The sequence below is a fragment of the Streptomyces sp. NPDC056486 genome (assembly GCF_042795295.1).
Taxonomy (GTDB): Bacteria; Actinomycetota; Actinomycetes; order Streptomycetales; family Streptomycetaceae; genus Streptomyces.
The window spans coordinates 54,458-103,086 of the sequence record NZ_JBHTSF010000012.1 but is presented as its reverse complement, the minus strand read 5'-3'; the positions used below and the strand labels follow the sequence as shown (position 1 = coordinate 103,086).

The following is a 48,629-nucleotide window of genomic DNA, read 5'->3' as shown; positions in this document are numbered from 1 at the left end:
GGGGCAGCGTCGCGTCCAGCCGCGTCCCGTCGGCGGTGGGCAGAGCCGGTGCGGCCGTATCGGGTCACAATGAGGGGGTGAGTATCGCTAGCGCCCCCCTGCCCTCGTCCGATCGTGCCGACGCCTCAGCTCAGTTGCGGGAAGCCCTGCTGGCGGCCGACTTCACCGCTGACGGGCTGCTCGAGCTGCTCGGGGCGCCTGCCTACACGGCGCTCGCGCGCAGCGAGACCGTGCCCGCCCTGCGGGCCACCCGCGGCGAAGGACCGCTGGACACGCTCGTACGGCTCTTCCTGTTGCAGCGTTCCGTGCCGCACGCGCGCGTGGCGGCCGTTCTGCCGGTCGGCCCTCTACAGGAGAGCGGTTGGCTGTCCGCGGCGGACGGCGAGGGCGCGCTGAAGGCGACGGTGGACGTGCGGCCCTACGGCGGGCCGAGCGGCGAGGACTGGTTCATCGTCTCGGACCTCGGGTGCGCGGTCGGCGGTGCCGGTGGCATCGGCAGCCATGACGAAGGGGTCGTACTCGGGGTCGGCGGGGCGTCCACGACGCTGGCCGGACTCACGGTGCGTACACCGGTGGCCAGTGCTCTCGACCTCGGCACCGGCTCCGGGATCCAGGCGCTGCACGCCGCGCAGCACGCGACCCGGGTGACCGCGACCGACCTCAACCCCCGCGCGCTGCACATCACGCGGCTCACCCTCGCGCTCTCCGGCGCGCCCGAGGCCGATCTGCGGGAGGGCTCCCTCTTCGAACCCGTGGGCGAGGAGACGTACGACCTGATCGTGTCCAATCCACCCTTCGTGATCTCTCCCGGGGCGCGGCTCACCTACCGCGACGGCGGGATGGGCGGGGACGATCTGTGCCGGTCGCTCGTTCAGCAGGCAGGGGAGCGGTTGAACGAAGGGGGGTATGCGCACTTCCTCGCCAACTGGCAGCACGTGGAGGGCGAGGAGTGGACCGAGCGGCTCCGTTCCTGGGTGCCGCGCGGGTGCGACGCGTGGATCGTGCAGCGCGAGGTGCAGGACATCACGCAGTACGCCGAGCTGTGGCTGCGGGACGCCGGGGACCACCGGACGGATCCGCAGGAGTACGCGGCGCGGTACGACGCGTGGCTCGACGAGTTCGAGGCCCGCAAGACGCGCGCGGTCGGGTTCGGGTGGATCACGCTGCGCAAGGCCGGTGCAGGAGCAGGTGCCATCGAGCCGTCCGTGACCGTGGAGGAGTGGCCGCACCCCGTCGAGCAGCCGTTGGGTGAGACGGTCCGGGAGCACTTCGCGCGCCAGGACTACCTGCGGGCGCACGACGACGCCGCGCTGCTCGCCGGGCACTTCAAGCTCGCGGACGAGGTCGTGCAGGAGCAGGTCGGCCTTCCCGGCGCCGAGGACCCGGAGCATGTCGTGCTGCGCCAGCACCGCGGGATGCGGCGGGCCACCAAGGTGGACACGGTGGGAGCGGGCTTCGCCGGAGTGTGTGACGGCACGCTGAGCGCGGGACGGATCCTCGACGCGATCGCCCAACTGGTGGGGGAGGACCCCGTATTGCTGCGGGACCGTACGCCCTCGCAGATCCGGCTCCTCGTCGAGCAGGGCTTCCTGGTGCCGGCCGGCTCTTAGCGGGCGCGGCGCCGGGCCGTTGGCGGTACGCGTACGGCGTGTCTCGTACGTTTCGGGGACATCGGCCCCTCGTTGTGGGTGGGATGGATGGGCGTCGGCGACCGTTGGACGTACATCGAGAAGGTGGACTGTGCGAATCGGCCCCGAGGTGGCCGGTTCCGGTCGGTCCTGGCCCGGTGTCGGCCGGTTGTTCAGGCCGGGCGCCCTCCGTTCACCCGGGGTTCGCGCCCCGGCTTCCCGGGCGTGTCAGGTTCCCAGACCGGGAACTCGGTACGGGGAGGCAATGACATGGAGAGCGGACCAGCGATCTTCGCGGGCACGGTATTCGCGCTGTTCGGAGCGGGACTGCTGCTGTGGACCGGAGCACGTGTGGCGCACCGCGCGCCCGTCGCCGACGGTGTGAACCCTGTCGCATCGGCGACACTCGCCGCGCTCGCAGGATCGGGCGCGCTGATGCTCGGAGTGTGGTGTTTCACTCGGTTGTGACCGGAGGCGGTCGGTGATCGGCCGGTGGCCGCGGGGCGCGTACGGGCCGTAGGCCCGGCGCCGGTGCCGAGCCGGTGCACAGCCGCTGGTGAAGCCCGTGGTGAACCGGGCGACGAAAGGGCAGGTCGCCACTCCGGGCGGCAGGAATGGCGGTAGTCGGGTTACCGTTCGAGTGGCCGTTGCGGGCTTTTCCCGTTTGACACGGGGGCGGGATGTACCGTCACACTCCGCAGCGTCAGCGCAACTCAAGCGCACCGAGCGAGGCCACGCACCGCGGCCACGAGGCCACGCACCGCGGCCACCGAGTCCGACCGGAGAGAAGAGCGAAGTTGTCCCCGACCAGCGAGACCGCAAAGGGCGGCCGCCGACTCGTCATCGTCGAGTCGCCTGCCAAGGCGAAGACGATCAAGGGTTACCTCGGCCCCGGCTACGTAGTCGAGGCAAGCGTCGGGCACATCCGCGACCTCCCCAACGGCGCGGCGGAGGTCCCCGACAAGTACACCGGCGAGGTGCGCCGTCTCGGCGTGGACGTCGAGAACGACTTCGAGCCCATCTATGTCGTCAACTCCGACAAGAAGGCGCAGGTCAAGAAGCTCAAGGACCTGCTGAAGGACTCCGACGAACTCTTCCTCGCCACTGATGAGGACCGCGAGGGCGAAGCCATCGCGTGGCACCTCCTAGAGGTCCTGAAGCCCAAGGTCCCGGTCAAGCGGATGGTCTTCCACGAGATCACCAAGGCCGCGATCCAGGAGGCCGTCGCAAGCCCCCGCGACCTCAACAAGCGCATGGTCGACGCCCAGGAGACCCGCCGCATCCTCGACCGTCTCTACGGCTACGAGGTCTCGCCGGTCCTGTGGAAGAAGGTCATGCCGCGCCTGTCGGCGGGCCGTGTCCAGTCCGTGGCGACCCGCCTCGTCGTCGAGCGTGAGCGCGAGCGCATCGCCTTCCGCTCCGCCGAGTACTGGGACCTGACGGGCACCTTCGGCACGGGCCGCACCGGTGACGCGTCCGACCCCTCGCAGCTGGTCGCGCGCCTCACCACCGTCGACGGCAAGCGCATCGCGCAGGGCCGCGACTTCAACTCGGTCGGACAGCTCAAGTCCGACACGCTGCACCTGGACGAGACGAACGCGCGTTCGCTCGCCGCGGCCCTGGAGAACACCCGGTTCGCGGTCCGCTCCGTCGAGTCCAAGCCCTACCGCCGCTCTCCGTACGCGCCGTTCCGTACGACGACGCTGCAGCAGGAGGCCAGCCGCAAGCTCGGCTTCGGCGCGAAGGCCACGATGCAGGTGGCACAGAAGCTGTACGAGAACGGCTTCATCACCTACATGCGTACGGACTCCACGACGCTGTCCGACACGGCGATCACCGCCGCTCGCGCGCAGGTCACGCAGCTGTACGGCAGCGACTACCTGCCGGACAAGCCCCGTACGTACGCCGGGAAGGTCAAGAACGCGCAGGAGGCGCACGAGGCGATCCGCCCTTCGGGCGATCGTTTCCGCACGCCCGCCGAGACCGGCCTCACCGGTGACCAGTTCCGGCTCTACGAGCTGATCTGGAAGCGGACCGTCGCCTCCCAGATGAAGGACGCGGTCGGCAACTCCGTCACGGTCAAGATCGGTGGCACGGCCGCCGACGGCCGCGACGCCGAGTTCAGCGCGTCCGGCAAGACGATCACCTTCCACGGTTTCATGAAGGCCTACGTAGAGGGTGCGGACGACCCGAACGCCGAGCTCGACGACCGTGAGCGCAGGCTCCCGCAGGTCAGCGAGGGCGACGCGCTGTCCGCCGACGAGATCACGGTCGACGGCCACGCGACGAAGCCGCCCGCCCGCTACACCGAGGCATCGCTGGTCAAGGAGCTCGAAGAGCGCGAGATCGGCCGCCCGTCGACGTACGCGTCGATCCTCGGCACGATCCTCGACCGCGGCTACGTCTTCAAGAAGGGCACGGCACTCGTGCCCTCCTTCTTGTCCTTCGCGGTGGTCAACCTCCTGGAGACGCACTTCGGGCGGCTCGTCGACTACGACTTCACCGCACGCATGGAGGACGACCTCGACCGCATCGCGCGGGGCGAGGCGCAGGCAGTGCCGTGGCTGAAGCGGTTCTACTTCGGCGAGGGCGACGACGCGGGTGCCGCCTCCAGCGCGGGCAACGGCGACGGCGACCACCTCGGCGGGCTCAAGGAGCTGGTGACCGACCTGGGCGCGATCGACGCCCGGGAGATCTCCTCCTTCCCCGTCGGCGACGGCATCGTGCTGCGGGTCGGCCGCTACGGCCCGTACATCGAGCGCGGCGAGAAGGACGCGGAGGGCCACCAGCGCGCCGACGTGCCCGACGACATGCCGCCGGACGAGCTGACCGTCGAGTACGCCGAGGAGCTGCTCGCCAAGCCGAGCGGTGACTTCGCGCTCGGCACCGACCCCACGTCGGGGCACGAGATCATCGCCAGGGACGGCCGCTACGGCCCGTACGTCACCGAGGTGCTCCCCGAGGGCACCCCGAAGACCGGCAAGAACGCGGTCAAGCCGCGGACGGCCTCGCTCTTCAAGTCGATGTCACTCGACACGGTGACGCTCGCGGACGCCCTGAAGCTGATGTCCCTGCCGCGTGTGGTCGGGGCGGACGCCGAAGGCGTGGACATCACCGCGCAGAACGGCCGCTACGGCCCGTACCTGAAGAAGGGCACGGACTCGCGGTCCCTGGAGGCCGAGGAGCAGCTCTTCAACATCACGTTGGAAGAGGCCCTCGCGATCTACGCCCAGCCCAAGCAGCGCGGGCGGGCAGCCGCCAAGCCGCCGCTGAAGGAGCTCGGCGAGGACCCCGTCAGCAAGAAGCCGGTCGTCGTCAAGGACGGCCGCTTCGGGGCGTACGTCACGGACGGCGAGACGAACGCGACGCTGCGGGCCTCGGACTCCGTGGAGGACATCACTCCCGAGCGGGGCTACGAACTGCTCGAGGAGAAGCGGGCGAAGGGGCCGGCCAAGAAGACCGCCAAGAAGGCGGCGAAGAAGGCCCCCGCCAAGAAGACCGCGGCCAAGAAGACGGTCGCCAAGAAAACGGCCGCCAAGAAGACGACGGCCGCGAAGAAGACCACTACGAAGACGGCCGCAGCCAAGAAGAGCACGGCTTCGGCTTCGGCGGCCAAGGCGTCCGACGCCGAGTAGGGCAGCCACTTGCGTCGTTCTGTACGTCTTTCTGTGCGGCGCTGTGAACGTGTGAACTGAAGGGGCGTCCGTTTGTTCGGGCGCCCCTTCGGAGTGTCACAGCGTGCGGATAGGCTGGACGGATGACGCGAGCCGAGCAGCCACCGGTCGGAAACCCGACCCCCGACGACGCCCTGGTCGCAGATTCCCGAGAGCGCGCTGTCCGCGCCTTGCTGCGCGTGCCGCAGCTGAAGCGCCTCTGGAGCGCTCAGCTCGTCGGCGGTGTCGGCGACGCCCTCGCCCTCCTTGTCCTGGTGGTGCTCGCGCTGCAAGCGGCCATCGCCGAGGCGGCGTTCGGGGGCGGCTATCGAGGGGTGGCGTTCGCCGTCACCACAGTCTTCGGGGCACGCGTTCTCGCGACGCTGCTCTTCGGGGCGGTGCTTCTGGGGCCGCTCAGCTCGATCACCTCACCGGACGGGCCGCTCGACCGGCGCTGGACGATGGTCGTGGCGGACGGTCTGCGGGCCGCTCTGCTGATCGTCGCGCCGCTGTGGATCGACTGGACGCCGGACAACGCGCTCGCGATGCTGCTCGTCACCGCCTTCGTGATCGGAGTCGCCGAGCGCTTCTGGACGGTCTGCCGGGAGAGCGCGGCGCCCGCGCTGCTGCCCGCGCCGCCCCTGGAGGGCGCTACGGTTCGGCCGCTGCCGGACCACATGGACGCACTGCGGCGTCTGTCGCTGCGTACGGGATTCGTGGCGCTGCCCATCGCGGCCGCCGTGCTGGTCGCCGTCACCCTCGTCGGCAACCTCCTGGGCTCCGGGCTCGACTGGTTCGAGCTGCACCAGGCAGGGCTCGGCTCGTTCGTCGCCGCGGGCCTCTTCGCGGCCTCCCTTTCGATCGTCTACTTCCTCGAACTTCCCGCCACGCAGACGCCACGCGCGCGTAGCCCGCTCGAAGGGCTGCGCAGGCCGCGCACCGGCAGTAGCACCGACAAGGGCCGCACCGGCGCGATCCCGCTGCTCATCGCCGCCTGCGCCGCGATCGCCGGGGCCGTCGCGGCCGCCGTCGCGGTCGCCGTGCTGCACGCCAAGGACCTGGACGGCGGGCCCGTCACGTACGGCCTGGTCGTCCTCGCGCTGACCGGCGGCACCGCCGTCGGCATCCGCACCGCACCGTCCCTGCTGCCCACGCTCCCGCGCCGCCGGCTGCTCGCGCTCGCGATCGCCCTCACCGGCGTCGCGCTGCTCGCCGCGGGCCTCGTGCCCGACGTGACGACCGTGCTGCTGCTCCTGGTGCTCGCCGGGGTGGCCGCGGGTATCGCCGCGCACACCGGACACGCGCTGCTCGACCAGGAGGTCGAGGACTACCGCCGGGCGCGCGCGACGGAACATCTCCAGGCGGTCGTACGCCTCTCCGTCGCAGTCGGCGCGCTCGTGGCACCCGTGGTCGCGGCGGCGATCGGACCGCACCGCTTCGTCAACGGCAAGTTCGTGTTCGACCACGGAGGCGCCGCCTTCACGCTGATGCTGGTGGGCGCGCTGCTCCTGCCGGTGGCCGCATTGGTCCTCGCCAAGATCGACGACCGGCAGGGCGTGCCGCTGCGGCACGACCTGCGGGACGCGCTGCGCGGCGGCGACGACCCCGTGGAGGGGATCGCGACCGCGGGCTTCTTCATCGCCCTGGAGGGCGGCGACGGCGCGGGCAAGTCGACGCAGGCCGAAGCACTCGCCGAGTGGATCCGGGCCAAGGGCCACGAGGTCGTCGTGACGCGCGAGCCGGGAGCCACGCCGGTCGGGAAGCGGCTGCGGTCGATCCTGCTCGACGTGTCGTCGGCCGGTCTCTCGCACCGCGCCGAAGCACTTCTGTACGCCGCCGACCGCGCCGAGCACGTCGACACGGTCGTACGCCCCGCCCTTGAGCGCGGCGCTGTCGTCATCTCCGACCGGTACATCGACTCGTCCGTGGCGTACCAGGGCGCGGGGCGCGATCTGTCCCCGACCGAGATCGCCCGCATCTCCCGGTGGGCCACGGCGGGGCTCGTACCGCATCTGACGGTGCTGCTCGACGTGTCTCCGGAAGCGGCGAGGGAGCGGTTCACCGAGGCGCCCGACCGCCTGGAGTCGGAGCCCGCCGAGTTCCACGCGCGCGTGCGCTCCGGTTTCCTGACGCTGGCCGCGGCCGACCCGGGGCGCTACCTGGTGATCGACGCCGCCCAGGAGCCGGAGGCGGTCACGACCGTGGCACGGCACCGGCTCGACCTGATGCTGCCGCTCTCCGAGGCCGAGGTGAAGGCGCAGGAGGAGGCCCGCAAGGCCGCCGAGGAAGAAGCGCGCCGCAAGGCCGAGGAAGAAGCCGCGCGCAAGGCCGAGGAGGAGCGGGTCGAGCGCGAGCGCCAGGAGCAGCTCGCCAAGCTCCGCGCCGAGGAGGAGGAGCGCAAGCGCCGCGAGCTGGAGGAGGCGCAGCGCCGCGAGGCCGAACGGCAGGCGGAGGAGGCCAGGCAGCGCGCCGAGGAGGCCAAGCGCAAGGCCGAGGAGGAGCAGACACGCCTGCTCGCCGAGGAGAAGGTGCGGGCTGCCGAGGAGGAGCGGCGTCGCCGCGAGGCGGAGGAAGAGGCGCGGCTGCGGGCCGAGGCCGAGGCGCGCCGGGTCGAGAAGCAGCGCAAGGCCGAGGAGGCGTTGCTGCGGGCCGAGGAGGCGCGGCGGCTGGCTGCGGCTTCGGCGGCGGCCGCGGCTGCTGCTTCGACGGCTTCGACGGCGGTTGCGTCGACTCCCGTTTCGAAGCCGAAGCCGAAGCCGGCTCCGTCCGCTTCCCCTTCGGACGCCGTTTCAGATGTCGTGCCGGACAACGAGACGACGGTGCCCACGCCCGTCGTGAAGCCCGGGGCACCCGCGCCGGGTGCGGCCGACGAGACTGCGGTGCTGCCTGCGGTGCGGGACGCGTCCGGCTCGGACGAGACCGAGGTGCTGCCGCAGCCGCCGGTGCCGGGGGCTGCCGACGAGACGGCCGTGCTGCCTGCTGTGCAGGAGGACAAGGTGCCGCCGGGGTACTTCCGCGATGAGCGGCCCAAGCCTGGGTCCTCGTCCGGTGGCGGGAACGACCGGACCCGTGAGCTGCCGCAGGTCGATGAGCAGGGGCAGCCTCGGCAGCGGCCTCGCTCGGACTGGGCGGAGGAGACTCCGCTGGACGATCTGCCTTCGCTGGCGGACGAGTTGCTGGGCGCCCGGGACGAGGACGAGGACGGCCGGGGACGTAACGGGCGCTGAGCCTCGCCGAGCGGGCGGCCCGCGTTGTCAGTGGCGTGCTCCACAATGAACTCGACAGCGTGACGTGACGTGCGGGGCGCGACGCAGGTGCAGGGCGGAGGCGGTGACCGATGACCGTATGGGACGACCTGGTGGGCCAGGAGCGGGTGAGTGAGCAGCTCGGCGCCGCCGCTCGGGACGCCGACGCGCTGGTCACCGCCGTGGCCACGGGCGCTCCGCGGCCCGAGGCATCGAAGATGACGCACGCCTGGCTGTTCACCGGACCGCCCGGCTCCGGACGGTCCACCGCCGCCCGCGCCTTCGCCGCCGCGCTCCAGTGCACCAGCCCGGACCGCGCGCTCGGCGGCTCCCCGGGCTGCGGTTTCTGCGACGGATGCCACACGAGTCTGATCGGCACGCACGCCGACGTCGAAGTGGTGCGTACGGACCTGCTGTCCATCGGCGTCAAGGAGACCCGCGAGCTGGTCAGGCGGGCCCAGTTGTCGCCCGCGGGCGGCCGCTGGCAGGTCATCGTCCTGGAGGACGCCGACCGCCTCACCGAGGGCGCGGGCAACGTCCTGCTCAAGGCCGTGGAAGAGCCCGCACCCCGCACCGTATGGCTGCTCTGCGCGCCCTCCCTTGAGGACGTGCTGCCCACGATCCGCTCCCGCTGCCGCCATCTGACGCTGCGTACGCCTCCGGTGGACGCCGTCGCGGACGTGCTCATCCGGCGCGACGGCATCGAGCCGGACGTCGCCGCGGCCGCCGCGCGCGCCACCCAGGGGCACATCGGCCGTGCCCGCCGCCTCGCGACCGACCCGCGGGCGCGCGAGCGCCGGGCCGCCGTGCTCAAGCTGCCGATGCGGGTGGAGGACATCGGGGGCTGTCTCAAGGCCGCGCAGGAGTTGATCGACACGGCGGGCGACGACGCCAAGCAGGTCGCCGAGGAGGTCGACGTCAAGGAGACCGACGACCTGAAGGCGGCCCTCGGCGCGGAGAAGGGCGGCCGGATGCCACGCGGCACGGCGGGCATCATGAAGGAGCTCGAGGACCGGCAGAAGCGCCGCAAGACCCGCACCCAGCGCGACAGCCTCGACCTCGCACTCATCGAGCTGACCGGTGTCTACCGCGACGTGCTCACCCTGCAGCTCGGCTCCCGGGTGGCGCTGGCCAACACGGAGGTGCTCGACATGCTGGAGCGCCTGGCGCGCGGCACCTCGCCCGAGTCCACGCTGCGCCGCATCGAGGCGATCGGTGCCTGCCGCATCGCACTGGACCGCAACGTGGCGCCGCTGCTCGCGGTGGAGGCGATGACGGTGGCGCTGCGGGCGGGCTAGGGCCCTTCTGAGGGATCGCCGTGGGGTGGGGCCCGTTGACCGGTTGACCGAGTCACCCATAAGGGCACTTTGCGTCACTACTCCAACGCATAGCGTTAGTCTCCTCTGATGCGCATCAGAGGACTCCGCACCCCCGCGACCGCGTTCCTGGCCGCCGGACTGCTCATTTCCGGCTGCTCCGGCGGGGGCTCGACGGCGGACGTGTCCATGGCCGCGCTGCCCCGCGCCACCCCGGCAGAGCTGTCTTCGTACTACGGACAGAAGCTGAACTGGCGCGAGTGCGGCGTCCCCGGCTTCGAGTGCTCCACGATGAAGGCGCCGCTGGACTACGCGAAGCCGGACGGCAAGGACATCAAGCTCGCCGTCTCCCGGAAGAAGGCGACAGGACCCGGCAAGCGCCTGGGCTCGCTCCTGGTCAACCCGGGCGGCCCCGGCGGCTCGGCGATCGGCTACCTCCAGACGTACGCGGCCCTCGGGTACCCCGAAAAGGTCCGCGCCCAGTACGACATGGCCGCGGTCGACCCGCGCGGCGTGGCCCGCAGCGAGCCCGTCACCTGCCTCGACGGCAAGCAGATGGACGCGTACACGCAGACGGACACCACACCGGACGACCAGCGCGAGACCACCGCCCTTTCGAACTCCTTCAAGAAGTTCGCGGCGGGCTGCGAGAAGCACTCCGGTGAGGTGCTTCCGCATGTCTCCACGGTCGAGGCGGCCCGCGACATGGACATCCTGCGCGCGGCGCTCGGCGACGAGAAGCTGACGTACGTGGGCGCTTCGTACGGCACGTTCCTGGGAGCGACGTACGCCGGGCTCTACCCCGACCGCGTCGGCCGCCTCGTCCTGGACGGCGCGATGGACCCGTCCCTGCCGGCCCGCCGGATGAACCGTGATCAGACGCAGGGCTTCGAGACGGCGTTCCAGTCGTTCGCGAAGGACTGCGTGGGCCGGGCGGAATGCCCCCTGGGCACGGAGAGCGAGGCGGACGCGGGCAAGCGCCTCAAGTCGCTCTTCGACGACCTGGACCGCACGCCGATCCCCGCCGGCGACTCCGACGGCCGCAAACTCGGCGAGGCGCTCGCCACGACGGGCGTGATCGCCGCGATGTACGACGAGGCGGCCTGGCCCCAGCTGCGCACGGCGCTGACCGCCGCGATCAAGGACAAGGACGGCGCGGGCCTCCTCGCCCTCTCCGACAGCTACTACGAGCGCGACGGCGACGGAACGTACGCGAACCTCATGTTCGCCAACGCCGCCGTGAACTGCCTCGACCTTCCCCCCGCCTTCGCCGATGCGGCCGAGGTCAAGAAGTCGCTCCCGAGCTTCGAGAAGGCCTCCCCGGTCTTCGGCGAGGGCCTGGCCTGGGCCTCGCTGAACTGCGCGTACTGGCCGGTGAAGGCGACGGGAGAGTCGCACCGCATCGAGGCGGACGGCGCGGCCCCGATCGTCGTGGTCGGCACCACACGCGATCCGGCCACCCCCTACCGCTGGGCCGAGTCCTTGGCCGACCAGCTCTCCTCCGGCAAGCTGCTCACCTACGAGGGAGACGGGCACACGGCGTACGGGCGAGGCAGTAAGTGCGTGGACTCGGCGATCAACACCTACCTGCTGGACGGCAAGGCCCCGGACGACGGAAAGCGCTGCTCACAGGGGTGACGCGGGGGCCGGTGCTCTGTACACCGGGGGTGTACGGAGCACTCCCGGAAACTGTGTAGACTTGGCGTCGCCGCTGATCGCACCATAGGTGCGGAACGCGTGCCGCCTTAGCTCAGCTGGCCAGAGCAACGCACTCGTAATGCGTAGGTCTCGGGTTCGAATCCCGAAGGCGGCCCTGTAGAAGCCCCAGGACTCACTCGCCGTGACCTGGGGCTTTTGCTTTTAACGGATGCGGCGACGGCGCTGAGCACGAGCCGCGCGAGTGTCGGCGGTCTCAGTTCTGGTCTCAGCGGGGCCCGCAGATGGCGGAGCGAAGAACTCTCCCATACGCCGCATCGCGTCCTTCGACAGGTGCGATCTGCCCTTCACGTAGCGCCTCGTCTGGCTGATCTGGGTGTGCCGCAGGATCTCCATGATGGTGGGCATGTCGACGCCCAGCTCGTTCAGGATTGTGCCGGCAGTGTGGCGGCTCCCGTCGTACAGGCGACGGTCATCGATCCCGGTTTCCTTGAGCAGCTCCTTGAACTCTTCGTAGTCGGCACGAGGGTCGAGGGGGCGCCCGTCCGGCCGTGAGAATACGACGTCGTGCTCCTGCCACAGCTCACCGGCCGCTAGCCGCATCTCGTCCTGCTGTGCCTTGTGATCGAGCAGGAACGCGATGAACACGGGCGGGATCGGTACGGCGTTCTGGCTCTTCTTGGTCTTGGGGCGGGTGAAGGCGAGACCGCCCCCCTTGCGCTCGGGGCAGGCGCTCGCGTGCTTCGTGCATCCCTTGGGGCAAGGCTTGGGGCACCCGCGCTTGTAGCCCTTGTGCGTGGTGCAGTCCTGCGGGCACGGCTCGAAGCGGTGGAGGCGCGCCCCGCAGGCGTGCGGGGCTGTGCAACCGTGCCGCCAGGTGAGGCGCTGTAGCTGCCACTTGGGGTGGAACAGCTCCGCCTCCAGGTCGACGTACGACCACCGCAGGCCGAGCGTCTCGCCTTGCCGGAAGCCCATGCCGACGCCGACGATCCAGCGCATGAAAGTGGGCCGCTTTGAGGCCGCTTCGAGGAAGGCCTTTGCCTCCTTCTGCGTGAAGGGATTGGCCTCCGTCTCGTCGACGCTCGGAGGGTCCACGAGCGTGGCGACGTTCTCGCCGATAAGGCGGCGGCGGTGGGCAATCTTCAGGGCGCGGGACAGGATGCGGTGAACCTTCACCACGTGAGAGGGAGCGCGCCCGGCATCGAGCAACGCTCGGTACATCCGCTCCAGGTGTTCTGGCCGGAGCTTGTCGATCCGGTGCTGGCCGACACCGGGGATGATGTCGTTGCGTGTTTTCGACCAGTAGTCGTCCAGGGACCGCGGCTTGAGCGTGAGGCTGGCGATGTCGGTGAGGTAGGTCTCCATCCACTTCGCGACGGTCGGCTTGCGGCCTGCGGTGGGGGCGCGGCCCTGGTCACGCAGGCGCTCCAACTCCCGGACCTTGCGCTTGATTTCGGGTTCGCTCCTGGCGCGGCGGTGGCGGCGGTCGGGGCTTCCGTCGTTCTTGACGCCCATGGTGACGCGGCCGTGAAACCAGCCGTCGGCGCCGAGGTAGATGGACGATTCCATGTTGGGCTTGCGGGGGCTCATGGGCTCCTCCATGCGGGAGGCGCCCCGAGCGGAGTGCTCGGGGCGCCTCAAGTCGTGCTCGGGTCAGTTGGGCTGGGGGGCGAGGTTCGCTACGTACGCTTCGAGGTCGGCACGCCGAATTCGGCGGATGCGGCCCAACTTGATGTACTTCAGGGCGCCTTCGGCCATCAGCTCGTAGACGGTGGAGCGGCTGGTGGCGAGCGCTTCGGCTGCCTCTTCCGGCTTGTACAGGAGTCGGTCGACGGGGGCAGCGATCGCGGTGCTCATCCGGGGTGCCTCCTGGGCAGTTCGTCTTGCCGTCGGGGAGTTGGGCGGGGGTCCCTAGCGCGTGTGTGTCCGAGGGGCGGATTTCTGCGTCACCGCGTCATGAGCGTCACTTGGGCTTTTGACCTGCGGGTTTGTGGTGACGCAGAGGGTTGGGGGTGCGTCATCGGTGACGCAGGCGTGCGTCATGGGGTGACGCAGGTGACGCGGGATGACGCAGCCGAAGCCGTTCTGCGTCATCGCTGTTGCAGCAGGTCAAGGCCTGTTTGGGGCCTTGTGGTGACGCGGGTGACGCAGCGTTTCCCTTATTAGGAAAAAAGAGGGGGGTGTTTGTTGTGGTGCGGTGGCGCTTCGAGCGTGAAGAGGGAGCCGCTGCGCGGCGCGACCCTCGGGCGGCGTTCCGCCGAACAGCAAGAGGAGCACGCCATGCCGGGTGGTGCTCCTCTTGCTTGTGCGTGCCGGTGGTGGATGGCGGTCAGAGCAGCGGCTGTTGCTCGTGGAGCGTGAGGGCCGGGCATCGGGTCATTTCGATGTAGCGGCCTTCTTTGGTGCGGCCCCAGTCGATCAGGACGCCCCGGGCGGCGAGGGTGGGCTGAAGGCGCTTGAGGCGGTCGGAGAGGACTTTGCCGGTGGTGGGCCACCCTTTGGGCAGGGGGCGCAGCTCGTCGCCGCTGTAGAGGCCGGTGAGGCAGTGCAGCCACTCCGAGGACGTCATCCGGGCTTCCGTGCCCGGGTCGAGGGCGGCGGCGTGCTTGAGGACGGTCTGCGCGAGCAGGTCGCCTTCGATGACGTCGTCGTTCAGCTCGTCCAGGCTGCTGCGGTAGGCGGGGAGCGTGCCGAAGCCGGTCGCGGCGTCGAGCTGCGCGCACAGGTGCGCGAAGTCCGCCATCCGCAGATCGGTGGGGATGTCGGCCTGGGTCGCGCGGACGTTGACGGTGAGGTCGAGGAGGGAGCCGAGGATGACGGGCAGGGCTGCTTCGAATTCGGTCCACAGTTCCGCCTCGGTCCGCCGCACGCTCGGGCGCTCCAGGCGCAGCGGGAGCAGGCGTTCGGCGAGGTCGGGGCGGATGACGCCGACGTCGATGCCGGTCAGGAGCAGGGGGCGGCGGTAGCGGGAGCGGACGACGTCGCCGTCGCTGAAGAGGGCGCGCTTGATGCTCTCGGCGCCGGTGACGATGCAGCACATCAGGTCGGAGAGGTCCGGGGCGAGGTGGCTGAGGTTGTCCAGGGCGGTGACCCATCCGGCGGCGACGGCCGTGATCAGGTTCTCTTCGTCCTTGGGTGCGCGGCGCAGGTCGCCGGTCATGCCCTCGATGATCCGCACGAGCATGCGTCCCGCCGTGGACTTGCCCGCGCCCTGGGGGCCGGTGAGGAAGGGGGCGGGGACGGGCACGGACGGTCCGAGGCAGCCGATCAGCCAGGCCAGGGCGAGGCATTCGGTCTCGGCGGTGGCGAAGTTGCACAGCCGGAGCAGGAGGTCGATGCCTTTGCCGTCGGTGTCCTTGGCGGGCAGGGGGAGTTCGCCGGTGAGCTGGGTGCGCCGCCAGCACACCTCGCGCGGGTCGGGGATGGCGATGTCCCAGCCGGTGGGGTGGATGCGGATGGACTGTCCGTCGTCGCGGCCCAGGTCCAGCCAGGTCGCCCCGTCGTAGCCGGGGGCGACGCGGATGTGGGTTGGCTGGACGTCCTGGCTCAGCGCGAGTGCTTCGATCAAGTCCAGTGCCTCCTTGAGTGACGTGCCGTTGAACACGCCGATGCCGTCGTGGAAGAGACCGACCATGAGTTCTTGGCGGTGGCTGCCGGTGGTGCCCTGGGAGCGGATCGGGCGGGCCACGGGGTGGCCGTTCTTCTGCGCGTAGACGGTGCCTTCGGTGGTGCGGAAGTAGCGGAAGTGGGCCTGTGCGTAGTCGGTGATGACCTCGCGGGCGGGGGTCTTCTCGTCCTCGGCCATGGCTCACATCCCCAGTGCAGTGCGGGCGTTGGCCCACGCGTCAGCACAGTGGCGGGCCGATTCGCCCTTGGCCTGCGCGACGGTGAACAGCCGCGCGGCATGATCCTCGGTGAGGCAGCCACACCGGCCGTGGACGGACAGCACGGCGAGGAACGTGCGGTAGACAGTGGCATGGATCGCGCTGCGGGCCTGGGTGATGCGCGTCTCGGCCATGGCGAGGCCACGCTCCAGGTAGGTCGGCGTGCGGTGAGGACACTGTCCATTCCCGCCCCGCGCGGGCAGCGCGATGGCCACCGGTCGGACCGGGGCGGGTCCCTTAACGATCAGCGCGCGCACGACGTCCGGGAGCGCCGTGCGGGTGCCGGTGCCGGGGCCGAGCCACCGGGCGTAGGCCATCGTGGACTTGATATCCGCGCCGGGCCGGACTGCGTTGGCGGAGGGCATGGCGCCCTGGTAGATCCAGTGCTCGCCCCGGGTGGTGGGCACGGTCTGCGTGGCGGGCAGGGTTTTGCGGGCCCACGTGATCGCGTCGGCGTCGTCGAGGTCGACGACGGTGAGCCAGGCCCCGCCGGGGTGGTAGGCGACGGCGGATGCCTGCGACCAGGCGCGCCGCCAGGTGCCGGAGTTGATGATGCTGGGATCGGTGGTGGCGGCGGCCCAGCCGTGGCAGGGCGTCGGGCAGGTGCACGGGCCGGGAGTCTTCATGTTCGGCCGCCCGCCGCATGCGTTGTTCGCGCAGGAACGGCAGTTGCCGAACGGCACCTTCCCGACTCGTAGCGGCAGGACGGGCACGCCGGAGGCGGCCAGGGAGAGAGCGGTAGGCAGGTGCTCTCCCCGAATGTCGGTCGGTTGCGTCATGCTGGGAGACCTCCACAGGTCAGTAGGTGGCTGGTGGACAAGGGCGGCCCGAGGCTTTGGCGAGACGCGGGCCGCCCTTGGCGTAGCTACAGGTCGTCGGTGCCGCTGTAGTGGGCGACGTAGCCGGGGCAGGTCGACTCGGGGCAGTCGCAGCCGCCGCACTCGTTGCAGAGGTCGCCGGAGCACTCGTCACACAGTTCGTGGCCGGGGCATCCGTAGTCGGCGCATTCGTCGCAGTAGGCCTCGCAGTCCATGCGGGTCCCTTCTCAGCTGTGGAAGTGGTTGCGCTTGAAGATGGCCTTGCGGATGTTGAAGGTGTTGCCGCCCTCGCCGTGGCCGAAGATCTGGACGGCGATCCAGCCGCCGAAGATGACGGCGGCCAGGATGATGAGCTGGGTGATGAGTGCGGTGAGTGCGGCGATGAATGTGGTGAGCAGGAGCAGCCCGCCGCAGACGGCGCCGAAGCCGATGCCGCCGAGCGCGAGGTTCACGGCTGTCCGCGAGACGAGCGGCTTGGCGGCGACGGGTTCGGGCTTTGCGGCGTCGATGGCGTAGCCGGTGACCACGCGCCCGTCGGGCAGCACGATGGACTGCACGGCGGCGACCTGGCCGTTGGCCGGAGCGGGCACGAGCGGCGCGGCCGGTGCCGGGGTGATCGGGGTGGGTTGGTGGATGGTCACGGCCCGTTCCACGGGCGCGTGCGGGCGGTGTTCGGGATGCATGCGGAATCCCTTCCGGGAAGCGGTCAGGGAGGCGGAGACACCCCCTACCGGGGTGCGTGTGGAGGGGGTTTCAGGGGTGCTGACCTGCGGGCCTCCCTGCCTCCCTGAGCGATCATTCGTGCAGGTCAGGGCAAGGGAGGCGAGTCAGGGAGGCGCTCAGGGAGTTCTCCCTGCCTCCCTGGCCCGACGGGGTGCGCCTCCCTCTACTCCGAGGCGGAAGCGGAACCCTCGCCGTCGCCTTCCTCGGCGCGGTTGGCGAGAGCACGGGCGAGGCGGTCGGCGGCGATGACCCTGCGGCCGTCCGACTTGTAAGGCTCGGCCCCGGTGCCGTCCAGGACGCGCGTCAGGTCGCTGAACGACCAGTCGCCGTAGGCGTCTTCGTTGAGTACGGCGAGCCGCTTGAGGACGTCTTGGGTGAGCAGCCGCGGGGCGGTGCCGAGCACGGCGGCGATGTCGGCGAGCGGGTCACGCTCCTCGCCGCGTTCGATGGCGTGCAGGGTGGTCACCCCGTCCCGCAGAGCCTTGGCACGCTCGGTGAGGGCCTTGGCGCAGTCGTCGTCGACGTAGTGCGTGCGGACCGTGATGGACGACTGGCCCTGGGGGATGTCGATGCCGGACGAGGCGACGACCAGGGTTCCCTGGTCCAGGCCGGGCCGGAGCAGGTTGGGGGCGGCGCCGCCGTCGACGGCCTTGTCTCCCAGGGCCATGCGGGCCTGTGACTCCGTGCCGAGCGCGAGGGAGGCGCGGGTGTGGGCGCCCTCGCGGACGAGCTTGGGGAGGTTGTCGTTGGTGGGGTCCTGGGTGCCCTGCCACATCAGGACATTGACGGCCCGGCCCTGGTTGTGGATTTTGCGGACGGCCATGAAGTAGCGGGAGTTGGCCTTGGAGCCGCCGTAGGGGCGCTTGTCGTCGTCCTTGGCCGGGCACATGAACGCCACCTGCGCCTCGTCGACCAGCACGATCAGGGCCGGGAAGACGGTGCCGGGCGGTTCCTGGATGCGGCGGTTCATCTCCGCCACGGCGCCCTCGACCATCTCGGTGACCTCGATGACGTGCTCGTCGGTCGGCCCTTGGATGAGGGTGGTGGCCACGCCGTCGAACATGGCCCAGTCACCGACGCCCTTGAGGTCGCCCATCAGGAACTGCACCGACTTGTCCAGCGCCAGCCACAGGGCCAGGGAGCGCAGGGCGACGGTCTTGCCCTGGTTGGACAGGCCGGTGATGAGCAGGTGGCGCTGGTAGAGGCTCAGGGCGGCGGCGTCGCCGCGCAGGTCCTGGCCCCAGGGGGCGCGGCCCTTGGTGTAGTCGGCGGTCATCGTCTCGTCGGTGACCAGCGGCGAGGGGCCGATCGGCTCATCCAGCGCCCCGGAGTCGGCCACCCACAGGCGGACGGTGCGGGCCGCTTCGGGCAGGGTGATGAACACTTCGTGCTCGTGCCGGGTGAGGTTCTCCGCGAGCTTGCGGCGCCGCTGCTGCACCTCCACCGTCGACACCCCCGAGGGAAGCGTGACGTCGACCTCGACGCCGCATCCGGCGATGCGGATGGGGCCGAGCATGGAGGCGCCGGCATCGCCCATCTCCTTGATGGCGTTGCGCAGCGCGGGCACCCCCAGGTCCCGCAGCGCCTTGACCACGATCGAGGGCGTGATGGGCTCGCCGTCGCCGTTGCGCACCCGCTCGGGCAGCGCCCAGTTCGGCGCGGCCTGCTGATGGCGTCCCACGCCCCACAGGGCGAGCAGCGCCACGAACGGGCCGAGCGTGACCAGCGGCCCCCAGACGACGGTGACGATCGTGATGAGCAGCTTGATGAGGCCGATGACGGCCATGAGCGGGGTGAGGGTGTCGGTGATGTCCTCGTTGGCGATGGCCAGGGCGATGCCGAGGGCGATGAGGGCGCCGATGCTCATGCCGGTGCCGACCGCGACGCCCTTGGCCGCATCCACCGGGGAGCGCAGCAGGTCCATGCGGCGTTGGTGGCGGGCGGCGCGGAACTGGCGTCCGCGCTCTTCCCACTCGGCTGCTACGTCGTAGTTCCCGGCGGCTTCGGCGGCGCGGAGCATGCGTTCGTAGCGGGCGGCGGTCTTGCCGTCCCAGGTGCGGCGGGCCACGATCCGCGTGCCGCCCACCACGTACATGGTGTGGCGGACCGCCAACCGGCCCGCCCCCTTGGTGCGCTCGTGCGTGGCCACCTGCCGTATGGCCCGTCCGGAGCGCACCCACAGCGGCACCAGCGGTGCGGCGGGAGGCTCGGGGACGAGGGTGAGGTGCGGGGTGGTGTCGGTGGTGGGCGGGTCGGGGTTCTTGTGCAGCTGAACGACGTTCTCGCTCATGGCGGAGAAACTCCTGACTACGCGTGCGGGGAGGGAAGTTGAGGGGCGGGGAGGCCGTAGGGGGTGGCCGCCCCAGGCAGCGATGCCACGTGGGAGGTCAGAACCAGCCCGACGACTTCTTGGCGGCCTTGGCCTTGGCGGCCTCGTTCACCACGCGCTGGCGCTCGACCTGCAGGGCGGCGATCTCGGCGTTGAGGCGGGTGGTGGCCGCGTTCCAGGTGGTGGTGGCCTGCTCCTCGCTGCGGGCCCCGCTCTTGCCCCGGGCGACCTTCACGGAGCCGCTCGCGGCGGCGGCGAGCAGGGCGCGCCGCTCACGGCCGGTCAGCGGCCACATCTGGCGCCCCTCGGCCGCTTCGAGCTTGCGGGTCGTCGCCCGGATCTCACGGTCAAGGCGGCGGGTATCGGGCTTGCCCATGGTCAACCCCTCCAAGGGGACGTGCGGATGACGGACGGGGACGGGGTGGCGGGCATCAGGCCACCGCCGTAGCGCGCTCGGCGCGCAGGGCCTCGCGCAGGGTGCGGGCGTTCTTCGGCGAGGTGTGCACCGCCAGGCGGATGCCTTCGGCCGTCAACTTCGCCTCCGGCCACCCGGCCGTCACGGTGCGCGCCTCATCGAGCAGCTGCTCCGGGGTGCGCTTGGGGCGGGGCGATCGGGCGGCATCGGGGACCCGGCCGGTGGCCCGACGGGATCGGGTCGACTCGGCGGCCACCGCCCGCGACTCGATCGAGGCCACCGGAGTCGGCTCGATCGTCGGGACGGGCTTGAGCGGCATGGCCGACTTCAGGAACCCGACCGCCACCGGAGTCGGCAGCGCCACGGGGTGCGTGGTGATCGGCTCGGGGGTCGATACCGGCAGGTCAGCGGTAGACCGATTCCTTATGGTCTCGGTAGATTCCTCAGCATTTACGGTCGGAGGGTCGATCGGGGCGGGTTGGTGGTGCAGGACCTTGGCGACCAGGTCGGAGCCGAAGTAGATCGACCCGACCGGCAGCGACGTGGCGAGCAGGACCAGCGCCCAGTTCGCCGGGTCCCAGTCGGCCAGGCGCCCCCAGTCGACCGTGCGGCCGTGCAGTTCCGGGACGAGTCCGTGGACGTAGTTGAGGACCAGCGAGGCGAGCGTGTAGGTGCCCAGCACCCGCAGCGCGAACGTCCGGTCCCGACCGGCCAGCACCAGGGTGGCGACCAGGGCCAGCGCCATCAATCCGTCGACCACGAACGGGTAGAGCGTCGCCGCCGTACTGTCTGCGCCCACCGCGTTCGCGATGTCCCGCAGCGCGTTCCAGGAGACGCGAAAGGCCATGCCGACCACCGCGACGAGCGCGGTGACCAGGAGGATTTTGCCCTTGCGGTTCATGCCGCACCGCCCGTCGGGCGCGGGCGCCGGTGGTGCAGCAGCCAACCGGCGAAGTGCACTCCGGCGCCGCCCATCACCGCGTACCGCCAGGCGGGCTCGTGCAGGACGAGCAGGCAGATGGTCGCGGCCATCATGACCAGCGAGCCCAGCACGATCAGGGCCAGCGCCCAGCCGCTGGGGGAAGGCTTCGCGCTCATGCCCCCACCCCCGCACCGGCCGTCGCGGCGGCGTTGGCGAGCGTCACGCGGGCGGCGAGGGCCTTGCGGCGGGCCCGGCGCAGACGCCGGGCGTCCAGCTCGGTGGGCGTGCGGTCCAGCGTGATGATCTGCGCGTCCAGCAGCTCGACATCGGCCAGGATGACGGGCAGCTCCAGCTCGATGGCGTCCAGCTCAGCGGCCGTGGGCTCCATCCACGGCTCGAAGGCGGTAACAGCGTCCTGAACAGTGACGATGTGCTTCATGGGTCGTGTTCTCCCTAGCAGTAGAGACGGCCCGAAAAGCACCCCCGGAGCTGCAACTCCGGGGGTGCGCGCCGTTGAAGGAAGGAAGCCGCGGTGAGTGCGGCGGTGCGGTCAGCGAGTGCGACCGCCGTGCCCCGGCCGGGAGTCGAACCCGGCCTTGCGACCATCGGGGCGATCGAGCAGGGGCGGCGTTCTAGCGGCGGTTGAAGGTCATGTTGAGTCCGCCGTGGTTGTCGCCGTTGATCACGTGCGAGGTGCTGTTCTCGCCGGTGACGACGACGCTGTTGTTGATGACCTGGCCACCACCGGTACTGACGACCTGGGCGCCGTTGGCGTCGGTGCCCGCGTCGCCGTTGTGGGTCTCACTGTGCTTGGCCATGAGGTATCTCCCTCTCAGACGTGCGGTGCATGGATGAGCAGTGCGAAGTGCTGGGGCTGGAGTGGCGGCTTAGATCGGGTGGTTGGGCTGCCAGGTACCGGCCTTGGCCCGCGACAGCTCGTCGAGGTATCCGTCGGTGGCAGCGCGCATCCGCTGAGCGGTGGCGGTCGAGCCCGCCTCTTCCAGCGACTTCGCGGCTCCGTGCGCCGACGTGATGTCCGCCTGGATGTCGGCGATCAAGTGCTCCTGCTGGATGCTTCCGGGCTGCATGAAGTGGCGTGCGGTCACGGCGATCTCCTTGGTTGAGGTGCGGAGCGGGCGGGCTGACGGCTCCCCTTGCCGCCCGGGTCACCGGGCGACGCGGGCAGTCGTCAGCGCTGGACGACGGCCTTGCTCAGGTCGCGGTGGGAGACGGTCACCGAGTGCCCGGCCGCCGTCAGCTGCTCGGCCAGGGCGCGGGCGAAGGTGGGGGCGCGGTGGCGGCCTCCCGCGCATCCGTCGGCGACGGTGATGGTTCCGGCGCTGGGCCCGGAGGCGAACGCGGCGACCGCAGTGGCGGTGGCGTCCACCAGGTCGGTGATGCCGTGCGTGCCGAGCACGGCGGTACGCACCGGCTCGTCGTCGGCCGTCATGTACCGCAGTTCCGGCGAGACGTGCGGGTCGCGGAAGTGGTGGCGCAGGTCGATGGTCAGATGCGCGGCGGGCGGGGCGTCGTGCAGGTAGCCGAACGAAACGATCTCAACAGCACTCATGAAGGACTCCCAGAAAGTAAGGGGGTGTTCCGGCTCCCCTCAGCGCTGCTCGTTGCGAGACGAGCAGCGGAGGCAACCGGCCGCAGCGCACAGAAGGCTGCGGGGATGGGGGGTCTTGTGGATGTCTCCTTCCGGGAACACGAGCTCCCGGTGCAGGCGTATGGAGACGTGACCTTTCGGTCTGAGCCCTCCGGCTGACAAGGCGCCGGGAACCTCCCCCCGTCCGATGCGGGGCTCCTGGGTCGTTCAAGTAACGCTGTACGTGACACCCCGTACGACTTGTCTGGAGGAGTGCCGTGAGATGAGAATGCCCACTCGGCACTTGGCGAGTCAAGCCCCCTGGTCTAACTTGTATGGAGGAGTTGCAGCGGAAGCGCGGAGGAGACACATGCGGCGCGGACTTACGAAGGCGCAAGAGATTGCGGCTGACCTGCGAGAACAGATCGATTCGGGGCGACTTGGAGGCGGCCAAGCGCTGCCGAGCGAAGCGAAGTTGATGAGCCAGTACGGCTACAGCCGTGAAACCGTGCGCGCCGGCGTCCGGGCCCTGGTCGATGAGGGGCTAGTCGTGACGGGGCAAGGGCAGGGGAAGTACGTCCGCGAGGACTATCCCCCGGTCGTTTGGAACTGGACGACCCTAGAGAGCCGCAAGCGTCACGCGACTGCCGTGGAAGGCCGGACTGCTGGCGACCAATGGGCCAGCGCCGTTGCCCATGAGGGCAAGAGTCCCCGGCAGGAAATCAGCGTTTCGATCGTCGTACCCCCCAAGCACGTCCATGAGGCGCTCGGCCTGCCTGAGGGAGGACTGGCGGTAGCGCGCAAGCGGGTGCGGTACGTCGACAACCGGCCGTACGCCCTCGCGGACTCGTACTTTCCGCAGGAACTCGTTTCCGGCACCTCGCTTATGGAACCCCGTGACGTGTCCGCGCCCGGCGGAGTCCTCGCGTCTGTCGGCCTCGTTCAAGCGAAGTACCGCGACGAGATCGCCGTGCGGATGCCGACTCTCAAGGAGGCCGAGTTGCTGGCATTGCCATCAGCTACGCCGGTCGCCGAGCACACCCGGACTGGTTACGACGAAGAGGGGAAACCTCTTCGCTGCATGGTCACGATCCTCCCAGGAGACAGGCACAAGATCCTTTATGAAGTCGATGCCGACTGAGTACCTGCGCCCTGCCGCAGCCGCGGACGTACCCGCACTGATGGCGTTGAGGACCGAAGCTGAGCAGTGGCTGCATGCGAGAGGCTCGGACCAGTGGAATGACCGCGAGGCTGGCGAGAGAGCAATTAGCAAGTGGCACGCCACGATCGACGATGGGCGGTCTTGGATTGTCGTGGACGACAGCGGTGCGGCGCTGGCAACCGTCAGCCGCGGGCCCATTGATCGGGACTTTTGGAACGACGACGACAAGCCGGAGTCCGCGTTCTACCTCTACAAACTGATCGTGGCGAGGTCAGCAGCAGGCAAGCAGCTCGGTGCCCGAATCGTCGACTGGGCTTCCCGAGTTGCTGCACTGGAGGGGCGCGACTGGGTGCGTATCGACACCTGGCGGACGAACACGGAGCTGCACGCCTACTACGAGCGTCTGGGGTTCAAGCACGTGCGGATGGAGACGCCATCGCACCGTCGATCTGGATGGCTCGCACAGAGATCATCGGACGTTATGTCCCTCCCGGACCATTCACTGGCCGTGGGTAGGCGATGAGGATCACTCGACCAAGAAAGCTACAGTCCACTGTAACAATTTCTTATCGGGGAATTCTATGAATCTCTCGAGTCCGCATCGCTCGGCGGCCCCGATATTGTGCCATTCGATGCCGGGGTGTCTCCCTGCCCATCAGGTCGATACAGGGAGTGCAACTCTTGAACCACATTGGCATAGCTGGATAGTTGGTATGACGTGATCTTTTCGGCAATTACGGCCTCCGCTAGCACGTCATTCGAAGCTCGGAGCAAGCCAAAGGACCGCCACGTCAGAACCGCGCCAAGGATTATTCCAAAAGCAGCCCAAGGTTCTGATTCAATTGCGATAGTAACGCATAAGAAGCTGAGCGCAATTCCCATATTGAGTCGAAAATCAGCCTCTGCTTCCTTCCTGTCGAACTCACCATAAAGCTCTGGGCTCTCAAGATGCACTTTTGTGGCCAGTTGCGAACGCTCCCGCAAGGTGCCAGCGGCAACTACATCAGGAGCGACAGAAGCCAGGTACTCCGGCCTTGGGCCGCCTTCGCATTCTTCTAGCCGATACACAAAGGCTCGGAGTGAAAGAAACGCACCCGGACTGACCATTGGATGCCAAACAAGGTAGTCTTCCCAGCCTTCAGGGAAAGACATGAATAGACCTTGAAGCCAACGGAGGGACCTGACGACCCCGAGGAAGAAAGTGGAGGCCCGAATCTCCACTAGGCTACCGACCACAAAGGCCGCGAATGACAGGGCGGCTAAAGTGGCTGCCCTGCCCGCAAAATCCGATAGATTATATAGAACGTTGAACAGGCCAGTCGCCCCTGAGTGCGACGGAATTGTGTCATGGATTGTGATCCACAACGAAAGTAGCCACACGTACCCGCAGGCGAGCGGAGTTCTAAGCTCTCGAAGACCAGGAAGCAGGTTCATCAGCATAAGGACATGATGGCGCGGTCGGCTCCGTGACTCAGTTGCTCAGCACTATCGGGTCCGTCTCGTGACGCTGACGCTCGGCACACTTGTTTGGAGCTAGCCCCTGTCGGGACGGCGGCAGGCAGGTCATCGGAGACCGTGGCCTGCCGCGAGGTGCGGCTTCTGCGCGAGCATGGTTTCCAAACGGCTATCGGGCCACAACTCAATGTACGGAGCGGAGCCACGCTCGTTGTGTTGCTCTGCCCAGGCGACAGCGTCGGCGGTGAAGCGTCCAGACGTCGCTATGACGAGACCACGCACGACCGGCGGCTCCCACAACTTCACCGCTGCGGCGGTCGCTGATATAGCGGGCAAGTCCACAGAACGTTTTAGCCAGTGCTTGGCTTGGACTATGACGCGCTCACTTCGCACACCACCAGTGCTGTCTCTGATGACACGGTCCAGAGACAGGTCACGTCCGCGATCAGGTGCGCGCGTGTGCATCAACCATTGGACATTCTCATGTTCTGAGAATTCGCGGAGTAGGTCGTATAGGAGTCTCTCGAACTTGTCGTCGTCTAGCCGTTCCCAGGGTAGAGCAGTCGTAGCTACGCCAGTCAGATTCCCGGCTGCTGCGCTTCCTAGATCGAATTCTGGTACAGGTAGCGGATCTGAATCTGACAGGGCGCCGCTATCGATATCTGGTTGAATGCTAGGCCAATCGAACTCCGCGATATCATGCCAATCGTGGCCCTCGCCGAAGGAAATGTGTCGGTGAAGGTCGCCCCAGCGACCTTTCCTCTCTGCGGTATTTCCGAGGAGTCTTTCAATTTCGCTGACCGCAGAGGTGACAATTCCGACCGAGGGGTTGTCGAGAACTTCCCGAGACGCGCGTGGAACATCTTGAAGAATGCTCTGCAGGGCCACTTTCACCTGTGCCTGCAGTTGTTGCAGCCGCCCTGCAATTGCCCGTCGGCGGGCCCGATGCAGCCGATATCGATAGTCGGCAAGGTCTTTCCCTGGCTTCTCCCCAGCTTCCCAAACATCTACCGGAAGCTCGCCAATATCGGCGTAGTCGATGAAGCTCTGACCCATTTCGTCAATGTCGGGAAGCTGGTCGGTGACTGTCCAACCGTCAATCGGTGGCAGCCCCGAGATTAGATCGGCCCAGGCTCGGCGGTGATCATCGTATTCGGGGTGGGATCCCCGTGCAGGGCTATTTGGGATGAAGGCCGACGCTCGCGCCCAGACGGCCTCTAGCTTGGCCAGATTGGCGGCTGCGCGGTCCATGACGCTCAGTAACTCTTCGAGGTCCACACTTCAGACTGGCACAGGTTCCCGAATTTAGGGGCGCCCGGAGCTGAGCTGCGCCCACATGTAGCGCACTGCTCCTGTCGCCGCGCAGCCCCAAGGTCGAAGGGCTGCACGAGTTGCTCCGGGGGAGGTCCTGCGATCGGCGCAGCCCGCGCTGTAGCTTGCCTAGAAAATCGAACATCTGATCTAGTTGAGGGTATGGACCCCTCACTTCCCGATGACCTGGTAAGCATGCAGCGGAAGTGGACTGCGACCTACGCGCAGCTTGCCCAGCAGCCGGGCCGCACTGTTCTGCGCCGCCGGTTGCTAGCGCTTTCCATGGCTCTGGCGCGGCACCCACTGAGCCCTTCCGAGCGCGCCGAACTACGGCAGCGTGCTCGCGCAGATGGGACCGACAATGAGTCTCACTGAGCGCCAGGCACGGATCCTTCGCTGCATCAGGGACGCGATAGCCGAGACGGGGGAGTGCCCCACTCTCGAAGAGATCGGGGCTGAGGTGGGGCTTTCGAGCAAGTCGGCCGTGCACTACCAGTTGAAGCGCCTCGAAGTGCTCGGGGCCGTTGCTCGTACCAGCGCTGGCGCCCGGGTGTACCGGCTTATCTGAGGCCCGAACTCGATCCGCGGGTTGGCTCGCGTGGGCTCAGTTGCGGTCTCGGTTGGCCCGGCATCCGCCGTGATCCAGATCCGTCCGAGGGTGTCCAGTAAGTCAGTTGACCTGGGCTTACGTGAGTTCGGCGAACGGTCCTGGACGGCTCCGGATCAAGATCCGACAACTCGTAATGCGTAGGTCTCGGGTTCGAATCCCGAAGGCGGCCCTGTAGAAGCCCCAGGACTCACTCGCCGTGACCTGGGGCTTTTGCTTTTGGTGGGGGTGGTGGCGATCGCTCCGTTTGTTGAACCGCTCGTGCCGGGTTGTTGAACCGCTCGTGCCGGGCTCGCGTCTTCTTTCTTGATCGCGACTACACGCACGCACAGGAGCAGACCGTGAGCGGCAAGGACGTTGAGCAGACCGACGAGCGGGAATACGGCCCGGGGCCCTGGTGGGAGGACCTCGGAGCGTGGGGAGCTGTCGGGCTGATCGCCTTCGGGGGGCTCGCGGCGGTGTGGGTCTTTTTCCGGCTGCCCGGTACCCCGAAAGAGCTGTCGCTCGGCTACTACCAGGCCGCCAAGGTCGTCACCATCGGCCTGGTGATCGCAGGAACCGCCTTGCTGGGACGGCGTCGTGCCGGGGCCTCGGGCACCGAGGAGACGAACGAGGCGGAACGCGCCTGATGTCACCGGCCGTCGTTGCGGAGCGGCCTCCGGTCGAACCCCTTGTTCCGGCGTTCGGCGGCTAACGTGTCCAGCGCCCGAGCAACTGCGCGAATCGGAGACGGCGTTGACGGAACGGTCGAACGGACATCGCCCCACACTTGAGGACGTGGCGCACCGGGCAGGGGTGTCGAAGTCCACGGTGTCCCGTGTGATCAACGGTGAGCCCCGGGTGCGGGCCACGGTCGCGGAACGTATCCGACAGGCCGTGGACGAGCTCGGCTACGTACCCAACCAAGCCGCCCGCAGCCTGGTCACGCGCCGCAACAACGCCGTCGCCGTCGTGGTCACCGAACCGCAGAACCGGCTGTTCGTGGACCCGTATTTCGACTGTCTGCTTCGAGGCATCCGTCAGGAGCTCGTCCTGCAAGGGGCGCAGCCGGTGCTGTTGTTCATCGAGGAGCCGGGCGACTATCCGCGCGTCGGAAACTTCCTGGGTGGCGGCCACGTCGATGGTGCCCTGCTGTTCTCGTTGCGCACCGATGACCCGTTGCCCGCCATGGTCGAGCGCATAGGCCTGCCCGCCGTCTTCGGCGGTCGCCCGGCCGTCGGCTCCGGTCATCGCAGTCACAGTTACACGTACGTCGACGCCGACAACCGCGGCGGAGCCAGAGAAGCCGTCCGGCATCTCGTGGGGATGGGACGCCGACGTATTGGGACCATCACCGGTCCGCTCAACCAGGCCTCCGCGATCGACCGCCTCGACGGCTACCGGGATGTACTCCACGACACCCCGCCCCAACTCATCGCCGAGGGCGACTTCACGCTGCAGGGCGGCGCCGACGCCATGGCCGTGCTCCTCGACCGGTGCCCCGACCTGGACGCGGTCTTCGTCGCCTCGGACCTCATGGCCTCCGGCGCCCTGCGCATACTGCGAGAACGTGGGCGCCGCGTACCCGAGGACGTGGCGGTCGTCGGCTTCGACGACCTCGCGACCATCGCCGGGGCGACGGAGCCGCCGCTGACCACGGTGCACCAGGACATCGAGGGCATGGGGCGCCTGATGGCCCAGCTGCTCTTCAAGCCGACAGCGTCGGGTGAGCCCGCGTCGGGAGACGGCGGCGGCCCGCCGCTGTCTTCGTCTTCCGTGGTCACCCCGGTGCGTCTGGTCGTGCGGCAGTCGGCCTGATTCCGCCCGATCCGCCGATCCGCCTGATCCGTAGTTACGGATGCTTGGGGGCGTGCGTGTCGGGTGCCGGTCTATGGGCGGCTTGCTCAGTGGCGTAGCGCCTTGCCGATCTCTGCCTTCGGGGTGCCGGAGAGGTCGCGGTTGCTGCGGGCCGTGCCGGACTTCGACTGGTCGGGGTCCGTGTTGTTGATGTTGAGGACGACCGTGTCCAGGAGGTTGCCGTCGCCGTCGCGGAAGTTGATGGAGACGGCGTAGTCCGCCTTCTTGTCCGTGCTGTTGGTGGCCGTGATCTTGGCTGTCGTCCGGTTGCCGTCGGCCTTGGCGGGGCCGTCGACCTTCACGTCGGACTTGGCGTTCACTCCGTCCTTCACCTCGGCCATCTTGGAGGCGGCGGCCTCCGTGGCGGATGAGACGGCTTCGCCTGCCTTGGCCGTGGCGGAGGCGGCCTTGTCCTTGGCCTTGTCCACGTCGCTGTTCGAGCAGGCGGTGGTGGTGAGGGCCAGCAAGGCGGTGGCGGCTGCGGCGGTGGCGATGCGCGTGGCGGCGCGTGTGGTGGTGGTGGTGCGGGAGCCGGTGGGAGTGGTGGCGTGGGTGCGGGTCATGCGGACCACCTTCGGGGGGATGGGGGCTGGGCGCTAGGTGGGGCGGCCGTATGGCGCTGGGGGGTGGCTGGATGGGATGGATGCGGTGGCCTTGCGGGGCTTGGACGGCGGGGGAGTGTCGCGCGCCGTGCTTGCTCCGGGCGGACATGCCGATACGTCCCCTCGGGTGCGGGTGCGTGAGGGTTCGGGTGGTGGGGGAGGGCTCTCGGCGGCGTCCGCGGGTGGGGTGCGAGGATGCCGCGATGAGTGATGAAAGTGTTGCCGCTTACGTTCGTTACGAGTCGCCCGTACGCCATGAGCGCGGGCACTTCCCCGGAGTGTTCGTTCTCGTCAACGGACTTGCGCGGGAAGGGAAGTTGACGCCGGAGCAGGAGCGGTTCCGGCGGGCCAACAACGACTGGTACGACGCCGCGTATCCGACCCCGTCGAAGGTCGACCCCACCGTGTACGACCACGACATCACGCCCGGCGCCGTGGCCTGGTTCAAGGTCACCGCCACTCATCTCGTCGACCGCGTGCCCGGGTATCTGGAGATCCTGGATGCGCACGGCGTCGAGTGCCGGGTGGTGCGGTCATCGGATCCGGGGCGCGTCGTCTATGAGGACGAGTTCCAGGTTGTCGTCGTGCCGTACGACGGGGCGCACGAAGAGCCGCACGAAGAGCCGCAGGAGGGGGCGCACGAGCGGTAGGCAGTCTCGCGGGGAGTTATGAGGATCCTGTCAGGCCGCTGTTCGTATTCCGTTCGGGCAGGGTCGCCCCGCTTATGCTCATCGCCATGTGCGCTTTTGTCCTGGTCGCGGAGGATGACGAGAAACAGGCCGAGCTGGTCCGCCGCTATCTGGAGCGCGAGGGCCACACGGTCGCCGTCGTCCACGACGGGCGTGCCGCGATCGACGAGGTGCGGCGCAGGCCCCCGGACCTGCTCGTGCTCGACGTGATGATGCCGAGGGTCGACGGGCTCGGCGTCACTCGCGTCCTGCGAGGCGGGAACGGGGGCGGCAGCAGCGGCAGTAGCGGGAATGGGAGCGGGGGCGGGGGCGGCCTCGTGGCCGGGATTCCGATTCTGATGCTGACCGCTCGCACGACTGAGGACGATCTGCTGCTCGGCCTCGATCTTGGCGCCGACGACTATCTGACGAAGCCGTACAGTCCGCGCGAGCTGATGGCCCGCGTCCGTACGCTGCTGCGGCGCGCCCAGGGTACGTACCATCCGGTCGTCGAGGGCGCCGAAGCCGTGCCGCGCGTGCTGCGGGCGGGTGGGCTCGCCGTCGATCCGGTGCGGCACGAGGTGACCGTCGACGGGCGGCTCGTCGAGTGCACGCCGGGGGAGTTCGACCTGCTCGCGGCCCTTGCGGCGGAGCCGGAGCGGGTGTTCACGCGGCCCCAGCTCCTTGACCGTATCCACGGGTCGTCGGGATACATATCGGTGCGCACCGTCGACGTACATGTGCTCAATCTGCGCAAGAAGATCGAGGACGATCCGCGCAGGCCGCGCCATCTCGTGACGGTCTTCGGCGTCGGCTACAAGCTCACGGGTGCGGCCATCGGCCCGTCTACCGGCCCGTCCGTCGGTTCGTCCACCGGCCCGTCCGTCGGTTCGTCCACCGGCCCGTCCGTCGGTTCGTCCACCGGTTCGTCCATCGGCGCGGCCCTGGGGGCGGCGGCGCGACATGGTGCGTGACATACCGTTCCGCAAGAGCCTGCTGCCCCGGCTGCTCGCCGTCTCCGTGCTCGTCTCCGTGGTCTCGATCGCCGCCACCGCCTGGCTTGCCGCGCAGACCACGTCCGGCGCGATCCGGCAGGAGCAGGGGCAGGTGCTTGCCGATGACGCACGTGTCTACGACGAGTTGCTCGGCCTCGGCGCCAGTGCGCCCGGGTGGCGGGGTGCCGACAAGACCGTGCGGGAGCTGGCCCGGAAGACCGGACGGCGTATCACCCTGACCACGCAGAAGCGTGTCGTCATCGCCGACTCGCGAAGCAAGAGCGATAGCGATAAGGGTGGGAAGGGCGGTAAAGGGGTAGTTGGTGCCGAGCTGCCGACCAATGCCTCGGCCGTCGTCGATCCGCTCGCCGTCGACGGAGCGCTGACCGCCGGTGCGAGGAACGCGGACGCCGAGGCCGGGGGCCAGGACCGTATCGATCCGCGCGCGGTCGGCCCCTTCCGGCTGCCGGGGCCGGAGCGCAAAGAGCTGGCGAAGGCCGCTGCGAGCGTCGTGGACTGCATGCACGACCTCGGGGTTTCCGCGCAGGTCGTCCAAGGCCCCGGCGGGCGCCCACGCGTCGACGCCCCCAACGATCCGTCCCGGCTTCTTGACTCGGCCTGCCGCAATTACCAGCTCGACATGCCCACCCGTACCGAGAGCAAAGCGCTCGAGCGGCTCAACAAGCTCACCAACGCCTGCCTGCGGCGCGGGGACGCCCCGGCCGTCAAGGTCGGGCTCGATCTGACGTGGTGGCAGTCGGTGGGAGTGTTCGACCGGTCTTCCGGGCGCTACATCCCTGCCGCTCACGCCGGTTCGGACATGCCCGAAGAGGTGTCGGGCGGCCAGGCCGACGCCTTCCCGCCCACCGAGCCGGGTGCGCTGATGGCCACCCCCTCGGAGCCGGTGCCGTCGGGCGGTGTCACCCGCGTCGGCAGGGAGTACGACACCAAGACCGCCGCCTGCGTGGGCAGTGCCCGGCGCGAGCAGCTCGGGTCGTACGTCTCCGAGCCCGCGCTCCTCTTCGTCACCAGCTCCGACGGTTCGCGCACCGCGGTGGCCCGCGCGGTGGAGAGCTCGAAGTTCAGCCTCTCCGGGGCCAACACCACTCGGCTCGCGGGTCTCTCGGCCGGCATCCTCGCGGTGACGGTCGCCGTGACCGCCTTCGCCGCGTCCCGGCTGACCCGCCCGCTGCGGGCGCTGACCGCCGCGACCCAGCGGATGAAGACGGGCGAGGCGGCCGAACCCGTCACGGCGCGCTCGGCGGGTTCCGCCGGTGAGATCCGCCAGCTCGCCGAGGCCTTCAACGACATGGCCGCCCACCGCAAAGCCCTGGAGGACCAGCGGCAGGCCATGGTGAGCGACGTCGCCCATGAGCTGCGTACGCCGCTGTCCAACATCCGCGGCTGGCTGGAGGCGGCCGAGGACGGCGTGGTCGACACCGACCCGGAGCTCGTCACCTCGCTCCTCGAAGAGGCGCTTCTGCTCCAGCACATCGTCAATGACCTGCAGGATCTTGCCGCCGCCGACGCCGGTACGCTCCGGCTGCACCGCGAGCCCGTGCACGCGTCCGACGTCGTGGACCAGGTCGCGGCGGGGCACCAGGCGGGCGCGGAGGCGGCGGGCGTACGGCTGAGCGCGACGACGCTCGGCGACCCCTGCTTCACCGCCGATCCGCTCCGGCTCCGCCAGGCGATCGGCAACCTGGTCTCCAACGCGATCCGGCACACCCCGGAGGGCGGCAGCGTCACGATCAGCTGCCGCGCCACGCCCGACGCGGTCCTGGTGGAGGTCGCCGACACCGGTACCGGCATCGCGCCCGACGATCTGCCGCACGTCTTCGACCGCTTCTGGCGCGCCGACAAGTCGCGTACGCGGGCGACCGGCGGCAGCGGGCTCGGCCTCGCGATCGTCCGGCAGTTGGTGGAGGGGCACGGCGGGACGGTGACGGCGCGGAGCACGCCGGGGGAGGGGGCGGTGTTCACGGTGCGGGTGCCGTCGGACTGATCGGGTGCCGTCGGACTGATGGAGGGCCCAATGATGGATGGCGCAATGATGGAGGGCGCCTGGCATGACCGGCTGCTGTTACCCGCTGCTATTGCTGGCTGCAGTTACTGGCTGCCGTTACTGAGGGATACCGCTTCGGGGCCGTCTTTGAGGGGCTCGGCGGTGTGTGTGAATCGTGGGTAGATCGTGTGTGATCGGTGAGCACCTGGTGCCGGAATCCGGAGGCCGACGCGTGTGGCCGGGGTCCGTGGGGGCGGTGCCTGTCGCGTGCTTCCCGCAGGCTTACGGTGCTTCCCGCGTGCGTACGGTGCCTCACGCGCGGTGATCGCGATTCCGCGAGCCCCCCAACTTCCCCACCCCGTCGGGAAGTTGAGGGTGCATCGCAGAAACTGAGCGGGCCCGGCCGCAACGGTGACACTCCCCCGAGTTACGCGCTGAGCGCGAGTACCGGCGGGGCCGGGCCCGATGTGTTCATTCCATCAGGGGCCGCCAACCGATCGCTAACATGAGGCCAACGGTTGGCGGGAGATGGCGTGGACGTGCGGTGCGACGGGTTGCGGTTCGGACTCCTGGGCGCGCCTGCCGTGTACGACGCCGAGGGTGAGCCGCAGCCCGTGCAGAGCGCCAAGGGGCGCGCCCTGCTGGCCGCGCTGCTGCTCGAGCCGGGCCGGGTGGTCTCCGTCGACGCCCTCAAGGACGCGCTGTGGGGCGGCGCCCCGCCCGCGTCCGCGCACGCATCGCTGCAGAACCACGTGACGCGCCTTCGCCGGCTCCTGGACGATCCGGAACGGCTGCGGGCGGTGCCCCCGGGGTACCGGCTGCGGGTGGCCGACGGCGAGCTTGACGTGCGGGTCTTCGAGCAGTTGGTCGCGCAGGCGCGGGCCGCGCACGCGGAGCGTGACTGGGGCGTCTGCGCGGACGCCGCGTCCGCCGCGCTCGCCCTGTGGCGCGGCACTCCGCTGGGCGGGCTGCCCGCTGACACGGCGGGCCACGCCCTCGTGCCACGCCTCGAGGAGGCTCGGCTCCTTGCTCTTGAGCTGCGGTACGACGCGGAACTGGCGACCGGGGGCAGGGTCGGGGCCGGGGGCGGGGGCGGAGGGCTCGTGCCGGAGCTGGCGGAGCTGGTCGCCGAGTATCCCTTGCGGGAGGCCTTCCACCGGCAGCTGATGCTGGTGCTGCACCGCACGGGCCGCCAGGCGGAGGCGCTCGCCGTCCACCGCGAGCTGCGGCATCGGCTGGTGGAGGAGCTGGGCGTGGAGCCGGGTTCTTCTGTGCGGGAGGCGCATCGCGAGGTGTTGCAGGAGCCCGCGGGGGCGGCGTTGGGGGGACTCGATGCGGCGACGGGCCACGATGTGGCTGGGCTCGGCTCGGGTGGACTTGATGCGGCCGCCTCGGTGGGCTTCGACCCAGGGAGCGAGGCGGCGGGGCTCGCCTCCGGCCCCTCGGCGACCCAGACGACCCAGGCGGCCCAGGCGTCCAAGGCTTCGCAGGCGTCGCGCTCTCCCTCCGGTTCCGACGGAGCGGCGTCCGCATCCGCTTCCGTATCGGCATCAGGTTCCGCTTCCACCTCCACGGCCATTTCCACCCGGCCCGCTCAACTCCCGCCGTCCCCACCCCACTTCACGGGCCGCGAGGAAGTCGTGCGCTCCCTGGCGCGGCTCCTCACGGGGCAGACAGGGCAGGCGGTGCAAACAGGGCAGGCGGTGCAGACAGGGCTGGCGGGGCAGACGGTGCAGGGGAGCACCGGCGGCGACGCGTACGACCGGGTGCCCGGCGCCGGGCCGCCCGTCGCCGTCCTGTCCGGCATGGCGGGCGTGGGGAAGAGCGCGCTCGCCCTGCATGTCGCGCACCGGCTGCGTGAGTACTTCCCCGACGGGCAGCTCTACATCAATCTGCGCGGCGCCACCCCGGGCATGACGCCCCTCACGCCCGACCAGGCCCTCGCCGCCCTGCTCCGGGATCTCGGGGTCGAGTCGAGCCAGAGCCCCGAACACCCGGACGCCGCAGCCGCGTTGCTCCGCTCGCTGCTCGCCCCCGCGCGTACCCTGCTGGTCCTCGACGACGCGGCGACCGCCGCGCAGGTGCGCCCGCTGCTGCCCGCAGGGCCCGGCTGCGCGGTCATCGTCACCAGCCGTTCTCCGCTGACCGCGCTCGACGGGGCGGGACGTTTCCCGCTGGAGCCGCTCTCCGACGGGGACAGCATCGCCCTGCTGCGCGCCGTCTCCGGGCGGGCGGGGCTCGACGCCGGGCACCCGTTGGTCGAACTCGCGGGGCGTCTCCCGCTGGCCCTGCGGATCATCGCGGCCCGCCTCGCCGCCCGCCGCGCGCTCACCCCGGACGCCCTCGCCGAACTCCTCACCGTCAGCGGCGGGCGGCTGCACCACCTGGAGCACGACGACTTGAGCGTGCGGCGCTCGCTGGCCGTGGCTCTGGAGGCGCTGCGTACGGCGGAGCGCGAGTCCGACCGGGACGCGGCGGCCGCCCTCGCCGCGATCGGCGCGCTGGATCTTCCGGCGTACGGAGTCCCGCTCATCGCCCGGCTGTTGCGGGTCGAGGAGTGGCGTGCGGGGGCCGCGCTCGACCGGCTCGTCGACGTCGCGCTCCTCGACGAGACGGCCTACGGCCGCTATGCCCCGCACGATCTCGTACGCGATTTCGCGCGTGAGGCGGCCCACCAGGACGGGACGCGGGCGGCGGACGCCGTGGAAGCGGCGCTCCAGTGGTACGCGGAGTCGGCTCGGCAGACCGTGGTGGCGATCATGCCGGACGGTCTGGACCGCGACGACCGGCTCATGGGAGTCGACGGTCGGCTGCCGCCTCGGCGCACCGCCGATGGCTCCCCGGCCCCCTCGGTGCCGCCGATGTCCAGCGATGACGCCTTCGCCTGGGGCGACACGGAACTCACCAACGTCATCGCACTCGCCGACCGCCACGGCCGCGAATCCGTGCTCCTGCCCGTGCTGGTCCGCTGCTTCTTCTCGTACCTCAAGCGCCGTGGCCGGCTCACCGAGGCAGACCTCCTGAACCGCCTCGCGGTGACCGCCGCCCGCCGCTGGAACGACACCGCGGCCGAGGCGCAGGCGCTCACCGACCTCGCGGGCCTCAACTATGTGTCGGGGCGAAGTGGCGCGGCGCTCGCCCTGATCGACGAGGCCCTGGATCTGTGGCGCGAGCTCGACCTCACGTCGTTCGTCCACCGCGCCGTCCTCAACCGCAGCCTCCTCCTCGAAGCCCTCGGCCGTTACGAGGAGTCCGTCGAGGCGCTGTGGCAGAGCCTGGAACTGGCCAAAACCTTGGGCGATCCCCTGAGCGAGGCGTTCGCCCTCAGCAACCTCGGCAACATCTACGAGCACACCGACGTGCGCACCGCGATCGGCTACCACGAGCGGAGCCTGTCGATCGGCGAGTCTCTCGCACACGCCGGAGTCCGGCAGGAAGCCCACTGCGACCTCGGCCACGCCTACCTCCTCCTCGACGAACCGGACGTCGCGCTCACGCACTTCGAGGAGAGCCTGCGCATCCACGGCGAGGCCGAGGACTGGCACAACGAGTCCAGGGTGCGCCTCGGCATGGTCCGTGCCCTGCGCGAGGTGTGCCGGACGCAGGACGCGGAGCGAGAGTGCGCCGACCTCCTTGAGCGTGCGGAGCAGCGGGCCGACGCCCACATGGCGGGCCTGGCCCGTCACCAGCGTGGCCTCCTGCTGTACGCGGAGGGGCGCGCCGAAGAGGCGTACGCGCAGTGGAGGTCGGCGCTTGCGGCGCTCGACGGCACGGACAGCAGTGAAGTGGTCGACGAGCTGAAGGGCTTGCTGGCGGGCGGAGCGGGCTGAGCGGGCTGGCGGGCTGAGCGCGTCAGGTGGGTCGGGCGGGTTGAACCAGGGGTGTGTGAGGGCTACTTCGCGTCCGCGTAGCACTCCACCACGGCGACGGTGAACGGGAAACGCACCGGCGTCTCGCCGAACGTTATGCGCCCTGCCAGATCTCCGGCCGCGCGGATGGCCGCCGTGACCGTCTCGGCCTCCTCCTGTGGGCAGTGCACGATGACCTCGTCGTGCTGGAAGAAGACCAGCTCGGCGCGGAGACCGGCCGCGGCGATGGACTGACGCAGCGCGGCCAGCATCAGCAGGGCCCAGTCGGCCGCGCTGCCCTGGACGACGAAGTTACGGGTGAAGCGGCCACGGGCACGGGTGTTGGAGGAGGCGTACCCCGGAGTGAACTCCCCCTCCTGGTAGGGAAGTTCGGCCGGTTCGTCCTGCGGGATGCCCGCCTCGTCGAAGTCCCCTGCTCCGGCCGCCGGAGGACTCGTCCGACCCAGCCACGTCCGTACGAGTCTGCCCTCCTCGCCCGCCTTTGCCGCGTCGTCGACGTACGCGACGGCGGCGGGGAATCTGCGGCGCAGTGCCGCCAGGTTCTTCAGACCGTCGCCCGAAGTCTGCCCGTACACGGCGCCGAGGAGCGCGATCTTGGCGTGGTCGCGGTCGCCGGAGAACGCGCGGTCCGAGAGACGCGTGTAGAGGTCCTCGTGGCTCCCTGCCACCTCCATCAGGCCCCGGTCGCGGGAGATCGCGGCGAGAACGCGCGGCTCCATCTGGTCGGCGTCGGCGACGACGAGCCGCCAGCCGGGGTCGGCGACGACCGCACGCCTGATGATCTTGGGGATCTGCAGCGCGCCGCCCCCGTTCGTCGTCCAGCGGCCGCTGACGGTGCCGCCCGGGGTGTACTCGGGCCGGAAGCGGCCGTCGCGCACCCAGTCCTGGAGCCAGCTCCAGCCGTGCGCCGTCCAGATCCGATACAGCTTCTTGTACTCGATCAAGGGCCGCACGGCCGGGTGGTCGATCTCTTCCAGCGCCCAGCGCCGGGTGGACTTGAGCCTGATACCGGCCTGCGCGAAGGCCTTGATGACGTCGTTCGGCAGGTCGGGGCGGACGCGGCGGCCGAAGGCGGCGGAGATCTCGTCGGCGAGCTCGGCGAGGCGGCGGGGCTCGGACGCTCCCGCGTTCCTGCCGCCGCCCGCATACCGCTCGCCGAGGAGCTCGGTGAGCAGGGCGTGATGGACGTCGGCGCGCCAGGGGAGGCCCGCCACGTTCATCTCCGCGGCCACCAGCATCCCGGCCGACTCGGCCGCCGTGAGCAGCCGCATCCTGCCGGGGTGCTCGGCGGCCTCGTGTCTTCGCTGCTGCGCGGCATACACCTCCAGGAGGGCGTCGAAGGGGAGGGACGTCACGGGGGAGGGCTCGAAGAGGGAGTCCTGGGCGCCGGGAGCTGCCGCTCTGGGGGGCGGGTCGTTCGGTACGGGGGCGTTGTGCAGCCGGGCCCAGGCCGCCGCGGCCGAGCGGGGTTCGCCGAGGCGGCCCTCGTGACCGAGGAGGAGCAGCTCGGCGTCCTCGATGTCGTAGCACCTGTCGACGTGGACGCCCGCCGTGAGCAGTGCGGGGTAGATCTCGGCGGTGGACCGCCAGACCCAGCGGCTCGTGTCGGGTCTCTCGCGGACGGCCCTCGCGAGGTCCGGCTCGTGCAGGGGCGGTCCTGAGGGCAGGCCGTCTTCTCCGAGGGGGGCGAGGGTGGCGCCGCCGGTCTCGGTGGGGGCGAGGGCCCACCTTTCTGTCATACCGGTGAGTCTTGCAGCAGCCACTGACAATCCTGCGGAGGGCTTTGCGGAGGGCTTTGCGGGGGGCGGTGCGGTGCGGTGCCGGCGGCGGGGGCGGGGGTATCGGTTGCCCTGCGTCTGCCTCTGGTCGAACGGGCCTTTCCCACCCACCCGCCCGATTGCCCGGCAGCACCATCTAGCGCCTGCGGGGCCAGGGGTGGGTGGGCAGGTGATCCGTACAGGCGGGGGTGAGTAGAGGGGCGGGGGTGGGTGGGTGATCCGTACAAGTCGGGGTGCGCAGAGCAGTCGGCGTGGGTCGGTGATCCGTACGAGCAAGCACAAGCACGAGTAGAGCAGCCGGAGTAGGTGAGGGGGAGTCGTATGGAAGGGAGGGGAGGGGCTCAGTGGCGCCGTATCCCCAGCAGTGCCGACCCCACGCCTACCACCGCGCAGATTCCCGCGGCCAGCCCCACCATCCCCCAAGGCACTACCAGCCCCGCCGGTGCCGAAAGGCGTGCCAAGCCCGCGCTCAGAGTGCCCAGGTTGAGCAGCGTGACCGCGAGGCCCAGTACCGCGCCCACCCCCACCGCCAGCAAGGACTCCCCGGCGATCACCATCCGCACTTGCCCCCACGTGGCTCCTGCCATCCGCAGTGACCGCAGCTCAGGGCCCCGTACCGACGTTGCCATCAGCAGTGTTCCCGCCAGGGAGATGGCCGTGTAGACCAGCGCGATACCCAGCAGCACCAACAGACCCAGCCGTGTCTGCGGCTTCGTCGCCGGGTGGGTGTCCGCCAGCCACTCCTCCGCCGAGCGCACCCGAATCCCACCCTCGCCCTCACCCTCGGCGCCACCCCCACCTGCACGCGCACGCTCCCGCAGCGCTCCCGCCACCTCGTCCCGGTCCGCCCCCGCCCGCAGCCCCACGTCGATGCGGTCCACCGGCGCGCCGCCCGACCCCGCCCCCGCATTCGCCGCCGTCACGTACGCCCCGTTGTCCCCCGTTCCTCGCTCAAGCACCGCGACGATCCGCAGCCGTGCGGGTCTGCCGTCCCCGAGCCACACGTCGACCCGCTCGCCCACCCGCCGCCGCTCCCACTCCTCGTTGACGACGATCGACCGGTCGTCGAGGTCACGTATGTCCCCCGCCACCACCGGAAGCCGCGACACCGAGGCGAACGCCGCCGGATCATTCACGGCCCGCGCGTCCGAGCGGATCAGCGCCGTGCCTTCCTCCCGTACGAACACGGCTGTGGACGCGGACGACGCGGCCACCGCCACCCCGTCCACCTGTCGCAGAAAGCTCGGGGAGCCCAGAGCGCTCGGAGAGCCCAGGGGCCTCAAGTCCTTGCCGGTCACCACCAGTTCGGCCCCCGTACGCTCCCGCGCCTCCGCCGCCCTCGCCGCTCCCGACGTCTCCGCCGAGCCGAGCAGCGAGCCCGCGAGCGCCACCGTCACCAGGACCGGCGCGGCGACGGCCGCGGTGCGCCGCACCGACGCGGCGGAGTTCTCGCGGACCAGGAGACCGACGGCGCCGGGAAGGCGGACGGCGCGCAGTACGGGGCGTACGAGAAGGGGAGTGAGGGCGGCGAGTGCGGTGATCAGGATCATCGGCTGGGTGGTGTACGTCTTCCGCTTCATCAGCGCGGACGGGTCGGTCCACAGGGTCAAGGCGAGCAGCCCGATCCCCGCCGCAAGAAGCGCGCCCCCTGCGATCCGCCGACTCCACGGCATGACGGCGGTGTCGACGGACGCGTCCCGCAGCGCCTCGACGGGGCCCACGCGCCCCGCCCGTCGGGAAGCGGTCCACGCACCCGCGATGGCGACTAACACGCCGACCCAGAAGGCGAGATGGTACGGCCACACGGCCCCGCCGATCCCGAACCACTCCGGGGCGATCTCGGCGTCCACCAGCATCCCGGCAAGCACCGGCGCGCCCCAGGCCCCCAGCGCACACCCCACCCCGGAGGCCGCGACCCCCACCGCGAGCGCCTCCGTGAGCAGCATCCTGCGCACCTGCCCCGGCGTCGCTCCGGCCATCCGCAGCAGCCCGAACTCCCGCCGCCGCAGCGCCACCACGAAGGCGAAAGTGGAAGCGGTGACGAAAACGGAGACGAACGCGGACACCCCGCCCGCCGTCCCCAAGAACGAGTTCACCGCCATCAACGCCTCCGCATCCTGCCCCGGCTCCGGATCGGCCAGCCGCCGATCACCCCCGGTGAGGACGTGGGCCCGCGCCTCGACGACCTCGCGCACCTCATCGGCCGGAGCGTCCACACCCACCGCGTCCCTTTTCGCCCCGTCCAGCTGAACCGGCCCGAGGCGCCGAAGGTCGCGCAGAAGTTCGATATCCACAGGGTGTGGATAAGTTAGTGGCTTGGTCACGTGTCCCGTGTCCGGGCCGCGTTTCACTGGGACAGTCAGGGTGTTCTGCCCCATAACGACCACGGGGGATTCGGCGAACCGTACGGGTGTCCGCTCCGGCGCGCTGAATGTCGATGCGAGCCCGAGCCCCATCGTGGCGGTCAGCGCCACGCCGAGCGCGACAGCGACGAACGCGCCGAGAAGGCCGGCCCAGCGGGTGCGGAGGGAGGCCAGGAACATCATCGGCCACCCGCGAACATCGACTTGCCACGCACGATCAGTGACGCGTCACGCGTGATCGTCGGTTTGCTACGCGCGTTCGGTGACGCGTCACGCGCGATCATCGACTTGCCACCCGCGTTCGGTGACTCGGCACCCGGGACCGTCGACTCGTCGCGCGCGATCACGGAAGTGCCGCCGCCCGTTTCGAGTCCCGCCATCCGCCGGGCCACCTCCCCCGCATCCGGCGCGAGCACCTCATCGGCCACCCGTCCGTCCACCAGGAACACCACCCGGTCCGCGTGCGCCGCCGCCACGGGATCATGTGTGACCATCACCGTGGTCTGTCCTTCGCCGTCGACCAACTCCCGCAAGAGCAGCAGTACTTCGCGGCTGGTCGTCGTATCAAGGGCGCCGGTCGGCTCGTCACCGAAGAGGACCGCGGGCCGTGTGACCAGTGCCCGCGCCAACGCCACCCGCTGCTGCTGACCGCCCGAAAGCTCCCCCGGCCGATGCCGGGCGCGGTCGCCGAGGCCCACCCGGGCCAACGCATCGCGCACCTCCGTACGCGAGGGTCTGCGTCCCGCGAGCCGCAGTGGCAGGGCGACGTTCTGGGCGGCGGTCAGTGACGGAAGGAGGTTGAAGGACTGGAAGACGAAGCCGATGCGGTCCCTGCGCAGCAGGGTCAGCCGCCGCTCGCTCAGCCCGGTCAGCTCCGTTCCGCCCACCTCGACCGTTCCGGACGTCGGCCGGTCGAGACCGGCGGCGCACTGCAGCAGCGTCGACTTGCCGGAGCCTGACGGCCCCATGATCGCGGTGAAGGTCCCGGCGCGTATCGCGAGGTCGACGCCGTCGAGGGCGGTCACATCGCGGTATTGGCGGCGGAGGGCGGTGAGCCGTACGGCAGTTGAGACGGCAGCTGGGGTCATGCCTCAACCCAACCGCCCGTGACCCCGCCGGGCACGACCACTGGGGGGCGTCCTGGGGGTAGGGCCAGCCATACCCTTGACGTATGGATCCGGTGACCGAGGTGATCGACAAGGCGTTCGCGGCAGCGTTGTACGCGGACGGCGACGAGGGGCTCGACACCGGCGCGTCCCTCCTCGCGGCGGCCCCCGATGCCGACGCGGAGCTCTGGCGCAGGGGTGAGGAGCTGGTGCGTCGCGCGTGGGAGCGGGGCTGGCAGCCCGCGGACGTCATACGCATGGTCGGCCGCGCCCAGGACGACGCCGCCCACGGGATCGACCGGACCCATCTGACGCAGCTGGCCGCCGAGGTGATCAGTACGCAGACCAGGGGGTACGGCGACACGTTCCCGCCTCGCTGGCAGGCGCAGCTGGCCGAGCTCGGCCCCCACCAGGGCGGCCCGAAGCCGGATCGTTTCTCCCAGGCCACCACCGCCCTCGCCCTCTACCGCCTTCTCCTGCGCCTCCCCGCGATCGAGCCGGTGGGCCCCGCCCCCGGCACTCCGCTCCACGCGCCGCCGCCTCCCGGCCACGAAGAGCCCCGCATCCTCACCCGCATCCGTGCACTCCTGGCGAAGGCCGAGGCCACCGGTTTCCCCGAGGAGGCGGAGGCGCTCACCGCCAAGGCGCAGGAGCTGATGGCCAGGCACACCATCGACGAGGCGCTGCTCGCGTCCCGTACCCATGCCAAGGACACTCCGGGTGCCTGCCGCATCGGCGTGGACGCTCCGTACGAGACGGCGAAGGCGATCCTCCTGGACGCGGTGGCCACCGCGAACCGCTGCCGCGCGGTGTGGAACGAGGCGTACGGCTTCTCGACCGTCGTCGGCTTCGAGCCCGACCTGGAGGTGGTCGAGCTTCTCCATACCTCCCTCCTCGTGCAGGGCACGGCTGCGATGACGAAGGCCGAGGCGGGGCAGCGGGCGGGTGGCCGGAAGCGTACGAAGACGTTCCGGCAGGCGTTCCTCCTTGCGTACGCGAACCGTCTCGGGGCGCGCCTTGCCGCGGCGGCAGGTGACGTCGCCGTGGAGTCCCCGGACGCGGGGGAGCTGCTGCCCGTTCTGGCCGCCCGGGATGTGGCCGTCACGTCCCATGCCGAGCGGATGTTCCCGGAGACCACCACTACCCGGGTGCGGGGCGCTACGGACCATGAGGGCTGGGCCCATGGGACTGCGGCGGCGGATGAGGCACACGTGGGGCCTGGGCGGCGCCGCCTCGCCTGAGGGGGTGCGGGTTCGGGTGCTCTGGGTGCTCTAGGTGCTCAGGGCGCCCTGGGTGTTCCGGGTGCCCCGGAGTCTCGCCCGGCCGAACGGGCCTTCCGCGTCCAGCCGCCCGACACCCCCGCAGTTTTGCCTGAACGAACAGGCCTTCCCGCCACCCGCCCGCGCCCGATTGCCCCGTATCGACTCGTTGGCGAGCAGGCGAAGGGCAAGCGCCCCACGCACCGGCGGGGACCGCCCCGGTCATAGCGCAGCTAAGCCCGATATGCCCCGTATCATCACAGAGTGACCTGGCTTCGAGCGCTGAAGGAGACCACCCGCTCGGGGTTGACCGTCGAGCGGAAGCGCCTCGAACCCCTCATCGCTCTGCGGGGCGCCGTCGGCCTTGCCATCATCATCGGCGTAAGCCTCACCCTCTTCGGCCCGGCCGTGGCCGCCAGCTCTGCTTTCGGGGCCTTCCAGGCCGCCATCGCCACCTTCCAGCGCAGCTGGCGCCCCCGCCCGGAACTGGCCCTGGCCTCCGGCACGAGCCTCGCCATCTCCACCTTTCTCGGCTACCTCACCGGCTCCCACACCCTCCTCTTCCTCGCCCTCCTCGCCCTCTGGACCTTCCTCTCCGGCCTGAGCTGGGCCGCGGGCCCGACCATCGGCATCATCGCCTCGTCCAACGTCGCGATCATGCTGGTCACGGTCACCCTCCCCGGTTCCCTGGCCGCTGCCGCGGGCCACGCCGCGATGATGGTGGTGGGCGGTGCGGTGCAGGCCGCCCTCGTGGTCCTGTTCCCCGTACGCAGATGGGGCGCCCACAGAGACGCCCTCGCCGACGCGCTCGCCGCCGAGGCCGACTACGCCCGCCGCCTGCGCCACGACCCCCACGCCGACTTCGACCCGGAACCCCTGATGGCGGCCCGCGACGCGGCGACCGTCACCCCGCGTCAGGCCCGCACCCGCCCCGCCGAGCTCCACGGCGCGCGCGGCATCGCGGAACGCATCCGCCCGGTGCTCGCCTCCCTGGCCGACCCGGCGGTGGGCGTACCGGAAGAGGGCCCCGAGCGCGACCGCGTGCGCGAGATCCTGGCCGCGGCAGGCTCGATCCTGGACGCGGCGGCCAGGGCGATCCGGCAGGGCGAACCGGTGAAGATCCCACCCGCGGCCGTGGCCACCCTCCAGACCCCGGACACCGGAGCGATCCTCACGGGCCCGGCACAGAGAGCGGCGAAACGCCTGGCGGCACTACTGCGCGACGTAGTCGAAACAGCGGGCAAGCCCCCCGACAAGGCCGCCGCCCTCACCGCCACAGCGACAGCCACCAGCTCAAAGACCAAGACCAAGACCGCAGGAGCAACGGCGACGACAGCGACGACGGCAGCAACGGCGGCGACGACGGAAACCACCACCCCCACCCCCCTCCTCCGCCCCACCTTCCCCGCCCTGTTCCCCGCTGCCCTCCGCGCCATGAGGGCCGAACTCCGCCGCCGCCACGAATCCCCCATCACCCGGCACGCGATCCGCGTCACCGCGGTGGCCGCCGCCGGTTACCTCCTGGGCACCTGGCTCCCCCTCGGCCACGGCTACTGGGCCCCCATGGCCTCCGTCATGATCATGCGGCCGGACTTCTCGCAGACGTACTCCCGCGCGGTGGCCCGTTTCGGCGGCACCCTCGTGGGTGTCGCCCTGGCCACGGGCCTGGTGCAGCTGGCGAGCCCCGGCACCGAGCTCTCCGCGGCGCTCGCCGTGCTCTGCGCCGGAATGATGTACCTGCTGATGCGCACGGGCCAGGTCGCGGCCCAGGCCTGCGTGGCCGCGTACGTCGTGTTCCTGCTCGGCATGGGCGGCGAGCAGTGGACGCAGACCGTGCCGGAGCGCGTCGGCCTCACCCTCCTCGGCGGTGTCCTCGCGATGATCGCGTACGCCGTGTACCCGGCATGGGAGACCCCGCGGCTGCGCAACCGCCTGGCCGGATGGCTGGTGGCGGACGGCCGCTACGCCGCAGCCGTCGTCAGCCGCTACGCAGACCCCGGCGGAAGCTCCTGCCCGGATGTCCGCGCGGCGCTCCTGGCCGCCCGCGACGCCCGTATCGCCTGGCAGGAAGCCGTCGCCCGCGCCAAGCACGAACCGGTACGCCACCGCGGACTCTCCCGTGCCGCGGCGGCCGACGCCGAGGAGGCCCTTGCCCATTTCGGCCGCGTGGCCATGCTGATGGAGGCCCACCTCCCGGACCGTGACGCGACCCCCGTCCCCGCGGCCGAGCGCCTCGCGGAAGCCCTGCGCAAGTCGACGGAGGACGGCGCGAAGGCGGTACGCGAACGCCGCGTCCCGAAGTGGGAAGCCGTACGCAAGGTCCTCGACGAGTGGGACGGCGAGGGCGTGCCCGACCGGGTCGTACGCAGAGGAGCGGCCCTCCTCCTCGCGACCCTCCAGGAACTGTCGGACGCCCTGGACACCGCACCGCCGCCCATGCTGGTGGACGGCTCAGAAACAGGCGCACAGACGGACACCGGCGACGCACAGACGGACACCGGCGACGCGCAGAAAGACACCAGCGACGCGCAGAAAGACACAGACGACGCGCAGACAGACAGCGGGCCGCAGGACCCCGAACAAGGTCCCACGGCCCGCTAGTCGTACAACGCCCCGGAGGGAGTCGGGGAGTCGGGGAGGCTCAGGACTGCGGAAGCCCCGCCGTAGGCAGACCCTCCGGCAGCTTTCCGCCCTCGGTCCTCCTGAACTGGTCCTTGCCCGCGCCCTGCCAAGAGACTGTCATCGACGTCTTGTCGACCGAATCGACCGTGCCCTCGGTACGATCCGATTCACCCTTGGCGCACTTGAGGCTGATCTTCTCGCCGCCGGCGGTCCCGCTGCACAGGACGTTCTCGCCGAGCAGCGTCGCCTGCTTCCCGGCGATGACCAGCGCGAGCGGATTCCCGTCGGCGGTGGCGACCCAACTGCCCTCGGAGTCGACGCCCTTGGCCCCGGAAGAACCGCCCTCGTCCGGTGTACCGGACCCGTCGGATCCGCCGGATCCGTCAGACCCATCGGCCCCGGCGGAGGACCCCGCCGAGCTCTTGTCCTTGCCCTCGTCCCCACTGTCGCCGCCGTCACTGCTGCAACCGGTCAGGACAAGGGCGGCGACAAGACCCGCAGCCGCGGCACCGATACGTACGTTCCGGACGTGCATGCGCACTGAAGTCCCCCTACATGAAGCTGTACGACGCTCGAATCAGGTCGATGAATCGCGCGCCAAGCTACCAGGACGACTTGCGCACCCCGGGGAGGAATCCGGCGTGCGCTTGGTCACGCAGCTTCACCCTGGAGAGGCCGAACTTCCCCACGTAACCGCGTGGGCGACCGTCGACGCTGTCCCGGTTGCGTACGCGGGTCGCGCTCGCGTCACGCGGCTGCCGGGCCAACTCGGCCTGGGCGGCGATTCGTTCGGCATCGGCCGTGCCGGGCCTGCGGAGGATTTCCTTCAGCTCGGCCCGCCGCGCGGCGTACCGGGCGACGATCTCGCGCCGCTTCTCGTTCTTCGCGATCTTGCTCTTCTTGGCCATCAGACCCTCACTCCACGCGCACGGATCCTGGCGACGGCGGCCTCGATGCCGATGGAGTCGACGGTCTTGATGCCCTTGGCGCTGAGCCGCAGCCGTACGTGGCGGCCCTCGCTCGGCAGCCAGTAGCGCTTGCGCTGGACGTTGATGTCGAACCGGCGTGACGTGCGCCGGTGCGAATGGGAGATCTGGTTGCCGAAGCCCGGCGTGGCGCCGGTCAGCTGGCAGTGGGCGGACAAGGTGACGCACCTCTCGGTCGTGGGGACGAGATCCCCTGCGGAACCGTTTTGAAAACGGGATTCATTTTCATACACTAGCCCCATGGCTCGCAACGAACTCCGCCCCGTCATCAAGCTCCGGTCCACAGCCGGCACCGGCTACACGTACGTGACCCGCAAGAACCGCCGTAACGACCCCGACCGCGTGACGCTGCGCAAGTACGACCCGGTCGTCGGCCGGCACGTCGACTTCCGAGAGGAGCGCTGACCGCGATGCGCAAGGACATCCACCCGCCGTACGGCCCCGTCGTCTTCCGCGACAAGTCCGCCGGCTTCGCCTTCCTCACCCGCTCCACCGCGACCAGCGAGAAGACGGTCGAGTGGGATGACGGGCGCACCTACCCCGTCATCGACGTCGAGGTCTCCTCCGCGAGCCACCCCTTCTACACGGGCACGGCCAAGGTCCTGGACACCGCGGGCCGCGTGGAGCGCTTCGAGCGCCGATACGGCGCGCGATGAACCCCACGGAGACGGACATGGACATCGCGATCGTCGGCGGTCTGCACTCCGACGCCCGCAAGGAGGCCGTCGAGCGGCTCCTCAGCACCGTCCCGGGGAGCGTGGCGCTCCATCACGACCTGGCGACGGCCGTGCACGGCACCGTCGTACGTACGGTGCGCGATGCCACCGGAGTGCTCTCCACCGGTGAAGCGCCGCTGGTCAACGACTGTGCGTGCTGCGCCCTGCGCGAGGACCTGGTGCCCGAGCTCGAACGGCTCGCGGACTCCGGTCTCACGCGGCTCGCGGTCGTCGAGCTGTGGGACTCCGTCGAGCCCAAGGCGATGGCCGAGGTGATCACGGCGCACGTGCGCGAGGGGCTGCGGCTGAGCGGCGTGATCACGGCCGTCGACCCCGCGCTCCTCCTGCCGTACCTCGGCAACGGCGACGACCTGATGGAGGCCGGTCTCGCCGCTGCCGCCACGGATCAGCGCACGGTCGCCGACACCTGGGCCCGCCAGCTCGAGTACGCCCCCGTGCTCGCCGTCGCGGACTCTCCCGAAGCCGACGACGAGGACCGCGCGCTCCTCGCCCAGCTCCACCCGACTGCCCGTCAGGTCCCGATCAGCGGTCATGGGGACCTGGCGGGCGCCGCGCTCGCCGGATTCGACGTCGAGGCGGCCGCCGCCGCCCAGCATCCGTCCTGCGCGCTGCTGCCGACCGACGCGGACGAGGCGGGGGTCGCCACCCTCGTATGGCACCGGGAACGGCCCTTCCACCCGGAGCGGCTCTACCAGGCGCTCGAGGACCTGACCTGCGCGGCGGCCCGCAGCCGCGGCCGGTTCTGGCTGGCCGACCACCCGGACACGCTGCTCGGCTGGGACGCGGCGGGCGGTGCGCTGTGCGTGGAGAGCGCGGGGCCGTGGCTGGCCTCGCTGCCGGACGCCGCGTGGGAGATGGTGCCGCCGGTGCGGCGGGCCGCGGCTGCCATCGACTGGCATCCGGAGCACGGCGACTGCTGCCAGCACCTGGTCTTCACCTCGCCGGGCCTGGACCGCGAGGGCCTCGAAGAGGTCCTTGAATCCTGCCTCCTGACGGACGAGGAGTACGCCGCGGGGCGCGACGCCTGGAAGCACTTGCCCCCTGCCTTCGACACCCTCCTGGAGGTCTGAAATGTCCCCCCGCAAGCCTTC

Annotated in this window: 43 protein-coding genes, 2 tRNA genes and 2 pseudogenes (1 of these 47 cut by a window edge); 23 read left to right on the top strand and 24 right to left on the bottom strand. The window is 70.1% G+C overall.

Annotation, left to right across the window (positions count from 1 at the left end; genetic code table 11):
- The first annotated feature begins 77 nt into the window (after positions 1-77).
- The 7 genes from ACFQ7F_RS08340 (at position 78) to ACFQ7F_RS08310 (ending at position 11,655) form a co-directional block, all read left to right on the top strand.
- Positions 78-1,610 (top strand): methyltransferase, encoded by a 1,533-nt coding sequence (locus ACFQ7F_RS08340; RefSeq protein ID WP_383267977.1) that lies wholly within the window; start codon positions 78-80, stop codon positions 1,608-1,610.
- Positions 1,611-1,898: 288 nt separating this feature from the next.
- Entirely contained in the window at positions 1,899-2,096 is a 198-nt protein-coding gene (locus ACFQ7F_RS08335; RefSeq protein WP_383267974.1) for a hypothetical protein, read from the top strand.
- Between the two features lie 329 nt (positions 2,097-2,425).
- Positions 2,426-5,263: a type I DNA topoisomerase gene (gene topA, locus ACFQ7F_RS08330; RefSeq protein WP_383267971.1), complete on the top strand. Its 2,838-nt coding sequence runs from the start codon at positions 2,426-2,428 to the stop codon at positions 5,261-5,263.
- A 122-nt stretch (positions 5,264-5,385) separates the two neighbouring features.
- Complete coding sequence (tmk, locus tag ACFQ7F_RS08325; RefSeq protein WP_383267968.1) at positions 5,386-8,508, top strand: dTMP kinase; 3,123 nt, start codon at positions 5,386-5,388, stop codon at positions 8,506-8,508.
- 110 nt (positions 8,509-8,618) lie between these two features.
- A complete protein-coding gene (locus ACFQ7F_RS08320; protein WP_383267965.1) occupies positions 8,619-9,824 on the top strand; it encodes a DNA polymerase III subunit delta' in 1,206 nt (401 codons plus the stop codon).
- Positions 9,825-9,932: 108 nt separating this feature from the next.
- Positions 9,933-11,480 (top strand): alpha/beta hydrolase, encoded by a 1,548-nt coding sequence (locus tag ACFQ7F_RS08315; RefSeq protein WP_383267962.1) that lies wholly within the window; start codon positions 9,933-9,935, stop codon positions 11,478-11,480.
- 101 nt (positions 11,481-11,581) lie between these two features.
- Positions 11,582-11,655: transfer RNA gene (locus tag ACFQ7F_RS08310), tRNA-Thr, on the top strand.
- Positions 11,656-11,702: 47 nt separating this feature from the next.
- Here ACFQ7F_RS08310 and ACFQ7F_RS08305 read toward each other — a convergent pair.
- The 14 genes from ACFQ7F_RS08305 to ACFQ7F_RS08240 form a co-directional block, all read right to left on the bottom strand.
- Complete coding sequence (locus ACFQ7F_RS08305; RefSeq protein ID WP_383267959.1) at positions 11,703-13,088, bottom strand: tyrosine-type recombinase/integrase; 1,386 nt, start codon at positions 13,086-13,088, stop codon at positions 11,703-11,705.
- A gap of 63 nt (positions 13,089-13,151) precedes the next feature.
- Positions 13,152-13,355 (bottom strand): helix-turn-helix domain-containing protein, encoded by a 204-nt coding sequence (locus ACFQ7F_RS08300; RefSeq protein ID WP_383267956.1) that lies wholly within the window; start codon positions 13,353-13,355, stop codon positions 13,152-13,154.
- A gap of 472 nt (positions 13,356-13,827) precedes the next feature.
- A complete protein-coding gene (locus ACFQ7F_RS08295) occupies positions 13,828-15,303 on the bottom strand; it encodes an ATP-binding protein (protein ID WP_383267954.1) in 1,476 nt (491 codons plus the stop codon).
- A 3-nt stretch (positions 15,304-15,306) separates the two neighbouring features.
- Complete coding sequence (locus ACFQ7F_RS08290; RefSeq protein WP_383267951.1) at positions 15,307-16,161, bottom strand: DNA primase; 855 nt, start codon at positions 16,159-16,161, stop codon at positions 15,307-15,309.
- Between the two features lie 86 nt (positions 16,162-16,247).
- On the bottom strand, positions 16,248-16,415 hold the full coding sequence (locus ACFQ7F_RS08285) for a hypothetical protein (protein WP_383267948.1): 168 nt from the start codon (positions 16,413-16,415) through the stop codon (positions 16,248-16,250).
- Positions 16,416-16,427: 12 nt separating this feature from the next.
- Positions 16,428-16,883: a hypothetical protein gene (locus ACFQ7F_RS08280; RefSeq protein WP_383267945.1), complete on the bottom strand. Its 456-nt coding sequence runs from the start codon at positions 16,881-16,883 to the stop codon at positions 16,428-16,430.
- Positions 16,884-17,086: 203 nt separating this feature from the next.
- Positions 17,087-19,213, bottom strand: a complete 2,127-nt coding sequence (locus tag ACFQ7F_RS08275) for an FtsK/SpoIIIE domain-containing protein (protein WP_383267942.1) — start codon at positions 19,211-19,213, stop codon at positions 17,087-17,089.
- Positions 19,214-19,310: 97 nt separating this feature from the next.
- Positions 19,311-19,628, bottom strand: coding sequence for a hypothetical protein (locus ACFQ7F_RS08270; RefSeq protein WP_383267940.1), 318 nt, complete (start codon positions 19,626-19,628; stop codon positions 19,311-19,313).
- A 55-nt stretch (positions 19,629-19,683) separates the two neighbouring features.
- A complete protein-coding gene (locus tag ACFQ7F_RS08265; RefSeq protein WP_383267937.1) occupies positions 19,684-20,568 on the bottom strand; it encodes a DUF2637 domain-containing protein in 885 nt (294 codons plus the stop codon).
- Positions 20,565-20,765 (bottom strand): hypothetical protein, encoded by a 201-nt coding sequence (locus ACFQ7F_RS08260; RefSeq protein WP_383267935.1) that lies wholly within the window; start codon positions 20,763-20,765, stop codon positions 20,565-20,567. Before ACFQ7F_RS08260 ends, ACFQ7F_RS08265 begins: the two co-directional genes overlap by 4 nt.
- Entirely contained in the window at positions 20,762-21,028 is a 267-nt protein-coding gene (locus ACFQ7F_RS08255; RefSeq protein ID WP_383267932.1) for a DUF6284 family protein, read from the bottom strand. Before ACFQ7F_RS08255 ends, ACFQ7F_RS08260 begins: the two co-directional genes overlap by 4 nt.
- Positions 21,029-21,221: 193 nt before the next feature.
- Complete coding sequence (locus ACFQ7F_RS08250) at positions 21,222-21,407, bottom strand: hypothetical protein (RefSeq protein ID WP_383267929.1); 186 nt, start codon at positions 21,405-21,407, stop codon at positions 21,222-21,224.
- 69 nt (positions 21,408-21,476) lie between these two features.
- Positions 21,477-21,695 carry a hypothetical protein gene (locus ACFQ7F_RS08245; protein WP_383267926.1) on the bottom strand — a complete coding sequence of 73 codons (219 nt, stop codon included), beginning with the start codon at positions 21,693-21,695 and terminating at the stop codon, positions 21,477-21,479.
- Positions 21,696-21,778: 83 nt separating this feature from the next.
- Entirely contained in the window at positions 21,779-22,159 is a 381-nt protein-coding gene (locus tag ACFQ7F_RS08240; RefSeq protein WP_383267924.1) for an ATPase, read from the bottom strand.
- A gap of 388 nt (positions 22,160-22,547) precedes the next feature.
- On the opposite strand from ACFQ7F_RS08240, the gene ACFQ7F_RS08235 reads away from it, so the two are divergent.
- On the top strand, positions 22,548-23,318 hold the full coding sequence (locus tag ACFQ7F_RS08235) for a GntR family transcriptional regulator (protein ID WP_383267921.1): 771 nt from the start codon (positions 22,548-22,550) through the stop codon (positions 23,316-23,318).
- Positions 23,299-23,862: a GNAT family N-acetyltransferase gene (locus ACFQ7F_RS08230; protein ID WP_383267918.1), complete on the top strand. Its 564-nt coding sequence runs from the start codon at positions 23,299-23,301 to the stop codon at positions 23,860-23,862. The genes ACFQ7F_RS08235 and ACFQ7F_RS08230 overlap by 20 nt, the downstream gene beginning before the upstream one ends.
- Positions 23,863-23,918: 56 nt before the next feature.
- Here the strand turns inward: ACFQ7F_RS08230 and ACFQ7F_RS08225 are convergent, their stop codons facing one another.
- A complete protein-coding gene (locus ACFQ7F_RS08225; RefSeq protein WP_383267916.1) occupies positions 23,919-24,491 on the bottom strand; it encodes a hypothetical protein in 573 nt (190 codons plus the stop codon).
- A gap of 411 nt (positions 24,492-24,902) precedes the next feature.
- Positions 24,903-26,072 (bottom strand): restriction endonuclease, encoded by a 1,170-nt coding sequence (locus ACFQ7F_RS08220; RefSeq protein ID WP_383267913.1) that lies wholly within the window; start codon positions 26,070-26,072, stop codon positions 24,903-24,905.
- Positions 26,073-26,466: 394 nt separating this feature from the next.
- Here ACFQ7F_RS08220 and ACFQ7F_RS08215 point away from each other — a divergent pair, with 394 nt between their 5' ends.
- The 4 genes from ACFQ7F_RS08215 to ACFQ7F_RS08200 all read left to right on the top strand — a co-directional run bounded on the left by ACFQ7F_RS08215 (position 26,467) and on the right by ACFQ7F_RS08200 (position 28,509).
- A complete protein-coding gene (locus tag ACFQ7F_RS08215; protein WP_383267910.1) occupies positions 26,467-26,673 on the top strand; it encodes a LexA family protein in 207 nt (68 codons plus the stop codon).
- A 113-nt stretch (positions 26,674-26,786) separates the two neighbouring features.
- Positions 26,787-26,886: transfer RNA gene (locus ACFQ7F_RS08210), tRNA-Thr, on the top strand.
- Positions 26,887-27,053: 167 nt separating this feature from the next.
- Positions 27,054-27,341 carry a hypothetical protein gene (locus ACFQ7F_RS08205; RefSeq protein ID WP_383267907.1) on the top strand — a complete coding sequence of 96 codons (288 nt, stop codon included), beginning with the start codon at positions 27,054-27,056 and terminating at the stop codon, positions 27,339-27,341.
- A 106-nt stretch (positions 27,342-27,447) separates the two neighbouring features.
- Positions 27,448-28,509 (top strand): LacI family DNA-binding transcriptional regulator, encoded by a 1,062-nt coding sequence (locus ACFQ7F_RS08200; RefSeq protein ID WP_383267904.1) that lies wholly within the window; start codon positions 27,448-27,450, stop codon positions 28,507-28,509.
- Positions 28,510-28,595: 86 nt separating this feature from the next.
- Here the strand turns inward: ACFQ7F_RS08200 and ACFQ7F_RS08195 are convergent, their stop codons facing one another.
- Positions 28,596-29,111: a hypothetical protein gene (locus tag ACFQ7F_RS08195; protein ID WP_383267901.1), complete on the bottom strand. Its 516-nt coding sequence runs from the start codon at positions 29,109-29,111 to the stop codon at positions 28,596-28,598.
- 242 nt (positions 29,112-29,353) lie between these two features.
- Here ACFQ7F_RS08195 and ACFQ7F_RS08190 point away from each other — a divergent pair, with 242 nt between their 5' ends.
- A complete protein-coding gene (locus ACFQ7F_RS08190; RefSeq protein ID WP_383267898.1) occupies positions 29,354-29,800 on the top strand; it encodes a hypothetical protein in 447 nt (148 codons plus the stop codon).
- Between the two features lie 86 nt (positions 29,801-29,886).
- Positions 29,887-30,654: pseudogene (locus ACFQ7F_RS08185) on the top strand (response regulator transcription factor); the annotation flags it as partial.
- Here ACFQ7F_RS08185 and ACFQ7F_RS08180 read toward each other — a convergent pair.
- A complete protein-coding gene (locus tag ACFQ7F_RS08180; RefSeq protein ID WP_383267994.1) occupies positions 30,633-30,752 on the bottom strand; it encodes a PT domain-containing protein in 120 nt (39 codons plus the stop codon). The pseudogene ACFQ7F_RS08185 and the gene ACFQ7F_RS08180 sit on opposite strands and share 22 nt — an antisense overlap.
- Positions 30,753-30,781: 29 nt before the next feature.
- On the opposite strand from ACFQ7F_RS08180, the gene ACFQ7F_RS08175 reads away from it, so the two are divergent.
- On the top strand, positions 30,782-32,818 hold the full coding sequence (locus tag ACFQ7F_RS08175; RefSeq protein WP_383267895.1) for a sensor histidine kinase: 2,037 nt from the start codon (positions 30,782-30,784) through the stop codon (positions 32,816-32,818).
- 533 nt (positions 32,819-33,351) lie between these two features.
- Entirely contained in the window at positions 33,352-36,648 is a 3,297-nt protein-coding gene (locus ACFQ7F_RS08170) for a BTAD domain-containing putative transcriptional regulator (protein WP_383267892.1), read from the top strand.
- 62 nt (positions 36,649-36,710) lie between these two features.
- On the opposite strand, the gene ACFQ7F_RS08165 is transcribed toward ACFQ7F_RS08170, so the two are convergent.
- The 3 genes and pseudogenes from ACFQ7F_RS08165 to ACFQ7F_RS08155 all read right to left on the bottom strand — a co-directional run.
- Positions 36,711-38,426 carry a bifunctional 3'-5' exonuclease/DNA polymerase gene (locus ACFQ7F_RS08165; RefSeq protein WP_383267889.1) on the bottom strand — a complete coding sequence of 572 codons (1,716 nt, stop codon included), beginning with the start codon at positions 38,424-38,426 and terminating at the stop codon, positions 36,711-36,713.
- Positions 38,427-38,806: 380 nt separating this feature from the next.
- Positions 38,807-41,011, bottom strand: coding sequence for an FtsX-like permease family protein (locus tag ACFQ7F_RS08160; protein WP_383267886.1), 2,205 nt, complete (start codon positions 41,009-41,011; stop codon positions 38,807-38,809).
- Positions 41,012-41,175: 164 nt separating this feature from the next.
- Positions 41,176-41,916 (bottom strand): annotated as a pseudogene (locus ACFQ7F_RS08155) (ABC transporter ATP-binding protein); the annotation flags it as partial.
- An 83-nt stretch (positions 41,917-41,999) separates the two neighbouring features.
- On the opposite strand from ACFQ7F_RS08155, the gene ACFQ7F_RS08150 reads away from it, so the two are divergent.
- Positions 42,000-43,175 (top strand): DUF2786 domain-containing protein, encoded by a 1,176-nt coding sequence (locus tag ACFQ7F_RS08150; RefSeq protein WP_383267883.1) that lies wholly within the window; start codon positions 42,000-42,002, stop codon positions 43,173-43,175.
- A 282-nt stretch (positions 43,176-43,457) separates the two neighbouring features.
- Positions 43,458-45,794, top strand: a complete 2,337-nt coding sequence (locus ACFQ7F_RS08145; RefSeq protein ID WP_383267881.1) for an FUSC family protein — start codon at positions 43,458-43,460, stop codon at positions 45,792-45,794.
- Positions 45,795-45,834: 40 nt separating this feature from the next.
- Here ACFQ7F_RS08145 and ACFQ7F_RS08140 read toward each other — a convergent pair whose 3' ends face one another.
- The 3 genes from ACFQ7F_RS08140 to rpmB all read right to left on the bottom strand — a co-directional run bounded on the left by ACFQ7F_RS08140 (position 45,835) and on the right by rpmB (position 46,959).
- On the bottom strand, positions 45,835-46,350 hold the full coding sequence (locus ACFQ7F_RS08140; protein ID WP_383267878.1) for a hypothetical protein: 516 nt from the start codon (positions 46,348-46,350) through the stop codon (positions 45,835-45,837).
- Positions 46,351-46,417: 67 nt separating this feature from the next.
- Positions 46,418-46,723, bottom strand: a complete 306-nt coding sequence (gene rpsN / locus ACFQ7F_RS08135) for a 30S ribosomal protein S14 (protein WP_383267875.1) — start codon at positions 46,721-46,723, stop codon at positions 46,418-46,420.
- Entirely contained in the window at positions 46,723-46,959 is a 237-nt protein-coding gene (gene rpmB / locus ACFQ7F_RS08130; protein WP_363210575.1) for a 50S ribosomal protein L28, read from the bottom strand. Before rpmB ends, rpsN begins: the two co-directional genes overlap by 1 nt.
- Before the next feature lie 82 nt (positions 46,960-47,041).
- Between rpmB and rpmG the strand changes: the two genes are divergently transcribed.
- The 4 genes in view from rpmG to rpsR are tightly spaced (at most 5 nt apart) and all read left to right on the top strand, a layout consistent with a single transcriptional unit that may run on beyond the window.
- The gene (rpmG, locus tag ACFQ7F_RS08125) at positions 47,042-47,206 is read left to right on the top strand and encodes a 50S ribosomal protein L33 (protein WP_383267870.1); all 165 of its coding nucleotides are present in this window, start codon (positions 47,042-47,044) and stop codon (positions 47,204-47,206) included.
- A 5-nt stretch (positions 47,207-47,211) separates the two neighbouring features.
- Positions 47,212-47,457, top strand: coding sequence for a type B 50S ribosomal protein L31 (locus tag ACFQ7F_RS08120; protein ID WP_383267867.1), 246 nt, complete (start codon positions 47,212-47,214; stop codon positions 47,455-47,457).
- The gene (locus ACFQ7F_RS08115) at positions 47,454-48,608 is read left to right on the top strand and encodes a CobW family GTP-binding protein (RefSeq protein ID WP_383267863.1); all 1,155 of its coding nucleotides are present in this window, start codon (positions 47,454-47,456) and stop codon (positions 48,606-48,608) included. The genes ACFQ7F_RS08120 and ACFQ7F_RS08115 overlap by 4 nt, the downstream gene beginning before the upstream one ends.
- 1 nt (position 48,609) lies before the next feature.
- A protein-coding gene (gene rpsR / locus ACFQ7F_RS08110; RefSeq protein WP_383267860.1) for a 30S ribosomal protein S18 crosses the window boundary here: on the top strand, positions 48,610-48,629 show its 5' portion. Its footprint extends 220 nt past the window's final position; only the first 20 of its 240 coding nucleotides appear in the window; its start codon is at positions 48,610-48,612; its stop codon lies beyond the right edge, outside the window.

Bases quoted from the DNA above. Each gene is read 5' to 3' on its own strand.
- ACFQ7F_RS08335 (WP_383267974.1), top strand. From the start codon at position 1,899: ATGGAGAGCGGACCAGCGATCTTCGCGGGCACGGTATTCGCGCTGTTC.
- tmk (WP_383267968.1), top strand. From the start codon at position 5,386: ATGACGCGAGCCGAGCAGCCACCGGTCGGAAACCCGACCCCCGACGAC.
- ACFQ7F_RS08320 (WP_383267965.1), top strand. From the start codon at position 8,619: ATGACCGTATGGGACGACCTGGTGGGCCAGGAGCGGGTGAGTGAGCAG.
- ACFQ7F_RS08315 (WP_383267962.1), top strand. From the start codon at position 9,933: ATGCGCATCAGAGGACTCCGCACCCCCGCGACCGCGTTCCTGGCCGCC.
- ACFQ7F_RS08305 (WP_383267959.1), bottom strand. From the start codon at position 13,088: ATGAGCCCCCGCAAGCCCAACATGGAATCGTCCATCTACCTCGGCGCC.
- ACFQ7F_RS08300 (WP_383267956.1), bottom strand. From the start codon at position 13,355: ATGAGCACCGCGATCGCTGCCCCCGTCGACCGACTCCTGTACAAGCCG.
- ACFQ7F_RS08295 (WP_383267954.1), bottom strand. From the start codon at position 15,303: ATGGCCGAGGACGAGAAGACCCCCGCCCGCGAGGTCATCACCGACTAC.
- ACFQ7F_RS08290 (WP_383267951.1), bottom strand. From the start codon at position 16,161: ATGACGCAACCGACCGACATTCGGGGAGAGCACCTGCCTACCGCTCTC.
- ACFQ7F_RS08285 (WP_383267948.1), bottom strand. From the start codon at position 16,415: ATGGACTGCGAGGCCTACTGCGACGAATGCGCCGACTACGGATGCCCC.
- ACFQ7F_RS08280 (WP_383267945.1), bottom strand. From the start codon at position 16,883: ATGCATCCCGAACACCGCCCGCACGCGCCCGTGGAACGGGCCGTGACC.
- ACFQ7F_RS08275 (WP_383267942.1), bottom strand. From the start codon at position 19,213: ATGAGCGAGAACGTCGTTCAGCTGCACAAGAACCCCGACCCGCCCACC.
- ACFQ7F_RS08270 (WP_383267940.1), bottom strand. From the start codon at position 19,628: ATGGGCAAGCCCGATACCCGCCGCCTTGACCGTGAGATCCGGGCGACG.
- ACFQ7F_RS08265 (WP_383267937.1), bottom strand. From the start codon at position 20,568: ATGAACCGCAAGGGCAAAATCCTCCTGGTCACCGCGCTCGTCGCGGTG.
- ACFQ7F_RS08260 (WP_383267935.1), bottom strand. From the start codon at position 20,765: ATGAGCGCGAAGCCTTCCCCCAGCGGCTGGGCGCTGGCCCTGATCGTG.
- ACFQ7F_RS08255 (WP_383267932.1), bottom strand. From the start codon at position 21,028: ATGAAGCACATCGTCACTGTTCAGGACGCTGTTACCGCCTTCGAGCCG.
- ACFQ7F_RS08250 (WP_383267929.1), bottom strand. From the start codon at position 21,407: ATGGCCAAGCACAGTGAGACCCACAACGGCGACGCGGGCACCGACGCC.
- ACFQ7F_RS08240 (WP_383267924.1), bottom strand. From the start codon at position 22,159: ATGAGTGCTGTTGAGATCGTTTCGTTCGGCTACCTGCACGACGCCCCG.
- ACFQ7F_RS08235 (WP_383267921.1), top strand. From the start codon at position 22,548: ATGCGGCGCGGACTTACGAAGGCGCAAGAGATTGCGGCTGACCTGCGA.
- ACFQ7F_RS08230 (WP_383267918.1), top strand. From the start codon at position 23,299: ATGAAGTCGATGCCGACTGAGTACCTGCGCCCTGCCGCAGCCGCGGAC.
- ACFQ7F_RS08225 (WP_383267916.1), bottom strand. From the start codon at position 24,491: ATGTCTTTCCCTGAAGGCTGGGAAGACTACCTTGTTTGGCATCCAATG.
- ACFQ7F_RS08215 (WP_383267910.1), top strand. From the start codon at position 26,467: ATGAGTCTCACTGAGCGCCAGGCACGGATCCTTCGCTGCATCAGGGAC.
- ACFQ7F_RS08195 (WP_383267901.1), bottom strand. From the start codon at position 29,111: ATGACCCGCACCCACGCCACCACTCCCACCGGCTCCCGCACCACCACC.
- ACFQ7F_RS08190 (WP_383267898.1), top strand. From the start codon at position 29,354: ATGAGTGATGAAAGTGTTGCCGCTTACGTTCGTTACGAGTCGCCCGTA.
- ACFQ7F_RS08180 (WP_383267994.1), bottom strand. From the start codon at position 30,752: ATGGACGAACCGGTGGACGAACCGACGGACGGGCCGGTGGACGAACCG.
- ACFQ7F_RS08175 (WP_383267895.1), top strand. From the start codon at position 30,782: ATGGTGCGTGACATACCGTTCCGCAAGAGCCTGCTGCCCCGGCTGCTC.
- ACFQ7F_RS08165 (WP_383267889.1), bottom strand. From the start codon at position 38,426: ATGACAGAAAGGTGGGCCCTCGCCCCCACCGAGACCGGCGGCGCCACC.
- ACFQ7F_RS08160 (WP_383267886.1), bottom strand. From the start codon at position 41,011: ATGATGTTCCTGGCCTCCCTCCGCACCCGCTGGGCCGGCCTTCTCGGC.
- ACFQ7F_RS08150 (WP_383267883.1), top strand. From the start codon at position 42,000: ATGGATCCGGTGACCGAGGTGATCGACAAGGCGTTCGCGGCAGCGTTG.
- ACFQ7F_RS08140 (WP_383267878.1), bottom strand. From the start codon at position 46,350: ATGCACGTCCGGAACGTACGTATCGGTGCCGCGGCTGCGGGTCTTGTC.
- rpsN (WP_383267875.1), bottom strand. From the start codon at position 46,723: ATGGCCAAGAAGAGCAAGATCGCGAAGAACGAGAAGCGGCGCGAGATC.
- rpmG (WP_383267870.1), top strand. From the start codon at position 47,042: ATGGCTCGCAACGAACTCCGCCCCGTCATCAAGCTCCGGTCCACAGCC.
- ACFQ7F_RS08120 (WP_383267867.1), top strand. From the start codon at position 47,212: ATGCGCAAGGACATCCACCCGCCGTACGGCCCCGTCGTCTTCCGCGAC.
- ACFQ7F_RS08115 (WP_383267863.1), top strand. From the start codon at position 47,454: ATGAACCCCACGGAGACGGACATGGACATCGCGATCGTCGGCGGTCTG.